This window comes from Nostoc sp. (assembly GCF_036917095.1).
GTDB lineage: Bacteria > Cyanobacteriota > Cyanobacteriia > Cyanobacteriales > Nostocaceae > Nostoc.
In genome coordinates this window covers 1-57,671 of record NZ_JBALFH010000038.1, presented here as the reverse complement: position 1 = coordinate 57,671, position 57,671 = coordinate 1, and the positions used below count along the sequence as shown (strand labels likewise).

Genomic DNA, 57,671 nt, shown 5'->3' with positions numbered 1-57,671 from the left:
TGCTATTTGGGCGAAGGTGATGACAGAAGCATATCAGCAACTTTGCAATGATGTTTTACAAGGCGTAAATACGGTAATGGATAGCTATGGTGCAACGAATCCCGCAGAATTTTTTGCCGTAGCGACTGAGACATTCTTTGAGAAACCGCACCAATTGCTGTCTAAGCATCCAGCACTTTACGAGCAATTGCAACGTTACTATCAATTAGATCCTGTGCAATGGGCTTAAACTAAAGCGGATTGCAAGTTAGTGAGGAAGTGACGCCTCCGCCAGTATTTCCAAGAGCGATCGCTCCATAACTTCACTGACAAATTTATTACCTTGCAAGTTGAGATGAATATGGTCGTGATACAAACCTTGCGGGTTGGTACTTGAATTGAATATCGGTAAAAAGTCTATATACTTAATTTGCTGTGCTTTGGTAAAATCGTTCAACCGCTGGCGTGCTTTAATTTCATAATCACGGGGGCCTGGTTCACCAATTTCTCGCAGTAAGGGAGTCATGACTAGTAGAAATTTGCTGTTGGTTTGGCGAGTCAGGGCTTGAATTTTGCCGATCGCCTCTAGATTAATCCCAACGCGATCGCCTGCTTCATTTTGCACTGCTTCCATTTCGGGAATTGGCTTTTGCTTGAAGATATAACGTTGCCACACTTCCACTAATGCTAGAGGAGGTTTACTATCGGGATAGTTGCGATCGCGCCCTACGGGTAAAGAAGTGGGAGGAGTAGCAAACAAATCATCGGTATTAATTAATAACACTACCGCTTGCGCGTTAAAATTGCTAAACTTCTGTAAATAAGCTAACTCGTTCCTTGGCCCCCAAGAGTTAGCTGAAGCATTCAATACTTCTACTTGCTGATAATTACTATTAGTAGATGATGCTAGAGAACGCATCATAATCGTGGATATTGTATTAGTCTGATCCGTCCACCAGCCACCATTAGCAATAGAATCACCTAATAGTAAAACTCGCAGCCCTGATGGTGCAGGCGTCTTTTTAATCGGACTAGATCGCATAGAATACTCATTAATTTCAATGCGATTACCAAAACGCCGGGTACGCTGGTTAGGAGCCAATAAATAACCAATCTGCTCATCGCCAATATAAATCAGGGGATTACCAAAACCAAAGAGCGATCGCAGTCCGATCTCGACTACCACAAACAATCCCACAACCACCGCCAAAATTACAATCAGCGCCACTTTCACCTACTCACACCCTTTTATACCGAGTTGCTTTTCAACGATAGTAACTGACGCATTAGGCATTGGAAAGAGGCAGAGGACGGGGGTGCAGAAGCAATACGCTTGGGTTAAGAAATTTATCTGTTGAGGCTGGTAGGGGGAGCAGGGGGAGCAGGGGGAGCAGGGGATGCAGGGGGAGCAGGGGGAGCAGGAGGGGAGAAAAAAGCTTATCCCAAGCGTATTGGGTGCAGAAGAGAAAACTTTTCTCCCCTGCTAAGAGCTACCCTACTTCTTTGCTATGCCACATGCATCTGACTAAGCGGATTAATATCTATTGAAATGTGTTTAATAAGTTTTAAAACAGCAATTATGTGGGTATTAACCGTGTATTTAATACTTTACGAAAGTTTTGATATATTTTTAGTTACTCTTTATATTTTGGTCACTCTTGTGTAAGAGTACAGCAGTGTTTTCTAGTGATATAATTATGTATTATTAGTATTACTATATCTACAATTGTCATGATTTTCTCAAATAATTAATTTAGCAAAACTTTTTTATGGGGATAAGATAGGATGATAAAAATAGCCACACGTAAATATTTAGGCAAACAAAATGTCTATGACATTGGGGTTGAGCGCGACCATAATTTTGCGATCAAAAATGGCTTAATAGCTTCCAATTGTTTCAATAAATCCCATTCAACAGCCTATGGTTATGTAACTTATCAAACAGCATATTTAAAAGCTAATTACCCATTGGAATATATGGCGGCACTGTTAACGGCTAACAGTGGCGATACCGATAAGGTACAGAGATATATTACTAACTGTACAAATATGGGTATTTCCATAGATCCGCCAGATATTAATCGTTCTGGTGTTGATTTTACGCCAACGGCAGGAAAGATTCTGTTTGGATTTTCGGCAGTGCGTAACGTGGGACAGAATGCGATCGCCTGTATTTTGGAGGCGAGAAATGAGACAGGATTTAAATCCCTGGCTGATTTTTGCGATCGCGTGGATTTACGTGCTGTTAACCGCCGGACTCTAGAGTCGCTGATTTACTGTGGAGGCTTTGACAAAATTGAACCCAACCGTCAACAGTTAATCAACGACTTAGAACTAGTGTATGATTGGGCACAATCTCGCGCTAAAGACAGAGCTAGCGGTCAAGGGAATCTGTTTGATTTATTAGGCGACGGATTTTCTTCGACACAGAATAAAAGAGCAAATAATGCCTTTGAAACTGCTCCCAAATCTAAACCTGTGATGGATTTACCCCCACAAAAAAAGTTGCAGATGGAGAAAGAGTTATTAGGCTTTTATGTATCAGATCATCCACTAAAATCCTTACGGCAAATAGCACCACTTTTGACTCCAATCAACCTTTCGCAACTGGGAGAGCAAAGAGAAGAAACAAGGCTTTGTGCAGTTGTCATGTTGAATAACGTGAAAAAAGTGGTTACTAAAAAAGGCGATCAGATGGCGATTTTGCAAATAGAAGACCTAACTACACAATCAGAAGCTGTCGTTTTTCCTAAAACCTACGAACGCATTAGTTCCCTACTCCAAGTTGATACTAGATTGATTATTTGGGGAAAAGTAGATCGACGCGACGAGCAAACTCAATTTATTCTTGAAGATGCAGAACCAGTGGAAACAGTACAAATGGTAATGGTGGAGTTAAATCCCCAGCAAGCAGGTAACATCGAAGAACTACATCGCTTGAAAACAATTTTGCAAGAACAGTCAGGAGACAAAGAAAAGGCAAAAATGCCAGTAATCGGAATTATCCAAACTGAAAATTCTCGGAAACTTGTTCGCTTGGGTTGGCAATTTTGCGTACAAGATTCTAGAATAACTGTTCAAGCTTTGCAAAACGCCAGTTTTTCTGCTCATATCAAATCGTTGACTGGTAGTTAAGGCCAAAAGTGAAAAATTCACGAATACTGAAAAGCAGCTAAGAAATCAGTTTTACTGAAGTGTCATCAGTAAATCGCCCTAAGTATGCAGGATTTTAATCGTTTTTTTAGTTACTTACGCGGATGAAACTATCCCTTAGGCAGTGGTATATTTTTATGCCAAGGCCCTTGAGGATGCGACCGGGGGAAGGAGTTAGAACTTGATGATCGTAAGCGAGCTACATAGATTTGTTTCATACTGTAAAAAAATTCAACCCCAAACTCAGGAGGACATTCAAAAATTTTTTGAAGGAGTTATCTTGTTTCCTTATGATAAGGAACTTTTATTGCAAGCTTATTTATTTCTGAATATTAAAGAATTGTTTCCCTCGTGTGCTGAACTGCTGTTATTTGAAAAATCTCCAATTTCAGATTATACAGATTTAGGGAAGTGTGATTTTGTCTACCTGACCTTTAAAGGTAGTCTGTTTTTAATTGAAACTAAGTTTATTGATACAGAAGCAACAGGAGCTACAGAAAGGAAAAGAAGAAATAAACATAGGAACAAGGTATTTGAGCAAGTTATAACTTTAAAAGGACGATTTAGCGAATATTGGAATATGAGGCTAGATCAATTAGAATGCGGGGTTTTCACAACAGATTCAGAAGTCGCTTGGCGAGGAAATGGTGTGAATGTCGTATCTAAATCAATATCTATAGAGCAGCTCGAAAAATGGCGAAGAAGTTATCACACTAGTGAAAAATTTTTAGCTCATCAAGAAGGGTTAAAGTTTGAGGGAAAGGTTAATTTGAAAAGTTGAGCTTTGACTAATGGTAAATCAGTAGCGGGAATACTAATGCCGTTGTGTTTAACCGGAATTACTGCCCATCGCCGATGGAGAAACGGTACAATAGTTTGCCTTACATCCGATGGGCTATCGGTTAAATCTGCCAGATTCCTAAAAGCAATTTCGTCTTTATCTAACCATAGGTAACCTTGACCCGGAAAACATGTCAGATTACTTGAATAAGTACCAAAAGTCTGACAGGAAAACCATACTAATGAGAATTTGGGCTACTACTGCTGTGCTAGCTTTTTCTTGGCTAATATCTGGGATTATAGGTTCTGAGCCAATCAACGCTACTTCTGTTTTGCGAGTAAATGCGATATCGTCTCCTGCGCCAAAGAATACAAAACAGATTACTGTTAGTAACACCGAGTTCGGGCTGAAGAGAGTTGACTCCAAAGGTAACGTTACCATTTTCCGGACAACAAGAGTGCCACTTCAGCAAGGAAACGTCTACGGATGGCGGATTAAACTCAAAGACTACCAAGGTGAAGTGAAATGGCGCGAAGTCTTGCATTTACCAAAACCTCCAGAAACTTGGGGTACAGATAACGGTGAAGACTTCTCAATATCAGCAGATGGCACTACATCTATTACACGGCGCACACAGACGGCTACAGAGGGTGTGATTGAGAACTTCTGGACGATCGCTCCTGGCGATCCGCTTGGTAAGCATAGAATAGAGGTCTATATTGATGACCGTTTGATCGGTAATTTCGAGTTTGAACTTATTCCAGTCAAGTAGATGTAAAAGAAGAGGCTTGCTCTAATTCCCTCCTTAAAAAGGAGGGTTCTTTAACGCACCCGACAATTTAAGGTTTACTTGATAAATGGTCTCTATACTATGGCGGTTAAGAGTATCTTAGGGATAGAAGTTTGTATTCTTGTTGGGTGGCGATCGTGAATATAGAGGAATTCTTGCGATTGATCGAAAAGCAGGGCCCATGTCCTCAGACACTGCCAAAAGGGCTGCAAGCAATGTGGTATGACAAGAAAGGCGAGTGGAGCAAAGCTCATGAAATAGTTCAAAATGCCAGCGATGCTGATAGTGCCTGGATTCATGCTTACCTGCACCGCAAAGAAGGCGATTTGAACAATGCCCATTACTGGTATCAACGTAGTGGTCAGCCACAGTTTTTAGGAGAATTAAGCCAGGAATGGGAACAAATAACTTCTGTATTGTTAAAAAAGGTAAACGCGACGCATGAATGCTGAAGAATTAAAAAGGCGTTTTGCCGCAGGAGAAAGATATTTTCCAGCCGTCAACTTGAGTCGGGGCAGGCTGATTGGAGCCTATTTCCCTGGAATCAATTTATGGGGTTCTGACTTGAGTGGAGCGAACCTAGCTAAAGCTAAACTCTGGGGAGCAGATTTGAGTAGAGCTAACTTAGCGAAAGCGAACTTGACCAGAGCTAATTTGAGCGGTGTCAAACTCAATGAAGCAAATCTCCGGGGAGCTAAACTTAACTATGCCAAGTTGTATGGAGCGAATCTGACTGGGGCTTACTACGATGACAGCACGCGGTTTTCTAGAGGTTTTGACCCCATCAGTCAAAATATGCAAAAGGTTTGAAGGAGATTGGGGATTGGGGATTGGGAAAAAGTTTTTTAAAATTTAGTGGTGGGTAAGAGCAAGCACCATAATTTTTTGATTTTGCACCCAATCCCCAATCCCCAGCCTCCTTTACATAACTGATTTTGATACATGTCGATCTGAGCCATCTACCATAGACGATATCAACATTTGTTCAAAGACTTTGGAAAGAGCAGTTTGAAAACGTTGACGATGCTTGAGTTTGAAAAAAGGTCGAACTATTTCTGCGTAGGTGTAGCCCGCCGTAGGCATCGCACCGTTACCCTCTCTATTATCAATCACTCGAATTGCCCGCAGAGTTCCCAACTGTATTTCTTTTTTTACCATCAACTCAGAAATTCCAATAGCACCGACACCTTCTTCGATCGCTGCTTTTGTCATCTCTCCACTATTGAATACTAAAATTACATCCAGTTCGCTGAGGTTGATTCCCCAATTTTGTAGGGCTTCCTCAAACCTTTGCTGGGTTCCAGAACCTGGTTCGCGCATCACCCAAGGGGTTTTAGTCAATTGGCTTAAGTCAATTTCTCCCCACTCAAACCAAGGGTGTTTTTGGCCTACTACTATTTGTAAGCGATCGCTTCCCACTATTTCGTACTCTAGAGTACTCTGGAGTGCTGGTTTCACATCTCCTTCCACTAAACCCAAATCAAACTGTCCTGTCGCCGTTCCGACGCAAATCTCTTCTGTATTGGCAAGGCTACAGTTAATCTGGATACCGGGATATCGGCTCTTAAACTCACTAATCTTACTTGGTAGCCAGTAGTTACCAATTGTCAGACTCGACCCTAATTTCAATTCACCCCGTTGCAGATTGTTTAATTCTCGCAATCCCCTTTCGGTTAAGGAAACTTGATCGAGAATTTTCTGCGCTTCCACTTGCAATAATTTACCCGCCTCAGCAATCTCGATATGGCGACCAATCCGATGGAATAGTTTCACCCCGTATTCTTGCTCTAAGTTGTGGATTGCTGCACTGACGGCAGGCTGTGTAATATAAAGATCCTCTGCTGCGCGAGTAAAGTGTAAGTGCTGCGCCACAGCTAGAAAGATTTTTAGCTGCTCAAGCGTCATTCCTGCCATTTATGGTATCCCTACAACTTGGTGTCAAAGTTTTAATCACTTTCATTTATCATTCTGACAAACAAAAGCATTTGATTCTATCGGTTAGTTTGACTAAAGTATAAATCAAGGCTTTCTACCTAGTCATTAGTCATTGGTCATTTGTCCTTTGTAAATGACCTATGCCCAATGCCCAATGCCCAAGCATGAAAATAAGGACTTCCACAAATGAGCGGTTTAGTAACTGCAATTACCACAGGGATTACGGCATTCAGTGCCACCAACATCGATGATATTGTCATTCTGACGTTGCTTTTTTCACAAATAAATAAAACATTCCGCAGTCGTCACATCCTTGCTGGTCAGTATCTCGGTTTTGCTGCATTGATCGTTGCTAGCCTTCCCGGTTTCTTCGGTGGACTAATCATACCGCAGGACTGGATTAGACTACTTGGTTTAATGCCAATAATCATTGGTGTGAGTAGCTTACTAAAACGCGAAGAAGATTCACCAGAGGAAGCCGAAGAAGAAACCGAGCCGTCTTGTCCCTCTATAATTACCAGTTTTATCTCTCCGCAAACATGCAATGTAGCTGCGATCGCCTTTGCCAATGGTAGTGATAATATCAGCGTCTACGTGCCCCTGTTTGCCAACTCGGAATTAGATAGTCTGCTAGTGATACTAAGTGTATTTTTTACGATGGTTGGCGTATGGTGTTATACCGCTTATAAGTTAACCTATTTGCCTGCGATCGCCAACTTTTTAACTGAGAATGGCAACACTTTTGTGCCTTGTATCTTGATTGGTTTAGGTGTGTTTATTGTTACAGAAAATGTTACTTGGACTCTTTTATCTGTAGTTTCTAGTTATATATTTTCATTGATTTTAGGTTTCAATACTCAGTCTTCGAGTGAAGATCGAGAAAAATTAAGTGTCTAAAAACAGGTGCATCATGAATTTTCTGAGCAAAATTAGTTCCAAACTGGAAGATATCTTACCCATTAACAGGAGTCAAAACATGAAAATCTGGAAATCTCTGCTAATTCTCTTAATGATTGTCGTTAATCTTGCCTTTGCTCAACCTTCTTTTGCTGATAGACCAAAATTTAGCAAAAACCCTGACTACATCGAAGTCACTAAAGCTCTTAACGAACTCTCTCAGACAAAAGATGCCCAATCTCAAGTTGAAGGTCTTACACCAGAAGAAATTCAAAAGCGAACCGAAGAATTAACACTGCAAAAATATGCTTTAGAAACGGGAATCAACTGGGGTCAATGCGAAAACCAAACGGGTAATACCATAGCAGTATATGGCAAAAGACCAAATGATGAAGAGGATGAAGATGCCGTATACGAAAATGGTTTGTATTTTCTAGCTAATGGTCAGTCCACTAGAAACAACTGGGATTGTGATGGCATCTATCTAGGGAATGATGTCAAGGTAGCAAATTTCACTTCTAGTCCTAATGGGCAAGGTCAAGAATTGACAGGCCCAGCTGCTCTGAAGATACTTGATGGAACTAAGTTAGTGATTAAGACCAATCCAGATAATGCTGCGATTGAATTGAATGTTCCGACTGTAAAAGTTGTTGACAGCAAAGAGGCTAACTGGTTTATCCCAGATATATCGCAGGCTCTCATAGAGACACGGGTTCCTAATGCGCCTACCAAGAAATCTTGAAATAGGACTGCTTAATCTATTTCAAAACTGATTGTTCTAAATTTAAACAGGGTAACAGCCAAAATCAGAGGATAAACAGGACAAGCACTGATGGAAAACCTCTCCGATCTTGGCTGTTTTCTTAATTACACCTTATTACTTACACTTGCTCTGTACTATCAATTACGCAATTACGAATTACGGGCGTTGCTGAATCAAGGGATGATTCTTGTAGGGTGGGCGACACGAGCGCCCTGAAATACAAGGGACGGGCAAGATGCCCATCCCACAAAACTAGCAAAATCATCCCGCAAATATGCAACGCCGAATTACGAATTACGAATTACGAATTATTCGCTCAGGCTTGTTTTATTTAGATATCTGCATTAAAATAAATTTTGAATTTGAAAAAATGTACAATCATAAAAAGTATATTTCAATAGCGCAAATATTGCGCTGGATGCAAGTCATCTGGAAAGAGATTTACTATTACCTCCGCATTTTTTTGAGAAAAGCCTCTTTGGGGATAAGGGTATTATTGATGCAGTTAAAATTGAAAACTACAGAAGAAGATAAAGATAAAAAAAAAGCAGGACGACTGAATCCGTCCCGAATCCGAGATCATTTGGCAAATGAGCGTACCTATCTCGCTTGGATGCGGACAGGAATCGCTCTTTTAGGTTTTGGTGTCGTTATTGTGCGTTTGCGTGCCTTCCATGTACCTTTAGTACCCCGTCCTGGCACCGGCTGGAAGTTAGGTTTAGTCTTCTCACTGGTGGGTTTGATTACCGTGTGGCTATCAACGGCACACTATTTTGCAGTCCGTCGTGATATCGAAGAAGATACTTATGAACCGACAGACCGTTGGGTGTTGCTGTTCAGTCTCGCCGTGATGATTCTCGGCGCTGGAGTAATCTATTTTGTTTTTACAACTTCTTTAGATCCATTAAGTCCAGTTATGCCTGAGTAATAGTATTTTTAAAACCGCACTTTGTATAACTCGAATAATTCCCCTGATTTGTGCGTTACGACTTTAGCACCAGCCGCCTTAATCGTTTTTTCCCACTCAGCTACAGGCTCTAAAAACACCTCAGCCCCCAAATAGGTTTCCAGAACTGCCCAATCTTCAGCTAGAGGCAGTTCTGGATTGAGGATGTCAAACACAAAATGTCCACCTGGTTTTAACACCCGCTTGACTTCTGCTAGTACAGCTTTCCAGTATTCGAGTGGAAAATAGCAGCTAAATCCTGTGGCGATCGCAAGATCAAACTGCTCTGGTGAATAGTTTAACTGATGGGCTGCTCCCAACTCAACACCTTTAAATAGCTTAGAATTCAACTGCGGCCCGCGAGAATTAAGGGTATCGCGTGCGACATTACTGATTTCTTGCCCATGAAAAAATGCTTGCCAATCCCGCCAAGGATAGATTAAAAAGCTGATACCACAGCCTATATCTAAACAGTGCTGGTTCTTTTTAGGTTCAGCAATTTCCCAGAAAGGGGAAGCAATTCTTCCTGAAAAACTACCTCCAATCCACTCGCGGTATATCGGCATCGCCTGTACTTCTGCTGGAAGTTCAAAGGTTTCACGTTGATACTCTCGGTTAAAGCGATAGGCTATTTGGCCTAATCTTTCGTCCCAGTTGGTTGGTTTGGGTGAACTAAAGAGATTTTGGAACTGCGAATCGGACTTTTTAGACATTTAGGTTATTGCTACTCTTTCTAAGGATTGTAGTTAAATTCGCTCGTTGAACGCACCCCTAGCCAATCTCCTGCTGGGGTTTGTCCGACTTCGTAGGTGTAGCCAACATCCCAAAAGCTGATATTGTAGTCAGTGCGGTTATGCAAGCACTGGTTCATAAACTGGTTGAGTTTACGGCTACTGTAGCGACCATCAGTATATTCAACTGTTCGTTTCTCCAAAAAAACCATAGTTGCTGCTTGCAGTGCAAGTTCAATGGCAGTCGTTTTGGTTTTGGCTAATGCACCGACAATTTGATGTTGATAAGTGTAGTTGTATCCACCGTGGTAGTAGCCGTAGTTTGTAATAGGGGTGAGATTATTAAGCAGAATTTTAACTTCAGTTATCATTTGAGTTGCTTGGCTTGGTGATTCTTCGTAGACAATTTGCGTTGTAGGTTGATTGCGATCGCGGTAATTATCGCTTACTTGATCGGGAACACTGGGAGCAAGACAAAACCAGTGGCGATCGCTAGTTTCACCAACCACAATCGACACAGAAAAATATGGATGTTCCCACTCAAAGTATTGATGTGCTGCTTTGGTAACTGATAAATTATATGCTTGGATATTTTGTAAATTATTTTTAACTAACTGCTGGAGTTGTTGATAGTAACCTTGGCGTTCATTAGCGATACTTTCGTTCCAAGTGTTCTCCTTGCGTTCTGAACGCGGCGGGGCGTACTCACAAAATTCTTGTTGATTAGTAGGAGTTCCCCATTCTTCAATATTTTGCCAATGTTTAAAAGCAATTTCTATGTCAGTGAGATTAACAAAGCCTTCGGAAATCATCAGATTCCAGAGGTTAAATTCACCTTGAATTGTAGTTTGCCAAACAAACGAATTTGAGCCAATAAGAACTTGTAGAGTTCCAAAAATGCGTTCTGTTTCAGAGTGTATAATTTATCTTCTTGAGATGTTGTATGTAAGATTATGGATTGTAATCAAAATCACTTTCTATATAAATTCCAGTTACATCTCCAGCATTGGTTTGACCAATGACATATATACATTCACGATTCCAAAAACTACATCCGATCGTTCTTAAATCGGTAAGATTTTGTGTTAAAAACTTATTTATTTTTTGATACCTTGGATATAATTCTGCAATTTCATCTTTTTCAAATGTCCAGGAAAAACCTTCTAGGTTAAACTCATGAAATCTAGCAATGTCCAGCATTCCTGCTTGATATAGAGCTAATAATAATGCTTTTTCTTTAGTGTGCGCTATACTTTGAACTAAACAATGATTAAAACTATAATCGTAGCCACCACCATAGTATCCATAAATACTAATAGGCTGTAATTGATTTAAGATTTTTTTAAAATTATCTCTTAATTTTAAAACATTGTCATCAAAAGATTGTTCAATTGTTAAATCTGGTAAAATAGAGTATTTAATTTCATCTTCAATTTTGCTTTCTCTAGCAACAGATTGAGAAAAACAGAACCAATTATTTTCTGGAGTTTTACCTAAGATAACGAAAAAAGAATAGTCAGGACTTTTACTGAATTTTAAAATTTCTATATTGGAAAGATTATTTTGTATAATTTCAGCAAATATCTGATATATTTTTGCTCTTTCATGAGCTAACTGATGACTCATAATATCTTCATCTTCGTAGTCATCTGGATCGTCATCTAAATTTAGATAGCCGCGAAGTTCTAATGATTGCCAACTTTTTAAAGCAATATCAATATCTGTTGCATTTATCCATCCTTCATCACGACCAAGACTGAGTAGATTAAAGTCGCCTTTTTGAGTTACATCCCAAACGAAAGGAACTAAATAGCTATAATGATTATTTGGTAGGCGAAACTCAAGATGTGGTTCGGTTAAAACCTCAAGAGTGCCTAAGATATTCACTGTTTCAAAATTCATAAATTTAGCTCTAATTAGTTTTACGGTTGATACTTGAGCAAACTATTTTAAGTGTCATCATGTCTCCAACTTTGGCAAGTGTGAAATCGTTGTATGCCATCTGCAACATCCTCAATTATTCCCAACTAAACTCTAGCGGCTGCGCGGACAATCCGGTTGCTATCTTGGGCAAGTTGCTGGCGTAAAACGCTTGGAGTTCCAGAATTATCAGCAACGGCGTAGCGTTCCAGCCAGGATGCAGACTGCGCTGCTTGAGTCAGCACTTCACGGGGAGTTAGCGGGTGGAGGAGTGTCACAAACCGCACAAAGGCATTTTCTGAACTCGCGTATTCTGCAAGTATGCCTACTAAATCATCAGTGCTGGGGTTGTAGAGGCGCTTGAGTCCGCGCAACGTGGGACTAGTTTGGCGGGTGGTGGGTTGTACAATAAAATCGCGGAGGGTTTCGCGGATGAGTGCAGGGGTGTTGGGATTTTGAGCAACTGCGCGGCGGACTTCGACTTTTTCATCGTTTGTCAATTGTGTCAGTATTGTTTCAGGAAGATGGGAATTAGAGGCGGTAGCTATACGCACAAATGCGTCCTCATCTCCTGCCAATTGTTCTAAAACACTAACAGGTGAGTTGCTATTAGCAGCAACCTTTACACGAACATCTTTATTTGAATCCCTTGTTAACATTTCGAGAATATTCATAGGAGTATTCGAGTTAGCAGCAATTACCTGACGCACGCTAACTTCTATATGGTTGGCAAGCTGTATCCAAAGCTCAGGAGTGATGTTGGGATGATTAACGATCGCGCTGCAAACATTGGGATTGGGATTTTGAGCAAGTTGTGTCAAAAATTCGGTAGCAAGGCTTTGATTACGCGCTAAAGTACTTAAAACTGACTCATTTGATACAGCCATTAGCCGTTCTACAATTGCTTGCGGAAGATTTGCTTGAGTAGCTATTCTCTGATAAACCTGTTGCAGGTTACTCTGCATTAGCAGTTCTAACAGATTGAGAGGAAGTTCACGGCGATTGCTAATTGCGTAACAGATTTGTTGGTAGTCTTGGTTATTGGGATCTGTAAATCTCAATAGCAGTCGTTCGAGGAGTTGGGTTGGAGTATCAGCACGTCGAGCGATCGCCCAGAGAACGGGGCTATACTCATCAGTTATTAGTTCTTCCAAAACCGTGACAGGTGTATTGGGGTTTTCAGCAACATTACAGCGAGTAGTTGCATCACCAGCTTTGGCTAGTTGTTCTAAAGCGCTGGCGGGAGTATTTCGATGTTTAGCCACTTTATTTACATATTTGTCTATTTCGCGGGGTATTTGCCGAGCAATTCGAGCTAACAAACTAGGAGGAGTATTAGGATTGTCTGCAAAAGCAACGTAGAATAGCTCTCTATATCGGTTAGCAATAACTTGATTAAGACCTTCTAGGGCATGACGTGGTGCATCTGGAGGAGGTGATATATCAAATGTCTCTAATACAGCAGGAAGTGTGTTTGGATTTTTAGCTACACTAATTCTGACATCTGCATTTGTATCTTGTGCAAGTTGTTCTAAAACAAAAGAAGGGGTGTTTGGATTTTTAGCTACACTAATTCTGACATCTGCACTTGCATCCCTAGCAAGTTGCTCAAGGAGAGTAAGAGAAGACTGGAGATTTTCTGCAACTGCTACTCGTACATCTTTATTTTCATCTCTAGCAAGCCGTTCGAGAAGTACTACAGGAACTTCTTCTTTACGAGAGCGATTTGTACTACGATTACGTAATATATAAGCTAAATTCAAACGTATTTTATCGCTTGTATCTTGTGTAAGTTCAATTAAGGTACTTAAGGGTAGATTGGAATTGCCCATTACAGCTTTACGCACAGTTTCATCTGCATCTTTTGCTAGTTGTTCCAGCACAGGAATTGGAGTTTTGTTGCTGTGAGCGACTATTATGCGGGCTTTTTGGTCGCCTTTTACTAGAACCTGCGCTAGAGCATAAGGACTATCAGTGCGACGCGCCATTAATTGATGAGCGTTGGCAATTTCTTGAGCTTCTTCTTTACCTAATAATAATCGATAACGTTCTAAAATAGGTAAGTTGGGATTAGCAATAACTATGTCAAACATAGTTTCATTACTATAAACTGTTTTCTCAACTTCTTCATGCAGAAACCGCATTAATAAATCAGTAGGAGTATTTGGATTTTCTGCCAGCCTTCTCCACAAATACTCTTTGCGTTCATCTGCAATTCGTCTAAGAAGATATTCAGGCGTAGCCGGATTTTTGGCTAATTTATCACGCAAATCGTTGCTTGTCGCAATCAGTTGTTGTAAATATTCATTACGCTCTGCTTCAGGTACACTTGGGTTAAAAGCTAGTGCCATCCGAAGTTCGGTATCCCCTAAATAGCGGCCAAATTCGTCAGGACTTTTTTTACATTGTTGCCACAATTGCTCTCGTAAAGTTGCTGGCGTAGATGGATTACCTAATAATGCTGCAATAACTTCTAAATTGCTGCGATCGCTGTTGTAAGAGCTATTCAATAAATGCAATAGCCCATCTAACAGATGATAATTTTCTGCTGCTTTAGCATCACTAGGAACTGATTTTTTTCCTGGGCGATCGCGTCTTTCTGCTGTAAATTTACCTTCCCATTTGATTGATGATTTTTGGCTAGCTAAGTATGCGAGTGTTTGTTGTTCTGATTCATTAAGAGCGTCGATTAAATCATCCCATTCTTTTAAGATAGAATTGCGAAATTCTTCACCCTGTTGCAGCCAAAAAATAATTAATTCTGGTGACTGATGATTATCGATAAATATTTTGATCCGGTTAAGCAGCGATGGTGTCGCATCAGGGGCAATTTGGTGCAACATCTCCATCATCGTATTGAGCGAAGATGATGCACCCGCCAGCTTGTCCAAAATTGCGACAGGAGTTTGTGGATTGCTTGCAAGTTCAGTCCGAATATTTTCCTTTGAGCCTACTGCTAATTGTTGTAATAGCATATCTCGCAAGGCTTCAGGTGTTTGGGAATTTTGAGCAACGGCTAGCTGTATATATGGATTAGGATATTGTGTCAAATGTTGTAAAATTTCTACTGAAGCTTGGGGATGTTTGGCAATATTAGCTAAAAATCTTGTCTCATCTTGAACCCATGTTTCTAAAGTTTTGATAATCGGTGAAGAATTACTTTTAGTAAGTATCTCTGCTCTCAACGCTTCTAAATCAACATTCGCTAACTCAGCTAAAATCCTAGTTGGTGTATTTGGCTGTTCTATAAATAAATACAGATGTTCAGAATTTTTCCAAACTGGTTTATCTGCCGCCTCTTCATTAAAAAATCTTTCTAAAATACTAGTTGGTAAATTTTCCCTTCTTTTCAAAAGCTGCTGTTGAGTTGGAAATAATTGATGCAATATTTCTTCCGTTGCATTTCTATGTTCTGCTACAGTTGCTTGTATGGCTTTATCTTGATTTTCTGCCAACACAGCCAACACATCTGCGGGTGTTTCTGGATTATTCGCTACCGCTAACTGAATTTTGTACACCGCATCCCCAGCCAATTGCATCAGTGTCTCTGCTGTCGCTGAGGGATTTTGTGCCACAGCCAACCGCACCCACGCCCAACGACTCTGCCCCAACATCGCTAATTGTTCGCTATCGGTGTTCCAGTCAGATGCAACGGCATACTGTCCTTCCACCAGTTCAATTAATGGTGGTGGACAACTGGGATTAAACTTCACCGCCAACCGCACTGGTAATTCTAAATCACCCGCTAACTGTTCCAACACTGCTGACGGCGTTTCTGGCGACTCTGCTACCTGTAACCTTGGTTCTAAAGTTGGTTCTTGTGATAGTCGTTGTAATAATTGCAACCGATAACGCAACGGCATTTGGGGATTTCGCAATCCTTGAATTAGTCGCTCGGCTGGAACCCATTCGCTGAGGAAGAAAGGAGGTACAGTCCCAATTTTGAGTAGTTCTACCGCCAATCGGTCGTTTTGCCCTAGCTGACGCTGTTGCAGGATTTCATCAACTGCTTGCTGCCACCCGTCTGTTATTTCTCCTGCCAAATTTACGTGCAAACTTGCTGCTTCTGCTACCTGTGCATCAGGACTATTAACTAGAATCTCTAAAAAACTTCGTGGTGTCTGGTGGAAACTAGCAACGGCTAATTGCAACGCTACTGACTGTTGCAATAACTCCTCTGGTGCTGACAAAAATGGTTGCAAATCCGATCCGCTAACTGGCTGAAGAGGCTGCATGGCTGTACAACTAAATTTAATAGTACATTTATACTATAAAAGGTATACGTCAAAACTATTATGATTTTGTATCCCTATTTTTATAATTCCCAATGCGATCGCATTACTCGCACTACAAGCCACAGATCCCCGACAACTTTTATGAAGTCGGGGATCTTGTTTCTCACCAATGACTCAGGATTGCTAGTAGTCTACCAGAGCAACTTTGATGGGAGAATAAGTTCGTAGTAAGGACTTTAGTCCTTGATTTGAGCGCTAAAGCGCTCACTACAAACCAAGCATTGTTGACTTGGCGGACTACTAAATTACGCTAAATCGAAAAGCAGGATTTCGCCGCCGATGTTGGTGCTAATTTCTAGCTGTTCTTCGCCGTTGATTTGCACTCCATCGCCTGCTCTGAGTTCTTCACCATTTAAGTTAACTATGCCTTGCGCTATTTGTAACCAGGCATAACGATCGGGTTTGACTTGATAATTAACAACATCACCTGACTCTAAAACAGATGTGTATAAATCAACATCTTGGTGAATTGTCACAGCACCATCGCGCCCATCTTTAGCAGCAATTAAGCGTAATTTGCCGCGCTTTTCTTCTAGAGGAAAAGATTTTTGTTCGTATCTTGGCGTTATTCCTTCTCGATCGGGAAGAATCCAGATTTGTAGCAAGTGTAATGGTTCATCTGGCGAAGGATTAAATTCACTGTGACTGATTCCAGTACCAGCGCTCATAATCTGTGCATCACCGGGACGAATCACCGAGCCAGTACCCAAGCTGTCTTTATGCTCTACAGCACCTTCTAAGACATAAGTGAGGATTTCCATGTCACGATGGCTGTGGGTAGGGAATCCAGCACCAGGGGCGATGCGATCGTCGTTAATCACTCGCAGAGAGCGAAATCCCATGCGGTTCGGATCGTAAAAACTACCGAAGGAAAATGTGTGATAACTATCGAGCCAGCCCATTTTAGCGTGACCACGGGCGTTGCGATCGTGAATTAGATGGGTAATTGTATTTTGAGACATATATTTACCTCGTTGTTAATGAGTATTTAGAGACGCGATTAATCGTACAAGAGAGGCGATGAATCGCATCTGTACAAGAGTTAGTAATCGAATGGAATTAGGATACTTTTTCACTAACCGACTAGCTTATTCAAGTTGCAGTATTAATCTTGATGTATCACTTGTCGAAGATATTTTTGAATTTTGCGACCTGCTTTTGAACTATTTCAATAGTAAAGTATATACATATAAAAGAAAAGTACGCACTTAAAAGTGGCGTACTTACTAAAAAGATACTATTAGATTTAAGAAAGACTACTTTTCTCAGAAGTACTTATTTTACACCAGCAGGGATCTTTTGAGTTTTAGTAGTAGCCGCTTTGCCATTGTCTGCCTTAATTTCTGCTACTTGCAGATGAGCTTCTAAGAACCAGAGTCGTTTGTCAATGGTGCGGGAAATTTCGGTGTAAAGGTCGGCGGTATCGAGGTCGCCTAATTCATCAGTTTTATCGATCGCTTGCCGGAGATGTTTAGCATAGAATGCATAACGATCTGACAAGGCTGTTACATGGTCTTTACCATCCAAAATATCTAAGGGATATTCTGGCAAAATTGAATTACTAGCTGCGGCGCGGGCTGTTCCAAAAGCGTATCCGCCTAAAGCTGTAACGCGTTCAGCGACCATATCGATGTATCCTTCCAATTCCCCAGCAAGCTCATCAAATAATAAGTGTAACTGGTAAAAGTCAGTACCTTTAACATTCCAGTGCGCTTGCTTTGCTTGGGTTTTCAGATCGGAAGTAGCTGCCAAAGTTTGGTTGAGAAGTACCACAATTTGCACTCGCGCTTCGGCGGGAATGTCAATGCGGGTAGGGTACAAACGTGATGTAATGCTGTTGTCGCTCATGATTCTACGTTGTTAATGCCTTTTATATCTAACTCTACAGAATTGTTTGGCTTGGCGAAACTCTCTGACGATGGATTGAATTAATGCCTGAATATGTTAAAATTTATTACTATTGAGTTAAATACGATGGTTTTCTATGGTGTTAAATGTACCACCGAAAAGGCGATCGCGAATAACATCATTGTGCAAAAAGTCATGCGGAAAACCCAGTTCAATTTGACTCACTTCGTTTAAACGTTGCAAATGTTCTGGCGAAAGGGTGATATTTAAAGAAGCTAAGTTATCTTGAAACTGCGTTAATTTACGTGCCCCAATTATCGGAATAATTACACCACTTTGAGCGTGTAACCAAGCTAATGCTACTTGTGAAGGTGTGTGTCCAATTTGGGTTGCTACTTCACTAACAACTTGCGCGATCGCTAAATTACGTTCTGAAATAGTTCCAAACGCTGGATTTACTAATCTTCCTTGTTCATCGCCTGCTTGAGGAGGCTGATTATACTTACCTGTAAGCACACCACCACCCAAAGGCGACCACGGTGTTACTGCTAAATCTAAAGCTTTAGCCATCGGTAGCAGATCGCGTTCTGGCGTTCGTTGAATTAAACTATACTCAATTTGTAGAGCGACAAACTGCGTCCATCCTTGGTATTGGGCAATGGTATTTGCTTGGGAAACGATCCAAGCGGGTGTGTCAGAAATACCGATGTAAAGTACTTTACCTTGACGGACTACATCATCAAGCGATCGCAAGATTTCTTCAATAGGTGTTGTGAAATCCCAAGCGTGCAACCAGAATAAATCAATGTAATCGGTATTCAGCCGTTTCAGGCTACTTTCTAAAGACTGGATTAAGTTTTTGCGATGGTTTCCACTGGCGTTAGGGTCGCCCTTTTTGTTATTCATCTGCAAGGGAAAGGAATATTTTGTCGCAACTACAAAGCGTTCCCGTTCTTTAGCAATCAACTCGCCGACAATTTTTTCACTGCTACCATCGGTATAACCGTTGGCGGTGTCAATGAAATTGCCGCCTGCTTCTACATAGCTATCAAAAATTTTACGGCTTTCGTCAACAGATGCACCCCAACCCCAATCTTCACCAAAGGTCATGGTTCCCAAGGAGAGTTCAGAGACTCTTAACCCGCTTTTGCCCAAGAGTTTGTATTTCATGAATATTTTCTCATTAATGAAAAAAAACTATGCGAATACCATCCCAAAAGCATGATAGCTGGAAACCAGGAGCGATGTTTAAGGATAAGTGTTTATTTGTATGGTTGTGCTATTTAAACGCAACCTTTTGCATTGTTAATGCGATCGCTTGCATTATGAATGTGGTGGCGGCCTTATTAATGCGATCGCTTGCATTATGAATGCGGTGGCGGCCTTGTTAATGCGATCGCTTGCATTATGAATGCGATCGCCTGCATTATGAATGCGGTGGCGGCCTTGTGAATGCGATCGCCTGCATTATGAATGCGGTGGCGGCCTTGTGAATGCGATCGCTTGCTTCCAAAAATTAACCCACCTTTCTGTACTTTGCAATGGCAGTCGCTACAATAAGCCTACGTTAAGTCAAAACAAGACAAGACATAATGACCTACACCTCGCCCAAACTACTTACCTTCGAGGAATTTATAGCCCAATATGGAGATAATACACGCTACGAATTAATCGACGGACAACTAAGAGACAATCGCCACGGTTTTCTAAGCTAGAATACCAAAGTTGTGTTTTAGACACATCCGACAAGTCAATTGCCTTCATAGCCGTTATTTTTATGAATTACTACGTAATCTACGACGGAAATTGTAATCTCTGCGTTACCCTGGTGCAATTGCTAGAAACCTTAGACCAAGGAAAGCTGTTTCGCTACAATCCTATGCAAGATGAGCAGACACTTTTACGGTGGGGAATTAAAGCCCAAGACTGCGAACAGGGAGTGATTTTAATTGATGGCAACGATCCTCAGAGACGTTGGCAAGGTAGTAATGCCGCTGAAGAAATTGGGCGGTTATTGCCAGCAGGAAGTATATTTGTAGACGCTTATCGAGCCTTACCGGGGATGAAGTGGGCAGGCGATCGCTTTTACGAACAAATCCGCGATAATCGCTATGCACTCTTTGGTAAGCGTTCTAATACATATCAATCGTCATACTGTGTTGATGGTAGCTGCAAGTCAACTTAAGTTAAATAGACCTTAGAAAGCGCAGCTAGACGAGGCTTTACCCACCTGCGTGGGTTTCAAAATTCCTACGTCCTGCCTGCTTATTTGTCATTAGAGAGAATTTATTCTGGTCAAAAATCCGCCTCCAGGTGCTAGCAAAAAGTCTGCTAGACCAACCATCATGCTATCTGGCGTAGTTTGTAAACATTATGCAATCAATGACATTTGCGATCGCCTACGCGGGCGAGTACGTCATCGCGCCAAAATTCGGCACAACAAACTGAACTGATGGGAGGATACTGCGTGAGAATTGGTGCTAACTACTTGGGTAACGGAGAGTGTGAATTTACAGTTTGGTCTCCGCTATTAGATGGCGTCACTGTAAAAATTTTGACGCCAGAACAGCAGTTAATTCCGCTCAAGCCTCAGTCTGAGGGATACTGGCACACGAAAGTCAACGATGTATATCCGGGCACGCTTTATCAGTATGTCTTAAATGGGCAAGACACTTTTGCCGATCCCGCATCGCAGTATCAACCGGAAGGGGTGCACGGGCCGTCTCAAATTGTCGATCAACAGTTTGAGTGGACTGATGAAGGGTGGACTGGGATTCCTGTGGAGTCGATGATTTTCTACGAACTCCATGTTGGGACTTTTACGCCTGAAGGAACTTTCACCGCCATTATTCCCCGCTTACCGGATTTGAGAGAACTGGGAATTAACGCTATTGAAATTATGCCCATCTCCCAGTTTCCGGGAGATACCCATATTGAAGCTTCTCTTGCATACCGCAACTGGGGTTATGATGGCGTTTACCCTTATGCTGTCCAAAATTCTTACGGTAGCCCAGCCGAACTGAAGCAATTAGTAAATGCTTGCCACCAACACGGAATTGCCGTAGTGCTGGATGTGGTGTATAACCACTTTGGGCCAGAAGGCAACTATATGAGTCAGTTCGCGCCCTACTTTACTAAAACCTATAAAACGCCTTGGGGCGAAGCGCTGAATTTCGACGATGCCCATAGTCAGGGTGTGCGAAATTATTTTATCCAAAATGCGCTGTATTGGTTGCGCGACTTCCACATAGATGCATTGCGACTGGATGCTATTCAAGCAATTTATGATTTGGGGGCAAAGCATTTTCTGTGGGAACTGGCGGAAGCAGTTCATCATTTTTCAGAACAAGGGCAAAAATGGAAACGCCACTTAATTGCTGAAAGCGATCTGAATAATCCCCAGATAATTCGTCCAGTAGAATTGGGTGGATATGGTCTTGATGCCCAGTGGAGTGATGATTTTCACCATTCATTGCACGCACTGTTGACAGGCGATCGCCAAGGATATTATCAAGATTTTGGGCAAACTGCTCAGTTGGCAAAAGCTTATGAAGATACTTTTGTCTACGATTGGAAGTACGCACCACACCGCAAACGATTTCATGGCGTATCTTGCCGCGATCGCCCTTTATCACAATTTGCAATCTGTATTCAAAATCACGATCAAATCGGCAACCAAATGAAAGGAGAACGCCTCAGCCAGCGAATCTCTTTTGAGGGATTAAAGTTAGCTGCTGGGGCTGTGCTACTGTCGCCCAACTTACCCCTGTTGTTCATGGGAGAAGAATATGGCGAAACAGCACCTTTCATTTACTTTGTTAGTCACTCCGATCCAGATTTAATTCAAGCAGTTCGAGCCGGACGCAGAGAAGAATTTGAAGCATTTCACTATGCAGACGATCCCCCAGATCCGGAATCGTCAGAAACTTTCCTAAAGTCTAAACTCAATTGGGAATTACATAATAACGGTAAGCACAAAGTTCTGTGGGATTGGTATCGCCAGTTAATTAATTTCCGCAAGACGCATCCAGCACTTTTGAATCAAGACCGCAACTCCATCAAAGCGACTAACGATGAAGAGAAGGAATTGGTAATCGTGCGTCGTTGGTGCGAATCAAGCGAACTAATATTTGTGATGAATTTCAATTCGTCTCCAGTCACAGTGACTCTGCCGTTTGAACAAAATGCTAATAAATTGTTAGACTCTGCTGATACCTCATGGTCTGGACATGGTTCTGAAGCTCCTGAACATCTGTCTGTGGGCCAAGAAGTAAAATTGCAACCTACTAGTTTAGTACTCTATGAAAAAGGATGAGGGGGAGAGTTAGAACTTAAAGTTTCAGATTCATAGGCTTAATGTTTGAGCAATAAGGCTTAACGTTCGAGCAATAAGGCTTAAGGTTCGAGCAAAAAAGCTTAAGGTTCGAGCAATAAGGCTTAAGGTTCAAACAATAAGGCTTAATGTTCAAGCAATAAGGCTCAACGATCGAGTAAAAAAGTTGTTTGAAAAATGGTTGGCTGTGATGTTAAGCACTTATTGATCCCCCCTAACCCCCCTTAAAAAGGGGGGAACCGGAATCAAAGTCCCCCTTTTTAAGGGGAGCCAGTGCGGTCTTCTCCCAAGGGGAGACGCCAAGGGCGATAGCGCAGCGTTAGCGAGCCTGCGAGCGTCTGGGGGTTTCCCCCATGAGCAACTGGCGTGGATTTAGGGGGATCTAGAACGTTTCACTACCGTGAAGAGGACTTTTCAAATATTCTCTAAAAGGTTCAGCGTTTATCCTCAAAACCTCATCCCCACTTTGTACAGACGCGATGAATCGCGTCTCTTCCCATTCCCCACTTAAAAAAAATATGCGAATTCCTACCGCCACTTATCGAATTCAGTTTACACCTGAGTTTGGCTTTGACAACGCCAAAGCGATCGCAGCTTATCTAGCAGATTTAGGTATTTCCGATTTGTATGCTTCTCCCATTTTCAAAGCAAGATCCGGGAGTACGCACGGCTACGATATAGTAGATGCCACTCAACTTAACCCAGAACTCGGAACTAATGAATCCTTTGATGCATTAGTTGCTGAAATTCAATCCCTTGGTATGGGCTGGTTACAAGATATTGTGCCAAACCACATGGCTTATAGCAGCGAAAACGATTACTTGATGGACGTATTGGAACACGGCCCAGATTCCAGCTATACCGATTACTTCGACCTTTCTTGGAATGCTCCTTTTGGCGATCGCCAAGAGCGAATCCTCGCGCCGTTGCTGGGAGATTTCTATGGTGCATCCCTGGAAAACGGACACATTCAACTGCAATACGAACAAAACGGTTTAACCGTCAACTATTACAGCTTAAAACTGCCGTTGCGGTTAGAATCTTACACAAAATTTATCACCCATAATCTGGGCAAACTCACGCGCACGCTGGGACGCAATCATCCCGATTTTATTAAACTATTGGGGATTCTGTATATTCTCAAAAATGTGCCCTCAGAAGTTGCAGGAAAACAGCGACAAGACCAAATCGCATTTATTAAAGGATTGGTTTGGGAACTCTACACCACAAACGACACCATCCGCGAGTTCATTGACGAAAATCTCCAAACTTTCAACGGAGAACCAGGTAATTCAGAAAGCTTTAACCTCCTAGATGAATTACTGAATGACCAGTTTTACCGCCTCGCCTTCTGGAAAGTTGGCGCGGAAGAAATGAACTACCGCCGTTTCTTTACTGTCAACGAACTGATTTCCGTTAAAGTTGAAGAAGTGCGGGTTTTTAATAATACCCACAGCTTAATTCAAAAGCTGGTTGAAGAAGGCAAATTTACAGGTTTACGGATTGACCATATTGATGGGCTTTATAACCCAATCCAGTATTTAGAAAGGCTGCGAGAAAAGACGGGAGATGTTTATATCACCGTCGAGAAGATTTTAGAACTCACCGAAGAATTGCCGGAAAACTGGGCAATCGAAGGAACGTCTGGATATGACTTTCTCAACTATGTAAATGGCGTATTTTGTCAAACAGAAAATGAATCATCCTTCGATAAAATTTACCAAAACTTTATTAGTTCCAGAGTAGATTATGCCTCGGTAGTGAAGGATAAAAAACACTTAATTTTGGAAAAGAATTTAGCAGGTGATATTGACAATCTGGCACTTTTATTAAAGAACGTTTCCAGCAAATATCGCTATGGCAATGATTTTACACTGAATGGATTAAAAAGAGCGATCGCCGAAGTTTTGACACTGTTCCCGATTTACCGTACCTACATTACACCCGATGGAATTGGAGATAGCGATCGCGCTACCATTCAAGAAGTAATTCGCCAAGCCAAAGAACAAGCGCCCCTGTTGCAGAACGAACTGACCTTTATTGAGAAGTTAATGCTGCTAGAGTTTGATAATTCTCTGACTCAAACAGAACGCGAACAGTGGATATATTTTGTCTTGCGGATGCAGCAATACAGCGGGCCGTTGATGGCAAAAGGCGTAGAAGACACCACATTATATGTTTACAATCGGTTGCTGTCACTGAATGAAGTGGGGGGAAATCCCGGTCATTTTGGCATCGACTTAGCCAAATTTCATACCTTTAACAAACAGCACCAAGAAACCTGGCCTCACACAATGAACACCACAGCTACCCACGACACCAAACGCGGCGAAGATGTGCGGGCCAGATTGAATATCCTCTCAGAAATCCCCGAAGAATGGGATCGGCAGGTAAATACCTGGAGTGCCATGAATCGAGGACATCGTAGCCATCGCCACGGGTTTGCTATGCCCGATCGCAACGACGAGTATTTTCTCTATCAAACCTTGGTAGGGGCGTTTCCCTTTGCAGAACACGAACATGCATCCTTCGTGGAACGGGTGAAAGACTATATAATTAAAGCAATTCGAGAAGCGAAAGTGCATACAGCATGGTTGCGGCCTGATAGCGAGTACGAAGAAGCTTGTACCTCCTTTATTGAGAAAGTACTCGACCCTTCCCTCTCCGGAGAATTTCTGGAAGCCTTTCGTCCCTTTCAACAGCGAATTGCAGAGTATGGTATCTTCAATTCCCTTTCCCAAACTCTACTGAAGATTACCGCCCCCGGCGTACCCGATTTATACCAAGGAACGGAACTTTGGGAACTAAGTCTAGTCGATCCAGATAATCGCCGTCCCGTAGATTTTGAACAGCGGCGCACCTACTTAAGCGCCATCCGCGAACAGGTGAAAACCGACACTCTGGGTTTGATTCAAGAGTTGCTGAGTGATAAAACCGATGGCAGAATCAAACTGTTTTTAACGGCTCAATTACTCCAAGCTAGAACAAACTATGTCTCATTATTCCAGGACGGCGACTATCTCCCCTTAGAAGTTCAGGGAACCTACGCCAATCACATAATCGCCTTTGCGCGACGGGAAGGGAATCAAACAGCGATCGCGATCGCGCCTCGCTTTTTAACAAACCTCATCCAGCCAGGAGAAAACCCCTTGGGCGATTCAGTATGGCAAGATACGCACCTGCTACTACCCCCTGGAACTTCCCTCACCTGGAAAAACGTCCTAACTCAGGAACCCTTAGAGGCCACAGAAACCCTATCTATCGCAACAGCCCTCACCCATTTCCCAGTTGCCCTCTTAATCAGCACTGCCGAGTAAAAACGTAAATCCATCCTACGCAGAGAGAAACTGATAAAACCTCTGCGTTTAAAAAAAATCGTATTGCTGAATCAAGGGATGATTCTTGTGGGGTGGGCATCCTGCCCGCCCAGAGATATAAGGGGCGGGCAAGGTGCCCATCTTACAAAAGCAGCAAAATAATCCCGCAAATATGCAACGCCAAAAAATAATTCCAAACTCTGCAACACCCCGTCAAATTAAATTATGACCACTCCCCTAGCACTTACCACCGCGCAGATAAACAAAGTGCGCTTCCATATCAAAAAAACGTGGAAAACCTTAACGCGATCGCACGAACACCTATTACAATCTGCCAAAGATACCAAACTAGACCACAAAACCGACACTCCCTGGATTGTCTACATTTCCCCCTTAGAAGATTATCCCAACATTCAGCGTGTGTTAGAGCGATCGCTATATCCCAAAGATATGCAACAGCTACAAATTCGCACTTTGCCGTCAGAAGTGGAAGCGATTAAAGAGCATGGCTTACTATACCTACCAGGCCCTTATGTCGTACCAGGTGGTCGATTTAACGAAATGTATGGCTGGGACAGCTACTTTATATTACTGGGACTTTTGCACGATGAAGAATGGGAGCTAGCGCAAAGCCAGGTTGACCAATTATTGTACCAGGTGAAGCATTACGGCACTATCCTCAATGCCAACCGGACTTATATGCTGTCGCGATCGCAGCCTCCAGTCCTCAGCATGATGGTTTTGGCATTATTCCAGCACACCCAGGATGAAGAGTGGTTGAGGTCAACCGTCCCACTGCTAGAACAATTTTACTATTACTGGGTAGTACCGCCCCATTTGAATCCCGGAACCGGTTTATCCAGATTTTATGCCTTTGGGGAAGGCCCCGCGCCAGAAGTTGTGTTCTCCGAACGCGATGACGAGGGAAAAAGCCACTACGATCGCGTCAAGGAATATTACCAAACCTTTGAGGTTGAAGATTACGACGTTAATCTTTACTACGATCGCGAAAATGACAAACTGACCCACCTATTTTACAAGGGCGATCGCACCATGCGCGAGTCCGGTTTTGATATCACCAACCGATTTGGCCCCTTCAGTGCTGATATCCTCCACTACGCTCCTGTCTGCCTCAACACTTTGCTATATCAGGTAGAACAAGACTTGGCGCAAATTAACAATATTTTGGGGAACGAACAACTAGAAAAACAATGGCGCGATCGTGCAGATATCCGCCGCGATCGGATCGATCAATTTCTTTGGGATGAAGAACGAGGACTCTATTTCGACTATCACTTCCAGAGTGGAAAACACCGCCGCTACGAATTTGCTACCACATTTTATCCTCTGTGGCTGGGAATTTCTTCTCAAGCCCAAGCCCAGCGCGTCGTGGAAAATCTCTCTGTGTTTGAAGCCCCAGGCGGAATTCTTACCAGTACTCATATCACCGGGAACCAGTGGGATGCTCCCTTCGGTTGGGCACCATTGACGTTCATTGCTGTCCAGGGACTTCACCGTTATGGGTTTCATACAGAAGGCGATCGCATTGCCAATAAATTCCTGGCTATGGTAATTAAAGAATTTGAGCGTCACAACACCCTAGTTGAAAAATATGATGTTGAACGCTGTTCTGCCAACGTTTCCGACGAAATTTCCTTTGGATATAGTTCTAACGAAGTTGGTTTCGGCTGGACAAATGGAGTCATTCTAGAACTTTTAGCAGGCGGTGGGAAAAAAGTTTAAATAAAAAGAAAGGCGTGAGGAAAAAACTCACGCTTTTATCTTAAGTAGGTGGGTTGAATTATATTAGGACTTACGCATACTCTACGATTCTTGGGAATAATCACAATGGTTCAATCAGCCCCAAAAATTCTAACCGTTGATGAATTTATTAGCCAGTACGGTGAGTGCGATCGCTATGAACTAATTGATGGTGAATTAATTGAGATGGAACCAACCGGCCCACACGAGCAAGTATCTGCATTGATTGGCCGAAAACTGAATGTAGAAATCGATCGTCAGGATCTAAGCTACTTTATCCCCCATCGCTGTCTCATCAAACTATTAGGAACAGAAACAGCTTTTCGTCCCGATGCGATCGTGTTAGACCAAACTGAATTAATTAATGAACCATTATGGCAACAACAACCTGTAATTACATCAGGAAACTCAATCAAACTGATTGCGGAAGTTGTCAGCACAAATTGGCAGAACGATTACGCCCGTAAGGTTGAAGATTACGCCTTATTAGGAGTTCCTGAATATTGGATTGTTGATTATCTGGGTATTGGTGGCAGAGAATATATTGGCAAACCCAAACAGCCAACGTTGACAATTTGTACTCTAATAGAGGATGAGTATCAAAAAGAGTTGTTTCAAAACAATGAGCAACTTATTTCCTCAATCTTTCCCAACTTACAACTAACCGCACAACAAATCTTTATCGCTGGGCGATCTGTTGCCACATAGTCTATATCAATTGCAACTCTGATTGTTATCTAATTTTTGCAAGATATCTATTCATCAGGAGCCAGAATGCAGAATGAATTGGATAGTGGCGTATTGCAATACGCCACTACTTTTGAATAAAAGGGTTTAAGTACGGAGCTAAATCTACAATTTCCTAGTTTTCTATTATATGGTTTACCTGAATTCTCCAGTAATTGCCCCCGCCTGAATTCTGAATTTTAACTCCTGTATTATTTATTAACGCTGTATCAGCACCTAATTATTATCATCTTTACGCTTATCGTAAGGTTCACCTGTAAAAGGTTGTACGCCTGTAGCAGGATAAGCGTCATCATTAGGCCCAAAAATCCGCATTGCAGCTTCAGAAATATACTGGGTTATGTTCGCAATGATTTGGGAAATAGCCATAATATTGGACTCCTTATTTTTGAGTCGCTTTAATTGTGCTACCTATACTCTAATACTGATATACAAGGCTGGCTCCTATTCTCAATATATCGAGAATATATGCAATGTTTATTCAGATAACTTCGCAATACTTTAGCTTGTCAAAAAATCAAACTTTTCCCTTTGATTCTAATTGTAACAGAGTTGTTTCTCCAACTCCAGTTGGGAAAAGAGCCAAGCAAAACAAACTTTCTCTGACAGGATATTGTTTCCCTTCATTAGCCGCCTTATTTGATTAACATTATTGCTAGCTATTACTATTAAAGAATATTAAGTATTTTATAAAGTTAGTATTAATTTGCCTATAAACCTACTGTTCTACGGCAACCTCAGAAAATATACTTGTCGGGAGTTGACATTATTTATGGTAAATATTACCATAAATAGAAGAAGCATCTTGTAAGGAACCTCTTGCATGACAACTTTTTTGCCAGATTTGGACTATGTACATAAACAGCAAAGCCAGCAGAACCAGGAACTAAACTTCTCTGCGGATGACTACAGCTTACTGACCGACCTTTACCAGTTAACAATGGCAGCTTGTTACACAGGCGAAGGTATAGAAGAGCGACGAGCAAGCTTTGAGTTGAGTGTTAGGCGATTGCCAGAGGGTTTTGGTTATTTAATTGCAATGGGGCTGACGCAGGCGTTGGAATATTTAGCCAAATTCCGCTTTAGTTCCGCGCAAATTGCCGCATTACAGGCAACGGGAATTTTTGCTCACGCAGGCGATCGCTTTTGGTCACTTTTAGCTGAGGGAAAATTTACGGGTGATGTTTGGGCAGTACCAGAAGGGACGGCTGTATTTGCCAATCAACCACTGTTGCGGGTGGAAGCACCCCTTTGGCAAGCGCAACTAGTGGAAACTTACCTGCTGAATACGATTAATTACCAGACTTTGATTGCCACAAAAGCAGCAAGGTTGCGTGATGTCGCGGGGGAATCAGCAACACTTTTAGAATTTGGCACAAGACGAGCATTTAGTCCCCAAGGGTCTTTGTGGGCGGCGCGGGCGGCGTTGGCAGGTGGTTTAGATTCCACTTCTAATGTGTTAGCAGCGCTACAACTAGGACAACAGCCAAGTGGTACTATGGCACACGCTCTGGTGATGGCGTTGTCAGCAATAGAAGGCACTGAAGAACAAGCTTTTAGTGCATTTCATCGATATTTTCCGGGTGCGCCATTGCTGATTGATACTTACGATACCATTGCTGCTGCCGAGCGCTTATCCGAAAAAGTAAATTCCGGGGAAATGCAATTAACAGGAGTGAGATTGGACTCAGGAGATTTAGTTACCTTATCAAAACAGGTGCGATCGCTCCTTCCCGGTGTGCCAATTTTTGCTAGTGGCGACTTGGATGAGTGGGAAATTGCCAGATTAAAAGCTGCTGGGGCCGAAATTGATGGTTACGGACTGGGAACGCGACTAGTTACAGGTTCGCCTGTCAATGGAGTCTATAAACTTGTAGACATTGATGGCATCCCAGTGATGAAGCAGTCTAGTGGCAAAGTTACTTATCCAGGACGCAAGCAGATTTTTCGCTCGTTTACGGGAGGTAAGGTAAAAGCAGACAGATTGGGACTCTTAGGTGAAATTCCTCAAGAAGAAGAACCTTTGTTGCAGTTAGTAGTGCAGGAGGGTCAACGGGTACAACCGTTAGAGTCTTTGGCAACAATTCGTCAACGTACCGCCGCCTCAGTTGCTAGTTTGCCACAGGAAACACGGCGTTTGAACGATCCTGTCTCGATGCAGGTGGGGATTTCTGAGGGGTTACGGGTGTTAACTGAAGAAACTAAGAAACGAACCGCCAAGGACGCATTCACGAAGTGTCTCGAAGAGAAGGACGCAAAGTAAGATGATGAGAGTTGCTTTGTTTGGAACTAGTGCCGATCCACCAACTGCTGGACATCAAAAAATTCTGAGTTGGTTGTCTGAGCGTTATGATTGGGTAGCGGTTTGGGCAGCAGATAATCCATTTAAGTCCCATCAAACACCTTTGGAACATCGGGCGGCAATGTTGCGACTGTTGATTACGGATATAGATGCGCCACGGCACAATATTGCTTTGGAACAAGAATTGAGTAGCTTCAGAACGCTGGAAACAGTGGAAAAAGCGAAGCTTATTTGGGGTGAGGACGCTGAATTGACGTTGATTATTGGTTCAGATTTACTGACTCAGCTACCACGTTGGTATCGCATTGAAGATTTGTTACAGCAAGTGCAACTACTGATCGTACCGCGACCGGGATATGCAATAGATGAGTCTAGTTCAGAGGTAGTGCAAAAGCTGGGGGGGAAGATTGCGATCGCTAGTCTGACCGGTCTAGATGTTTCCTCAACAGCGTACCGCGAACATGGAGATTCTCAAGCCCTCACAGCCCCTGTAGTTGCCTATATTAATCAAGAGCATTTGTACGAATGCCAGGACGTTCACAAAAAAAGATACCAACTCCGTTAAACCAACAACCTTTGGCCGATTTCAAGGTTGGTGTTGATAATGTAATTTTTTCTGTAGATACTGTACAAAATCGGCTGTTAGTTCTACTCGTAATGCGACAGCAAGAACCATTTCTAAATCATTGGAGTCTTCCCGGTACTTTGGTACGTCCAGGAGAGTCTTTAGAAGATGCCGCCTATCGCATTATGGCAGAGAAAATTAAGGTCAACAATCTCTATTTAGAACAACTCTATACTTTTGGCGGGCCGAATCGCGATCCACGGGAAGCAACTGATAGTTATGGTGTGCGTTATCTATCAGTTAGTTACTTTGCCCTAGTGCGATTTGAAGAAGCCGAATTAATTGCCGATCGCATGACTGGCATCGCTTGGTATCCAGTCAAAGAAGTGCCGCAATTAGCTTTTGACCATAATGAAATTCTGGCTTATGGGCACAGGCGATTGCGAAATAAATTAGAGTATAGTCCGGTGGCTTTTGAAGTTTTGCCAGAAATGTTCACGTTGAATGATTTATATCAGTTATACGCCACAGTTTTAGGTGATAACTTTTCCGATTATTCTAATTTTCGAGCGCGTCTACTCAAGTTAGGTTTTTTATGCGATACCGGAATTAAGGTATCACGAGGTGCTGGTCGTCCGGCTAGTTTGTATAAGTTTGACGCCGAAGCTTTTGCTCCCTTAAAAGATAAACCTTTGGTGTTTATTTAATCAATCACTTTTCAGAGTCCAAATTCCTGTAATACCCTTCGGTTAAGATCCCCCCGCCTGCGGCGACCCCCTTTTTAAGGGGGTAAAAGAGGGTTATAAGCCCCTCTTTTTAAGGGGGGTTGGGGGGATCTTCAAAATATTAAAACGTTAACCGAACCGTATTCCAAAGTCAAAAGTCATAAATGACTCTTGACAAATGACAAATGACCAATGACTAATGACTAAATACAATGAAAATTGCGATCGCTCAAATTAATCCGACAATTGGTGATTTGCTTTTAAATGCCCAAAAAATCCTGGAGGCGGCACAACGAGCAGCATCTAGCGGTGCGCGTTTGTTGTTAACACCAGAACTTTCTTTGTGCGGCTATCCACCAAGAGATTTATTACTAAATCCTAGTTTTGTGGAAGCGATGGGCATCACTTTACAAAACTTGGCTCAGGATTTACCACCAAATTTAGCTGTGTTGGTAGGAACTGTTGAACAGAACCTCGAAGCGTCTATTACTGGCGCTAAAACTTTATTTAACAGCATGGCTTTGTTAGAGAATGGGACAGTCAAGCAAGTTTTCCACAAACGACTTTTGCCTACTTACGATGTATTTGACGAACGTCGCTATTTTGAACCAGGTTTGCAAGCTAACTTTTTCACTTTAGATAATATCAATATTGGCGTAACTATTTGCGAAGATTTATGGAACGATGAGGAATTCTGGGGCAAACGCAGTTACGCAGTCAATCCGATTGCTGACTTAGCAATTTTGGGTGTAGATTTGATTGTAAATTTGTCTGCTTCCCCTTACACGGTCGGCAAGCAGCAGTTTCGCGAAACAATGCTCAGGCATAGTGCAATACGTTTTCAACAACCGATGATTTACGCTAATCAGGTTGGCGGAAATGATGACCTAATTTTTGATGGACGGAGTTTCGCCTTGAATCGTCAAGGTGAAGTTATGTGTCGTGCCCGTGGCTTTGATACTGATTTAGTAGTAGTTGAATTTGACGAAGCGCAACGGGATTTTAAATTAGGTTCTATAGCAGCAGTCTATGAATCGGAAAATGAAGAAATTTGGCAATCTTTGGTTTTGGGAGTGCGAGATTATGCTCGTAAGTGTCGCTTTTCTAAAGTAGTTTTGGGTTTAAGTGGCGGAATTGACTCTGCCATAGTAGCTGCGATCGCCACTGCGGCACTTGGTAAAGAAAATGTCCTCGGTGTTCTCATGCCTTCTCCTTACAGTTCCGAGCATTCCATTAGCGATGCTGTGGCGTTAGCGGAAAATTTGGGGATTAAGACTAATCTTTTACCAATTGGGGAGTTAATGCAAGGCTTCGATCGAACATTAGGCGATTTGTTTGCAGGTACGGAGTTTGGACTGGCTGAGGAGAATATACAGTCCCGAATTCGGGGTAATTTATTAATGGCGATCGCTAACAAATTTGGCTATCTTCTCCTATCTACCGGTAACAAGTCAGAAATGGCAGTTGGTTACTGTACCCTCTACGGTGATATGAATGGCGGGTTAGCGGTAATTGCAGATGTTCCTAAAACCCGTGTTTATTCACTTTGCCAATGGTTAAATCGCAATAATGAAATCATCCCGCAAAACGTCTTGACTAAACCACCCAGCGCTGAACTCAAACCAGGTCAAGTCGATCGAGACTCTCTACCGCCTTACGAAATTCTGGACGATATTTTGCAACGCCTGATTCATAATTACCAATCGGCAGCGCAAATTGTTGCAGATGGTCACGATCCGGTGATTGTAGACCGAGTAATCCAAATGGTGGCGCGGGCTGAATTTAAACGCCGACAAGCACCCCCTGGCTTAAAAATCACCGATCGCGCCTTTGGAACTGGTTGGCGAATGCCAATTGCCAGTAACTGGGTTGGTGTCAAAAATGCTTACCAAACTAAAACTGTACCTACACCTACCCTAGTTTGTCGGGATGGACAAGATGCCCATCCGCAAATTAAGTAGTAGTTTGTCAAGAAAAACGGGGACACGAGGACAATTTCCCTCTCCCCGTCACCGCGTCTTCTTCCTTCGCTGCATCACCCAATCGCCACATCTTGTTGGATATTAAGATTTGCTTCCTTTATCAAAACTTTTAGCAAAGCTACCACGCCAATTTGGGCAGAAACAGCATTAGCATCCCATTTGCCATCTGCTACATACTTGCCTTTGCTGTAGTTGTTAGTCCCTGACCACAGGTAAGGTGTGAGAACTTCTGGATGGTACCTTCTATAACCAATACCGTTGTATCTCTCTAACTGCCAAAGCTGTGCTGGCAAACTCCAATCTTTTACTCGGTTGAATTCTTTGATTGTCAAAGCATCAATAGCGCTTTCTTCCCAAGTGTATCCTACCTCCCAGCCGTTGATGGGGTCAGCAAGTGGTCTGCTAGATGGTTCGTTGACAGTACGTTTTTTTAGCGAGTCGCCGTTGTGCAGATGTTTGCTGAAGCTAAGGGAAGCTTCCATATTATGAATGACTGCAATAAAGTGCCAAGGCACATTAATTTTTTGCACTAATGCCTCGTAACGAGGACGATTTGCACTGATTTTCGCAACTATATTTTGAACACTATTGAGTTTATCTGGTCTGATTTCGCAGTTATCCCAAAGCTTCTGATATTCTGGTTTTAAATCTTGAAGGCTGAGTAGTATTTTATTTGGCATTTTTCTTAAACACCTAAGAATAACCTTAACTTTTCTAGTTATGACGAAACTAGCTCACTTATCTATTTTTTGCAATTTTTTATACAAAATTTAATTTCTGCATAACTTGCTCTGAGTAACTGGTTCTATGCAACCTCACAGGTAATCAGTAGTATTAACTAAGTCGTATTGCTCTATAAACAAGCTTGTTCTGGATTTATACTTTGTAGTTTTTAAGTATTATTACGCAGTAAAACTTGTGAATAAATACCTTTATTGTGCAGTATAAATTATGAATATTTTGGGTGCTTAATCATAAAATAATAGTAAAAATTTTAACATTATACTTCGCCTTCAGAGTATTGTTTCAAACAACATCAATCTTAAAAATGATGTTTATACTTAGAAGTAAGTAAATGAAAGCAGGTACATAATGAAACTACAAGATTTCTTGGGAACAGGAGAAAAATGGGCATTCGACGCGATCGCTGAGGATGTAGACTTGACTCGTCAGATTCAGATACTGTTAATCGGCTTAGGTTTGCTAGAACCTCCAGCCGATGGTAAATTTGGCCCTGTTTCTGTGATATCTCTCAAAAAATTTCAAGAATTAACAAAGACTGAAGAGAGTGGCTTTTTAGGAGCAGTCACAGCCAAGAAACTAATTGAAACCAAAATAGACGATCTTCCTAAACCCCCGTTAAAACTAGGCAATGATATCGCAAGTAAGATTGTGAAATATATGCTATCCAAAGGTTATCAGGTATTTACCAATCCAAAAGAATACAACATTGTTTATGTAGAGGGCATAGATGCAGACTGGACTCTCAACAGCGATACACCCAATCAATTTAACGATCGGCGGATTGTCATTGAAGTAGTAAATGGCGTTCCCAAAATCGTAGAACACTGGGAAGCTACTACAGAACCAGGGAGGTACTACACTTATAATCCAATGAATCCGAAAGGAGCAGCTAGGATTCAGTTTGGACAATACAAAGCTTGGGCTGTTGGTATCCACGGCACAGCAGAACCTCACGAAGCATTAGTACAAGTTGGAGATATAACTGTTTGTAGAGATTTCAACAAAGATTTTAAACGGACTGGCGACAAACTTGATACAGGTGATAATTTTTATGTGAATCAACACTACGGCTTTGATTTTCCCAAGAATGATATTCGCCTTGCTAGTGCGGGTTGTTTAGTGGGACGGACTCGTGAGGGACATAGAGAGTTTATGGCGATTGTTAAACAAGACCGCCGTTATGTCGCTAATCGCAAATATACTTTTTACGCTACTGTGATTCCTGGGGATGATTTACTGAAAACGTTTCCAGGATGAGGTAATGGTTAATTGATAGCATTTGTTGTTGTGATGCAACCTTTAGTAAGGTAGCACAGCTGTTATAAGTGTCAACTTAACGTGAAACACAAAACTTTTCCCTCTCCGAGTCGGAGAGGGACAGACTTGAACTTTAGTTCAAGGCAGGGAGAGGTTTATCTAACTTTGTTCTTGTGGTTGCCCTATTTGTGCCGTCAGTTTCTCTTTATCTAGCCTGCGTTTTTTGGCATAAAGTTGAATAGTGACTGCCATCAAAATAATCATGGCGAAAATAGCCCAAGCAGCGATATCTGTAGGTAGATTATTCTTAAACACAGCCAGCAATACAATCGCTACTAACATAACTGTCGGTGCTTCATTTAAAGCACGTAATTGCTGACCACTCCAGCCACATTCATCTACTGCTAACTTCTTCATCAGCCGAGCGCAGTAATGATGATAGCCAATTAAAATAGCAACAAACAGCAGTTTTATATGTAACCATCCCTCTTTTAAAACATCCGGTTCAGTGGTTAATAAACCGATGGCCATTGCGATCGTCACAAACATTCCTGGGTTAGTGATGATATAGTAGAGGCGCTTTTCCATAATTTGATACTGATTTTTCAGTATCGTTCGCGCTGGTTCGGGTTCAAGGTTCGCTTCAACGTGATAGATAAAAAGACGAACTAAGTAGAACAAACCAGCGAACCAAACTACAAATCCGACAATATGAAAGGCTTTAAACCATGAATAAGCCATGAATACTCATCTCCTGTACTTGTGGTTGCAATCTATTTTTAATGCTAATAAAAAATTCACAAATGCAGTCTGGAATAACATTACAAGTCTGGCAAAAATCCAGAATTCATTTCTTTACCACAGATAAATCATTGGTGTTTATCTGTGGTTTCATTTTTATAATATCGATTTTTGCCAAAAGTATATTGTCAATGAGCATCTTTACGACGCACAAAGGGTAAAAGGTCTTCCAAAATCGCTTCGTGGTAGTGTTCTTGAGGATAATGTCCGACGTTATTAAGTTTTATTAATTCGGTATTTGGTACGGAATTGGCAAAATTTTCGGCAATGTCTACTGGTAACCAAGGGTCAATCATACCCCATTGAATCAGAATTGGCTGTTGCCATTCTTTAAAACCAGATTCGATTTCTTTCATTGCTGAATCAAGCTGTAAATTGCGAATACTTGATAAGAGACTCCGCCCAGATGAAGAACTTTTCAAGAATGGTTTTCGATAAATATCTAATTCCTTATCCCCTATGCGGTAACGGCTTCCACCTTCTAGCGTCCGGTCAACCAAAAGCGGGTCTTGGGTCATGACTTCACCTGCCAAAGGTAAACCCATTTGTTTAATTTTCCAGGGTAATTTGGCAGCAGTTGAAATGGGTGTATTTAAAATAGCTAAATTGGCAATTTGTTCGGGGTGACGCAAGGCATATTGTAGCCCTACAGAACCTAAAAAGCCTTGGACAACTAAAGAAAAATTTTCAAGTTCTAGCGCTTTAATAAATCCTTCTAAAGCTGTGATAAAAGCATCGGGAGTGTAAGCAAAATCTCGTTTTTCTGGTTTTGCAGAAAAGCCGTAACCAATCCAATCTGGGGCGATCGCTCTTGTACCCTGATTCGCCAAAGCAGGTATAATATTACGCCAACTATAACTTTGTGAAACTAAGCCGTGTAGCAACAACACAGGCGCTAAGTCAGTTCTGCCGATTGGTAAAGATTCCCGATAAAACCATTCCAGTGAATCTACATTGATTTTATGTTCTGTTATTGACACGCTATTTTCCTATATTGGGCATTTGTCATCTGTCATTTGTCATTGGTCAATAATCAATAGTTCTTCTTCCCCTGCTCTCTCATCCCCCTCATCCCCCTATTCCCTGAGGAATAATCATCTCACGAATCGCATAAGCTGTAGCGGGCGCTAGTAAAACGCCGTTGCGATAGTGTCCGGTAGCTAGGAGGACATTACTAAACCCTGGTAACTTACCAATAACTGGGGCTGGACGACCTTCAGGACGGGGACGTAATCCTGACCAAGTGCGAAGAATAGTTGCTGTGGCTAATTCTGGGCAAAATGCGATCGCTTGTTCTCTAACAGATTCCAGCAGTTCTTGATTTGGCGGTATCTCATCGCTATTGTTGGGAAATTCCACTGTTGCACCCACCCAATAATCTCCACCGCCCACAGGAACAATATGGACATCGTTACCCGTTATCGCTGGCTGGAAGTCGGGATTGCCTAATGGATGCCCCACACGCATTTGCAACGCTTGCCCAAGTACAGGGCGGATATCAACCATCTGATTTAATTTTGCCGTCAGTGGTGTTGAACCTAGTCCGGCTGCGATTACAAACCAATCTGCGGCTATTTTTCCTTCTGTAGTCTCAAGTTGCTCGCAAAATTGGCGGGAAGACTCAGGTGGTGAGGTTTGGACATCTAAAACAGCCGCACCAAACTTGAAAGTGACACCGTTGTGCTGGGCAGCCTCAACTAAAGCTAATGTCAGGGCTGTTGGATCGATTTGACGGTCTTGGGGAGAATAGACAGCGCCAGTAATTTTTTCGTTATTAATTTGAGGACAGATATTCTGGAGTTTAGCAGTGTCCCATATTTCTAAATGCCAGCCTTGAGTGTGGCGAATTTCTACTAGCTTTTCCCATGCTGAAATCGCCTCTGGGGAAGAGGAGGAATCAGACAAAAGCATGAGAATTCCCTGGCGATTAAAAGGAATTTTGCGACCTGTTAAAGCTTCTAGTTCGGGAATCAAAGTTTCATAGCGTTGGATGCTAGTTTGCCGCATCTGCCAAGCTTTGCCCTTGATTTTTTGGCTGATTGCGCCCATCAAAACGCCAAGTGCAGCGCCCGTGGAAGCTTGTGCTGGTGGTTGTCGGTCGAAAACTGTGATTTTCAGCCCTTTTACTTGACTCAGTTCATAGGCGATCGCAGCCCCAACCACACCACAACCGATAATAACTACATTCATGACTTGTGCTTAAAGTGAGAAGTTAGGAGTTAGAAGTTAAAAATTTTAAATTCTTAACTCCCAACTCCTAACTATTAACTGGAGCAACGGAAACGTTTCCGGCTTTGCTCCTAACTCTCTTCTGTTCTAGGAAGCAGCTGGAGGAATTTGTCAATATCTGCAAAAGCAGCTTCAGAGCTAGTCAAGGCAGGTTGAGCTTTGCCAGCACTAGTAGCTTTATCAAGTTTAACCAGGTCGTTAAACAAATCTCGCGTTATCTGACGTGCTGGGGGTTGGTCTTTGGGCAGAAGGTTGGGAATGACATAAGTCAGGTTCAGCCTTGCTTCTGTTATAGGCCCGTGTATAAAGTTACGCACATTGATCCAATCACCTCTTTGGATCAAGCTTTTCAACTCTTGTGAGCGATCGCGCACAGCCTGAATTTCAGGAACGTATGCTTGAATTCTTTCAAGTTGCGTTGCTGTGTAAGTTGGAGGTGCTACCGCGACACCAGGGCCGCCACAACTAATGAGGAATGTGGCCAATAATACTAGGAAAAATGAAAAAATCGAGCGTTGACGCACCATACATTGAACTTGATTAGTGTTTTTTTTGCCGATTAACAGTGTCATTTTAGATCGCTAGCGCAATTTATCGTTCTTATCGGCCAAGGATTTTGCAGAAAATCTTGATATTTTTTAGAAAGAGCAGAGTTTCATCTGCTTTTGAGAAAATTTTAAGTATAATTACTTAAGAGGTGTTAGCCAGTCCCAACAAGAAGCGATTTTTGGCATCTGTTAGTAACCAGGATTGTTAGGGAAGTATGATTTAGAGTTGCTAAATTTCAAAGGTCTTGATAAGCTGAAACACCAATAGGATAAGCCTTCTGGCGATTTTTATTTCTTCACATCCCCCAGACGCCGACACAATATAGGAGTGTTTTTTAGTGAACGCATCTGAACAGGCAACGAACCTTGAACTCGCCAGCAACATTGCTACGGTAGTTAATTTGTTCAAATTCGAGTTTCCTGATGCCAAATCCGATCTTAAACCCTGGAAGAATGACCCAGAGACTAGGGAATTAGTCGATCCAGATTCCATAGATATTGGCTTTCACTTTCCTGGTATCAGCAAATCTTGGCGAAGTCGCAGTATTTTGATTCAAATCCGATTTTATCAAGATCCCATCAATAATTCGCGGCGAGCGATCGGCGTGGAGATAGCTGGATTCGATCATCGCGGCGAAGCGTGGCGACTTTCTACGGTAGAAAACTGGAGTATTGTCGGCGCATCTTCGCCTTCTGGTGAAATTGGAGATAAGCTCAAACAGATTTGTCGGCAGATTTTAGAAGTTTTTAATAAATCAAGTGATTGAAAGGCTCTACTTTGTGTTGATTACCATCTGTAAATTTGTTAACAAGTCGCTTGAAGTGTAAGGCTTGGACAAAAGGGTTTTGACACTATTACCAAGGTTTTTAACCATTTCATGATTGGAGGCTAATCCACTGACACCAATAATTTTGAGGTCTGGATTAATTTTTTTCAAGACATTGATAGTTGTTGGCCCATCCATATATGGCATCATCATATCAATCAACACTACACTAATTTCTTGTTGATGTTGTGTATATAGTGCGATCGCCTCAATACCATCACTAGCGACTATAACTTTGTAGGCATTATTTTCTAACCAGGTTTGAGTCACTTCTCGAATTGAATCTTCATCATCAACAACGAGAATCAATTCTCCATGCCCTGCTGCTAATTCCCGATCTTTAGCTAATTCTCGATCTGTATCCATTGTCTGGGTGACGGGGAAGCAAACTTGAAACTCTGTGCCTTTACCTACTTCAGTAACTACATTCACAAAACCGCTGTGGCTTTTAATGATGCCAAGCAGTGTTGAAAGACCAAGCCCTGTGCCTTTACCCACTTCTTTTGTTGTGAAAAATGGCTCAAAAATTCTATCTACTATTTCTCTGTTAATTCCTGTACCTGTATCACAGACGCTAATCATTACGTAAGAACCCACCTTAGCATCAATATTCATCCGGGCATACTGGCTATCAACCCAGAAATTATTTGCAGAAATTTTTAGGATACCGCCATCAGGCATGGCATCACGAGCATTAATACAGAGGTTCATCAGCACTTGATGCACCTGAGTAGCATCGCCAAAGATATTCCACAGGTTTTGCCCAGGAACATCGATACGGATTTCAATAGCTCTGGAAAATGTTTGTTTAATAATATTTTCAATTTCCGAAATTAAATCCCGCACTTGTAAGGTTTTAAAGTTACCTACCGAACCACGTGAAAACCACAGAACTTGTTTAACTAAATCTGCCGCCCGTTGAACATTTGTTTCCATGATTGCCAGCCATTGCTGACTTTTTTCATCCAGGAGTTTTCCCTCTAGAAGTTGCACTGTCATCATCACGGGTGTGAGTGCATTGTTGAGATCGTGAGCGATACCACTTGCCAGGGTGCCAAGACTCTCCATCCGCTGGCCCCGGAGAAACTGCGCTTCGAGTTGTTTTTTTTCTGTAATGTCGGAGTTGACAATGAGGATGGATTTGGCTTGCCCGCGATCGCTATTTACCAGCGTCCAACGGCTAGCAACGACGATCTCTTTGCCTTGTTTTGTGACTTGATGTAACTCACCTTGCCACGAACCACTCTCAGCTAAAGCTTTCTGAATGTTTTTCAGTTGGTAGAAATTTTGCTTTCGATACAAAAGCTGATTGGCATTCTTGTTCAGTGCTTCTTCTGCCGTCCAACCATAGAGATGTTCAGCCCCTTTATTCCAAAATTGAATTTGGTTAACCAAATCTTGAACGAGAATCGCGTCTGTGGTAATGTCGAGCAAAGCAGCTTGCTCGCGGATTTTCTGTTCTGCGTGTTTGCGATCGCGTAGTGCGGCTTGCTGTTCGCTAATATCAATCACAAAGCCCGTCATCCGAGCAACTTTGCCTGTAGAGTCTAAAAATATATATCCGTTGTCCTCAACTGTAATGTAAGTGCCATCTTTGCGGCATATGCGAAAAATGAGGTGGAATCGCTCTTTTGTGGATAAAACGCGGTTAATCTCTTGGTTAAATAAGTTTCTATCTTCAGGATGAATCAACTCTAGCCAACGGTTCAAACCTCCTAACATCTCAGGCATGGAGTAACCTAATATTCGCTCTACATTGCCACCATATTTAATCTCGTTGGTATGCAGGTTCCAGTCGAAGAGAATCTGACCACTTGCTTGAATTAGGGCTTGATAGCGATTATTCCACTCACTTAATGCAGCGGAATGACACCGCAATTCCTCTTCTACTCGGTGGCGCTCAAAGATTTCGACTTCCAAACGCTCATTTTGATCTATGAGTTTTTTTGTAAGTTTTCGTAACCGTAAATGCATATTCACCCTAGCTAAAACTTCTTCATATTCTAGGGGTTTAGTAATGTAATCTACTCCGCCAATATTCAAGCCTTTAACTGTATCTACTTTTTCATCAAGGGCACTTATGAATATTATTGGAATATCTTGAGTGGCTGGATTGCTTTTCAAAATTCGGCAGGTTTCAAAACCGTCAACTTTTGGCATCAATACATCCAACAAAATCAGGTCGGGTAAGGCATATTCTGCCATTTCAATTGCGCTTACTCCATCTTCAGCTACTAATACTTTAAAGCCTGACTGCTCTAAAAAACCAAACAAAACCTCTAAATTAGTAAGGATATCATCGACGATTAAAATGACATCTTGTTCGTGTTTATTAAAATTCATACTTGCATCCGATTACAATTTTTTTAGTTGGAAGTCCCTTACTTGTGGGAATGGCAGAAAATTTTTGCTAATTAGAGTATCTGCTGGCTAATTTGGTAGATCGCATCTTCTGGCAAGTTTTTTAGATATGCACAAATTTTGGATTTGAAATCAAAAAGATTTAATTAAAATAGGATTTTATATCATGTCCGCATAATTAGTTATGCTAACCACAGTCATTACACCCCACCCCCAACCCCTGCCACTCTTCGGGAGGGGAGACAAAGCGTAGCTTTGGCGGGATGGGCTTCTTCCGGTTTAATAAGCAATCAAGCGGACATGATATTACGCACTTTACACATAATTTTAGCTTGACGATTCACCTATAACCCAACACGCTTGGGTTAAGCCTAAGCGTTGTCCAAAAAGTCTGGAAATGTTGGGTTTGGTTCCTCAAACCGGGAAACTCATCTCAACTTAACAGTTTCAGGTTTTTGGCTATAACACCAAGCGTATTGGCTGCTAAATGTGGATAAAATTGTAGCGATCGCACTTCTATTCTTTTCTCAAAAGCGAATAAATAAAAAATAAGGGTGCACAGCTAACTGTACACCCCTACTTTGTTTATCTATCTATAAAATCACGGCTTTGTGGGAGGATCGAGTTTTATCCGAGCCGTCTTGGCATGACAAGGGCTTCCCCAACAAACCTGCCCTGAGGGCATATCAGTAAAAACACTACTACGAGCGCCAATCACAGCATTAGCTCCAATTTGCACTCCCGGCCCAACAAAACAATCTGCTGCTACCCATGCACCATTGTCAATGGTGATACTCGCTGTTTTCAACCCAAAGGCAGGGTCTTGGAAATCATGACTACCAGTACACAGGTAACTTTTTTGGGAAATTACGCAGTGTTCGCCGATGTGGATGCGATCGAGGCTGTATAAAACTACGTTATCTCCAATCCAACTGTAGTTGCCAATGGTAACTTTCCAAGGGTAAGTGAAGCGGGCGGTGGGTCGAATTAATACGCCTTTGCCGATCCGAGCGCCAAATAGTCGTAGCAGAGCACAACGGAGAATATTTAACGGTTGAGGAGTCAGGGTAAAGGCGATCGCTTGTACAAACCACCATAATAAAATATACCAACCTGGACGACCCCGGTCGAACCAAGATTGGTCATATTTGCGTAAATCTACGAAAGGTTGCTCGTTAGTCATTAGTGATTATTTAGGAGTCAATAGTCAACAGTTTTGCCTCTGCTCCACTGCTTTCCTGATCCTCTACTCCCTCCTTTGGGGTAGTTGCAGTATTTAAGTGACCGCCACAGTTGCGTAATTCATAAAGTTTGACGCCAATTTGATATTCATATTGACTCAACAAGCGTGCATAAATATATCCAGCTTTGCCATCCAAAAAGCCGCGCTGAATAATATAAAATAAAACAAACCGTAAAAGGGGTTTGAATGGCAAGTGTACCCACACTTTTTTCAAAAAGCGCTTACGTTGCACTGCATCACCAAATAGATTGGCACCAATAGTACCGCTATCATCTTTACCTGTGAGAATATTAAAATAAACACTAGCTTCCCAATTGGAATAGCGGTTATGCCGCTCTAACCAGTGATAAAGGTCGCGGAAGTCCTCGTGGAGCATATCATTTTTGAGATAGCCGACTTTCCCTTGCAAAATCACGTGTTCGTGAACTTCGTTATCTCCAGTATTGGGAATGTCTTCTGTATTTAGATTTTCGTAGCGACCTTTTTTATGTTGAAATAAACGTAGATTCCAATCAGGATATTTGCCACCATAGCGAATCCATTTTCCTAAGAAAAATACGCGGCGGTTGAGATAATAACCGGTATACTCATTGTTTTGAATTGCTCGATCAATTTCTTCCCAAAGTTCGGGAGTGATGCGCTCATCACAATCTACAATTAGTACCCATTCGTTGCGAAAAGGGAGATTATCTAAAGACCAATTTTTCTTTTTGGGCCAACGTCCATTAAAGTTGAATTGCACGACATTTACACCGTGACTTTTAGCAATTTCAATGCTGTTGTCGGTACTTTGAGAATCTACTACAAATATTTCATCTGCTCTGGCGACGCTGGCGAGGCAGGCTGGCAAGTTTGCTTGTTCGTTTTTTGCTGGAATTAGTACTGAAACTGGTATTTTAGATGACATATGAGTATAAATTATGTTATTGGTTATTTCTTATTTGATGTAGATAAAAGACCTTGAATAGCAGCATTTAAGTAACCAATCTGACCGTAAGCATACACAAGTTTGTCAAACCGTTCTGCTGGATCGGAGAAATATTGCAATGCTTTATACAAGCCGCGTACAAACCGTTCGCTACCTCGCTGCAACTGAGCGATTCCAGCTTTCCCAGCGAGTTGTTCTCGATAGCACTCACTGATACCCTGCCACCAGCCTCGGTTTAAAAACCAGGAGCGTTGGAGGCGCTCTGGGGCTACATTGTGAGCAACAAGTGCTTCGGGAAGATAAGCTACTTGCCAACCACGCTGTAGGGCAAATTCAGTCATTTGCAGTTCTTCATTTGATAGTAGATTTTTTCCCACTCGACCGAGATGAAGATCGAAACCGCCAATTTCTTCTAGGAAACTGCGGCGGATAGAGTAATTTAAGCCTCTGGGTGTTGAGCCAGGTTGCTCGATGTAGATGTTACTGTCACCCAAGTCATATGCACCGAGATTTGCCGTTAGCCCTGGAGATAGCCACCGTGGTTGTTGAATTCCTGGGGGCCATAGGAGAGTGACTTTGCCACCTGCGATCGCTAGTTTAGAGTTATTGTAATAGGCAAAATATAAAACTTGTAGCCAACAAGGGCTGGCTACGGCATCGTCATCCAGATAAGCAAGAATATCACCACTAGCTACTTTTGCACCCGTGTTGCGGGCGACAGATAAACCAATGGTGGGTTCAAATACATACTTCAGGCGAGGATGGTGGGCCCTTTGTTCTACAACTTCACGAGTGCGATCGCTAGACCCATTATCAACTACCACGATTTCAAAGTCAGCAGCAAAATCCTGCGCTAAAAGACTATCAATTGCAGCCCCTAAATAGGTATCTCGATTGTGGGTACAGATAATTGCAGAGATTTGGGTGTCTGGCATAGATTTAATTTTGGATTTGAGATTTGGGATTTTAGATTAAAATCTTAAATCCAAGGCACAACTGCTGAGAGTTAATTTAAACCAAAAGTTACTGACCCACCAACCGAGTTTCTTCGGAAATAATCTTTAAAACTTCACGTTTGTTGAATATGACTATGTAAAACTACAAGAGTTTGGGCCAGTTGACTCAGACGAGTTTCCAAAGATTGCTTGCGCCCCAACAGCTGACGTAACTTTTGGTAACGAGCGATCGCCATGCTAACATTGGGAACTTGATCCGCTGGACATGGGCGCGACCAGACTTTACCAGCATTGTCTACACCGCAGAGGCGATAGCCAGTAATAGATGATTGATAAGATACTTTGCCACCACTGGCGCAAATTTCTTCTACGTAGTTCATCAGGCGTTCAACTTCTGCATGGCGCAGTGTTGCAGTTCCTGCCGGTTCTGGTTCTTGGGGATCGGATTCTAACCAGCCATTGACAATTGGCCCTTCTAAGTAAATATCCTGAATTTGCTTCAAAATATTTTGCAGTTCTGTTTGCCAACCGGCGACAGTTTCCTGAATTTCTTGCAATAGATTCATCGCTAGTCCAGGATTAGCTCCGTGGCGATGATTACTAAAGCTGGGAGTTTTCAACTTGGGTAGGCTGGGTGTTTTGCCACCATTCTCTTCTGCTTGAAAGGTCTGCACAGAGTCATGCTGAGGAAAGAAATTTTGTTCATGAGCATAATCACTCTCAGCATCTACGCCCAAGTCAACTGTTTGCCCTGGTGTATTTAGTTCCCCATCCTCAGAGGATGGATGTGTACTTTCTGTGGGTTCGTTGGCTCCGACGCTGATTCTAAAAGAGAAAGGCCGTTTTGTCGTCGAATCACCTGTCTCAGCGGCAGAGGCAGTACCGCGATTTCCTAAATCGTGTAGAGTTGCTTCTATGCGTTTTAAGCCTGCGTTCATAAAGACATCCTAAAGTTTGCTGTCCCCAATGGTATTGAATAATTAAGAATGGGGTTGTTGGGATTTTCGGCTTTTGCCAGTTGTAGCATCAATGATGCTGGTGCTAATTTTATCCCTTAAAAGTTATTTGAAACCGAAAATCTCACCGATGAACTAAAAAACGGTAAGAAATTGCAACCGTAGGCATATTGTTAACTAATTCGCCACTTAGGAAACAACTTTGGGTAAAATCATCTTAGTAACAGGGCCAGCACGATCTGGTAAAAGTGAATGGGCGGAAACTCTAGCCATGCAGTCAGCAAAAGCAGTTGTTTATGTAGCAACAGCCACTGATAATCTAGACGATCGAGAGTGGCATCAACGCATTTTAGAACACCAAAAACGTCGTCCTGAAGACTGGGTAACTCTATCTGTACCTGTGGAACTGTCTGCTACCCTCGCCGATGCGAAACCCTATACCTGTCTTTTGGTTGATTCTTTAGGGACTTGGGTTGCTAATCTCCTGGAACAGGACGAATTTAGCTGGAAAAACATCGTTGCAGAGTTGTTAGAGACGGTGGATCTGGTTGCTGCCGATATAGTGTTTGTAGCAGAAGAAACAGGTTGGGGGGTAGTACCAGCTTATCCCTTGGGGAGAACGTTCCGCGATCGCCTGGGTTCTTTAGTGCGCCAGCTAAGTACACTCAGCGAAACTGTTTATTTAGTTACTGGTGGTCATGTTCTCAATCTTAGCGTCCTTGGTTCGCCATTACCAAATAGAGGGGAAGGAGAAGTGAGAAATCAAGATTCTTAATTGATTCAAATTAATCCAAAATCTAAAATTTAAAATCTAAAATTGTAATATGGCAACCAAACAACAAGTTAGAGAATATCTTGCCTACTGGTTTCAGTTAGGTAAGAAAGTGATTACGGGCAACGGTAAGGCAAGCTTTTTGCCCCAAGACGCTCGCGGACTCGCTATCGCTCCGCTATCGGTGCTAAATGGCGATCGCTATAGTGAAGAATTTGAAGAATGCTGGCAAAAAATTCTCTCACCGGAATCGGGTGATTGTTACCTAGAGGGTACACATGAAACCATCGCTGAACTGTTGACACCAGCATGGGATATGGTGCGTTGTGGGCGTTGCAGTATGCCAGTAGCCGCGCGAAATGTCGGGATGCCGGCGTTGTTATGCCCGTGCAATGATTTACCTAACTGGCCTAATACCGAATTACCAGCACCGCGAGAACCAATTAACACTCAAGACCAACTCCAAAGAATTCGCGATCGGCTTGTGGATAATATTGCTTAATTATGAATTAGGAATTATTTTAATTTTTCCTGTAATGGCTTTTAGTCCCACCGCAGGATTTTTTTATGTCTATGTTAGGGGCGCAAAACTGTCATTGCTGTCAACTTAAGGTAAAAGCAGTTTATCTCAGAATTTGCACCAGTCTCTACGACCGCCTCAGAATGAATTCTGAGGCTTATAGCTAAAGTCTTCTAAAGAAGACTAAGTAAGGGTTTTAGTCCACTTGAGTGGACTTGGGCTATAAGAAAAGAGAATTTATTCTCAGGCGGGATAGGCAGGTGCAAGATATGACTTATAACAAGCTTTTAGAGTTTGTCTAGGATATTACGTCGGCGTAACTTCCGAGGTGTAGTCAATTTCCATACCGAATAATAGTTGTTACTGGAAACGATATCTGTTTTTAATTTATACTTTTTTTCGATTTTTTCGCGCAAAGTGCCTGAAGGATTGAGTAAAAACACATCAGTAAACTTATCAGGAATTTTGGGAATTGTTTGGTTGTTCACCAACAGAAATCGCACTTTTGGTTCTAAAAGATAACTCAGAGAAAAGACGTTTCCATAATTGCTGCTCAAAGCATCACTAATCAAAAGTGGGCGAGACGTTTGATTGATGATTTGGGCAATTTGAGGATTGCCATTGCTCATACCCTTATTCCACCAAGTTTCTGTCTGGGAACTCACCTTATAAGAAATCAGACCACAAATAATCACTAATGCCATGATTATCTGCCAAATGCTTCGGCGTGCCACGCTCCCATTATATAGTTGCGTAGCTAGTAGGTAAGCAACAGTCACTTGGATTCCTAAATAAGATGGTATGAAATATGGTTCGCTAGATGATTGTATGCCACCAGTACTTGACAGTATTAAGGGTAGTGCTGGCACTACAATCAATGCGATCGGAAAAAGCCAGACTTTATAGTTAGTTGTTAGACAAAGGAAATAAATTGAATATCCTACTAAAGTTAAAAAGAATAGCGCAATTAAATAGACTATAGGAGTGTCTAAGCCAAAGTCTATATCAAAAAAAATTCGGCTTAACTGTATTAATAAAAAAGGGAAAGCAGGTATCAGATATGACTGTGATGTTGTTTTGTCTGCTGAAATCAAAAATTGGAAAAAGTCACCGATTACAATTGTTAGCCAAGGCATGAAAGCTAAAAAGCCTACCAGTGATGCTAACAGATAAGTTCTGACAGTTCTAGTCAACTTAAATTTGGCAGCGAGCATTACATAAATTCCGTGAGCAAGTGCTATAAATGCACTCCAAAGAAATGTATAAAGACTAATCGCTAAAGTTACCGCATAAATGCTCCAAATAGCGAATAAATCGGGTTGTTGTCCTTCTTTTAATAGCTCATCTTTTTCTTGTGATTCTAGCCGTATTGCTCGCAGCAAAGACGCACTGGATAATAATATGGTGACTAACCAGAGAATATATTCTTGTGCTTCTTGGGCATAAACTAGTTGAATTGGAGAAATGGCCATAAGTGCGATCGCTACACCAGGAACTGATAATGGCACATTAAATAATTCTCGGCATAGCCAATAAACACAAGGGAAAACCAGCAAACTGATGAAGGCAGATAATTTTCTAATCGCCGTCACCGAATTACCAAAGATTTGCATCCACAATCTAGCTATTACGTAATACAACGGTGGATGGTAGGGATCTTCTTTTGCCAAATTCATAATTGTGGCATTTAAGCTTTTTTCTGGATTTGCACCTTGAAACTGAGCAAAGCTTTCTTTGCCAATGACACGATTATTAAAAAGTTGCTGTTTTGCTTGATTAATTGTGTAACCAGAAATCCGCAATGAGGTATAAGTTTCATCATGCCAGTAAACTTTGCCATCAAGGTTAAAAAAGCGAAACAATATACCCATTGTCAATAAGAAAATAATTAAAAATCGCAACCAACTCGGAGCAAATTTGAGATGGCGCATAAGCAGTTTTCCCAAGAAGTTCCCTAAAATAAAATAATCTAGTCAGGCAGGCGAACTGAATGAAGTGCCGCACCTACGCCCGTTCTAGACTTCGCTAGTTATTATATCTAAACCCGTTCATCTGTATCGCCAACATACTTTGAGTGAGAGTTATCTGATGTGAAATATTAGCAATAAATATCTCTTTATATTAACTTTAAAAATAATTGTACAAGGTTGTATCAAATACAGCAAAATAGATTTTTATTTTATAGCCGAGGTGCAGATGAAGAGTAAAGTATCATAAATATTCCTATTCTTACAGTCCGTATGGTACACTTTTACGAGTGCACCATAAGGACTTTGTTCCTGTAGCCACATGTGAGTGTCGTTAGGGCAAAAGAGAACTTTCACGAAATTTGGTAACGCCATTTAGCAAAGTCTTTGCAATTAGATATAGTCAAAAAATCAATAGTTTTAAATTGTCGGTCGATAGCTGGAATACTGCATATTTTGGCTCCAATATTCAAGTATGCTTGCAAAATTTTCGGAATTTCAACATCAGATGAATCGGGACAATCTTGAGGCATTTCTAGACAATATTGTGAATTTGGATAAACCAAAATACTTGGATGCATCAATCCATTATGCTGAAAATAATCATAAGCACAAGTAGCTTGCCAAGGAGATTGTGTTAGTAATGATGTACAGCCAAAAAAATATTGGTTTTTACTCCAGATGAGATAATTTGCTAGCCCTTTCCATAGTATTAAAAGCGCCTGACTGTTGCGATATTCTTTAGCTATACATGCACGCCCAACTTCAACTGATGCCCGAAGCACAGAATTGGGAATCGCGTTAAGATTAAATATATCGGCAGCATCAAAGCCTAATCTTTGAGAAGCCATTGTGTAGGTTTGCATCCGATAAGTTCCAATGGTTTTACCAGTTTCTTTAGATATCAAGATTAAATGATGGCAAACCGCATCAAACTTATCTATATCCATCTGGGTAAAGTTAGAAGCAGAAAATCCCAAGCCTAGTTCAAGATTAAAAACTTCAAAGCGCAACTGAAAAATTGATTCTAATTCTTTTTCAGTTGACGCCAGCCGTAGGATATATTTTTCAGTTTGAAGGACGGGAAAATCTTCAAAAGTCAGAGGAGGATTGAGTGGGTAATTGATGTTGCGTCCAGAAACTTCCATCTATCTTCCTACTTAGATTGGCGAAAATATCCTACTAGAATTTAGGCACTAGACAAATAGCTCACATTATGCATTAATGTGTCGAAGCATAATTTGGACAATTTTCGATAAAAGAACCTCTAGAGAGCTTTTTTACTCTCTTGAATTAGAGGTAGAGTGCTTTTATTATGGGCATTAATTCCGAAAAAATCTGGCAATAAGATACAAAATTTTCTTTTGATATAGGCTATGAATACAAGTCAGCAAAGAAAGTCAAAATCAGGGCAAAAAGCCCCCGGATAAATCCAGGGGCTTGGATAATTTTGGCTGCGATGCTTGCAGTGTTGCCGTTGCGTAGGCGTAGCCCGTCGTAGACATCGCCTACGGCGGGCGGGTACGCCATCGCAATCTGCGGTAAATGCACTCTAAAATACTTAATTACGGTGATTATTGCTGTAGTGAACCCTTGTACCTGCCCAAAGCAACTTATCCCGCAGCGTCTGATAGTAGGAATTGTTCTCGCGCAAAATAATAAATTTAGCCCGACAATCTGCCATCCGCACATCAACGCGGTGTCCCGGCCAAATTGAAGTCCCTAAAACTCCATCTGTCCACAGCTTGGTACTCAAATCGTAATCCCCCAAAGGCCAAATACTCACCACAGAACCAGGGGGTAAAACGAGGGGGCGACTAGAAAGGCTCATTGCACAAATAGGAGTGATGGTAAGCGCCTCCATACCATCATGCATAATCGGCCCATTAGCAGAAACGGTGTAACCAGTAGAACCTGTGGGAGTGGAAATAATCAACCCGTCCCCGACGTACTGATCGACTACCTCACCGTCAATTTCCATTTCCAGAATTGAAGTAATCATCCGATCTGCGGAGGCGGGTTTAACACAAAACTCATTCAGAGCCAGATAATGCTCGCTAACTGGTTCTAAATTAGACCCGTGACCCTCATACACAGCAGCTTGTAACATCATCCGTCGTTGGATAGCATAGCGATCCTCAAACAGCCGATCCCAAACTTTCTCTGTATCTTGAAACTCTTCCACTGACTCAGTTAAAAACCCCAGATGACCTCCCACATTCACTCCCAGAATAGGGATGCCCGCCGGGGCTAAATGTCTGGCACCAGTTAAAACAGTACCATCGCCACCGAGTACCAAGGCGAGATCGATTGGTTGAGCCGCGGAAGCCAAAAAGACAGGATAGGGGTTGTCTTTCGGCCCACTAGGCCCCATCAACACCTGGCACTCGCGGCTTTCTAGTTGTTTAGCACAGATTTCTGCCCATTGTTTACTCCGGGCATCCCGCGCTTTATAAGCAATGATTACCTGCTTGAGTTGCACGCACAATTACCACTTCAGGAGATTAAACTGCTCCATATCGACGGTATCGCGGTTGCGATAAATGGCCAGCACGATCGCTAAACCCACCGCCGCCTCGGCTGCGGCCACGGTAATCACAAATACTGTGAAAACCTGACCCTTAATTAATGTTGAGTCGAGGAAGTTGGAAAATGCCATTAAATTCAGATTAACAGCATTGAGCAGTAACTCAATTGACATCAGCACCCGCACAGCGTTGCGGCTGGTAATTAAACCGTAGATGCCGATGCAGAATAAAGCTGCTGCTAGTAATAAAAAGTACTGGAGTTGCATGAATCTGGGTATCCCTCCTGAAAAAATCGGGCTATATATTTGCGGTCTGAGTCGCAAATATTACTCTTTTGTTTCGCTGGTTGTTGATACTAGTTCTCTGGGGCGTTCTTGCAAAGTCAAAACAGTTTGCCCCAGTTTGGATGGTGTCAACAGGTCTGGCAAATACTCGCGGCGTGCCAAAATAATTGCTCCTACCATTGCGATTAGCAGCAAAATGGAAGCCAGTTCAAAAGGCAGTAAAAAGTCAGTGAAGAAATGTTCTCCAATTAAAACTATAGAACTTTCGCCACCCGCCACCGGAGCGGCTGAGTAAGCCCAAGGAGTAGCCAGCACCATCGTACTTAAAAGACCAAACAATCCGACACTGACTATACCCGTCAGTGCTTTCCGCACCCAAGAGTTGGGAAATGCGACAAAATTCTGCCGTTTGTTCACCAACATAATGGCAAACAAAATCAGCACGTTAACTGCCCCAACGTAAATTAGTATTTGTGCAGCTGCAACAAAATCAGCATTTAGCAACAGGTAGATTCCCGCTATGCTGATGAACACGCCCCCCAGCATAAAGGCAGAATAGACGATGTTGGAGAACAGCACCACGCCAATGGCCGCCCCAATCATCATCACGCCTAGTATGGCAAGCGATACAAACTGTACTCCTTCTGCTAGATTCACTGTTTTTTGTCCTTAGTCATTGGTCATTGGTTATTAGTCATTGGTCATTGGTCATTGGTCATTGGTCAAATAACATAGACGCTTCTGCGGCTTCCCGCAGGGTAGGACAAATGACAAATGACATTTATTTTTCTGTTTGTTCTACCAGGTCTTCTGGACGCGCACCCGCACGTGGCGCATCTGCGGGCAGTCCATGTGGTTCGAGAACGCCCTTGGGTAGGTAAACTAGTTCGCGCAGTGGTGTAACCATTGGATCGTCTGTTACCTTGTAGGGCAGACGACCTAGCGCTACGCTGTCATAGTTCAATTCATGGCGATCGTAAGTGGAAAGCTCATACTCTTCTGTCATAGATAGACAGTTAGTTGGGCAAAATTCCACACAATTACCGCAAAAGATACAAACTCCAAAGTCAATGCTGTAGTGGTTGAGTTTTTTCTTCTTGCTGGCTTTGTCGAATTCCCAATCTACTACAGGCAGGTTAATCGGACAAACGCGAACACAAACTTCGCAGGCGATGCACTTATCAAATTCAAAGTGAATCCTACCGCGAAAGCGTTCGCCAGGAATCAGTTTCTCGTAAGGGTACTGTACGGTAATCGGACGCCGCCGCATGTGATCGAAGGTGACAGAAAGCCCCTGACCAATGTAACGCGCAGCTTGTACTGTTTCTTTGGCGTAATCACCAACTTGTTTCAGGAACTTTAGCATTATGTTTCACTCTCTCTTTATTTGTCCCTTGTCCTTTGTCCTTGGTCATTAGTACAAATGACTAATGACTAATGACTAATGACTAACCGCCGAAGGCGAAAGGAAAGGCTAGTTTCAGGGCGGCAGTTAATAGAAGATTAACCAAACCAACTGGCAACAAGAACTTCCATCCTAAATCTAACAGTTGGTCAATCCGTACCCGTGGCACTGTCCAGCGCAACAGGATGGCGACAAACACTAGTAAATAGGCTTTGAACACGGTCATCGTAATCCCCAAAGCCGCAGTTACTATCTGGAACACAGGATTTAGTTCGCTGACTCCCAGCCAACCAGCGATGAGGTTGAGGGGAATGGGAAAGTCCCAACCGCCCAGGTAGAGAATTGCTACTAGTAAGGAAGAAAGGATCAAGTTCACGTAAGAACCCAGGTAGAAAAGACCGAATTTCATCCCTGAATATTCAGTCTGATAGCCCGCGACGATTTCTTCTTCCGCTTCGGGTAAGTCAAAGGGTAATCGTTCGCATTCAGCTAGGGCGGCTATCCAAAAGATCAGGAAACCGATTGGTTGTCGCCAAATGTTCCACCCTAGAATGCCGTAGCCAGACTGTTGATTGACAATATCAACGGTGTCGAGGCTGTTAGACATCATAGCGATCGCTAATACCGCCAGCGACAAAGGAATTTCATAACTAATAGATTGCGCTGCTGCCCGCAACCCCCCTAAGAGGGAGTATTTATTATTAGATGCGTAGCCAGCCATTAACAAACCAATGGGTTGAATGCTTGACAAGGCAATCCACAAGAATACGCCCATGCCGACATTGCTAATTACGATGTTCTGCCCAAAGGGGACGATCAGGAATGACAGAAACACCGGAATCACAACAATAATTGGGCCAAGGGTAAACAGCCAAGGGTCAGATTTGGCTGGTACTATATCTTCTTTAAATACCAACTTCAAACCATCCGCTACAGGTACCAGCAACCCAAAAGGCCCCTGGTATTCTGGCCCAATTCGCTGCTGTGCAGCAGCGGAAATTTTTCGTTCTAGCCAAGTAGCAACTAATACCCCTACTGTTGCCCCAATTAGCATCAGTATCATTGGCAGTGGCATCCAAATCGCTTTGGCTGTTCCTGCTGGTATACCTAAATCCCGGAGGGATTCAATAAAAGTTCCTTGGAGGTCAATTCCTGAGTTCATGTTTCCACTCTTTAAGACATCGAGTCATAGTGAATTACAACTATTAGTTGAATTAATACCTGTAAATTCACCCATTTTTAATTTTTGCCCAGATGACGCTTGATTGAAGATTTATTGCTAATTCCCATGCCTAGTATATCGTTGGATGGTTTTAGCCCTCTGAAGCGAGATGAGAACTTCTACTTATGGTTGGCATTGAGATTGGCTATTGAGGAGACGCGGGGACAAGGGAAGAAGCAAGGGAGCAGGGAGCAGGGAGCAGGGGGGATGGAAAAGAGGAATTGGGGCAAGGTGCGCTTTGCTGGGGAGAAGGTTTCCCTTTTCCCCCTGCCTCCTGCCCATTTACCGTTGGCCAATGGGGGTATAAGTAACTTCGTGCCGACCGTTGTAAACCTGGGTAGGTCGGAAAATCCGGTTTTCTGCTAGCTGTTCTTTCCAGTGGGCTAGCCAACCGGCAACGCGAGCGATCGCAAATATTGGTGTAAACAAGTCTGTGGGAATCCCCATCTTTCTATACACCAAACCTGAGTAAAAGTCAATATTGGGATAAATCCCTTTGCTACCGAGTTTTTCTCCTACCACTTGTTCCATTTCTAGGGCAATATCATAGAATTTGTCATGCCCAAACTTTTCAAACAGTTGTTCTGCTAGGCTTTGTAAAATTATGGCTCGTGGATCTTTCACTTTATAGACACGATGTCCAAAGCCCATAATCTTAGATTTAGTTTCCAGACAATGCTCTATGTAGGGACGGACATTCTCCACAGAGCCAATTTTTTCCAACATCTGAATTACTTCTTCATTGGCCCCACCATGCAGGGGCCCTCCCAAGGTTCCCACGGCACTTGCAACCACAGCGTAAGGATCGGTTAAGGTGGAAGCTGTTACCCTGGCACTGAAAGTGGAAGCATTCATTGTATGCTCGACCTGAAGTATCAAGCAGACATCAAAAATCCGCGCCATCAAAGGATCGGGTTCTTTCTCATCGAGCATGTATAGAAAGTTGGCGGAGTAGTCTAAGTCATCACGGGGACGTATTGGGTCATTGCCTTTTCGCATCAGTTGGAACGCTGCTACCATCGTGGGAATGGTTGCTATCAGGCGCACCACCGAATCTCGAATGTAGGCAGGGTTATGTAAATCCCGGAGCGAATAAAACAAACCTAAAGCAGCAGCAGAGGCTTGCAAGGCATCCATTGGGTGACCGCTTTCTGGAAAGCATTTCATCATGTCCCGAATGCGGTATTTTATCCGCCTGTGGTAACGAACCTCATGCTCAAATGCTTCCAGTTCTTCCTTGCTTGGCAGTTCACCCCAGATTAAGAGATAAGCAGTTTCCAAGAATGTACTTTTTTCTGCTAGTTCCTCAATCCGGATGCCACGATATTCTAGTATTCCCTTTTGCCCATCAACATAACTGATACTTGATTGGGCGGCGGGAATGCCTTCTAAACCAGGCTTGTATTCGCACACCATCATGGCAACACCATTCGCTTTATGAAATATCCGATCGTGCTAACTTACCAGAAATTATTGTCGCTATAACAGTAGCCCTTCTAACAACAATTGAAAATGTTGAAAAACTGTTATAGCAGGTACTTGGGTGGTGTCAACCAAAACATCTGACTCCGACCCAGAGGAGAACCTGTTTCTGGTAGTTTTATCCCAATCATACCTGCTTTTTTCAAGACTAAGCTTCCTTTGACTTCCCCCCATAGGAGAATTTCTGCCCAACTGGTCAAATCAGGTTCGTGTCCAACCAGCGCCAGTTGGGTATTTTGGGAATAATTTCTCGGCTCTAACCAGTCTTTTAGCCAACTAGAAATTTGACCATCATGGGCGAGGTGGCTAGATTCCTCTAACTGGGGGCTTAGTTTTTCTGCTATAAGGATTTCAGCCGTTTGGCGGGCCCGCACTAAGGGGCTGGTGAGAATTAAATCAAAGCTTAAACCCAATTTAACAAGTTTCTGGGCAACTTTCTCAGTTTTTTGCCTTCCTTCTTTGGTAAGGCTGCGCTCTTCATCTTTGATGCTTAATCCCTTGTCCTCGGCGATGCCATGACGAAATAAGTATAGTTCCATACTTTGAGTTCTGTTAGCGTAGCGGGGCGTAGCCCGTGCTTAGTTAGGATTTACGTCTGGTGTGACTTAATCTATCCTAATCTTAATTATTATTACGTATTCTTCGATCTGATTTTAAATTATTAGACAGTAGGATACCATTTACACTGCTCAAACCTCTGTTTCAAATACTCCTGTTTGGGATGGCAAATTTTTTCTTCTGGAACTCGTAACTTTATCCCATCAATTCTTCGATACTCAGTAAACCAAAAAGTTTTTCCAAAAAGGCGATCGCTACGCACACCGCAGGCATCATCAATAAACAAACACGTATAAGCAAGTATTATTAAATA

At 42.3% G+C, this 57,671-nt stretch carries 55 protein-coding genes and 1 pseudogene (1 of these 56 running past the window's edge); 25 read left to right on the top strand and 31 right to left on the bottom strand.

The window, feature by feature from the left end; all coding sequences use genetic code 11:
* Positions 1-229 carry the 3' end of a M90 family metallopeptidase gene (locus V7L01_RS19210; RefSeq protein ID WP_335037387.1) on the top strand. Its footprint begins 596 nt before the window's first position, so 229 of the gene's 825 nt are visible here — the last part of the coding sequence; its start codon lies off the left edge, out of view; it ends in the stop codon at positions 227-229.
* 18 nt (positions 230-247) lie between these two features.
* Here the strand turns inward: V7L01_RS19210 and V7L01_RS19205 are convergent, their stop codons facing one another.
* Positions 248-1,213, bottom strand: coding sequence for an SGNH/GDSL hydrolase family protein (locus V7L01_RS19205; RefSeq protein ID WP_335037385.1), 966 nt, complete (start codon positions 1,211-1,213; stop codon positions 248-250).
* Between the two features lie 551 nt (positions 1,214-1,764).
* Between V7L01_RS19205 and V7L01_RS19200 the strand changes: the two genes are divergently transcribed.
* The 5 genes from V7L01_RS19200 (at position 1,765) to V7L01_RS19180 (ending at position 5,513) form a co-directional block, all read left to right on the top strand.
* Positions 1,765-3,114 carry a helix-hairpin-helix domain-containing protein gene (locus tag V7L01_RS19200; RefSeq protein ID WP_335037383.1) on the top strand — a complete coding sequence of 450 codons (1,350 nt, stop codon included), beginning with the start codon at positions 1,765-1,767 and terminating at the stop codon, positions 3,112-3,114.
* 202 nt (positions 3,115-3,316) lie between these two features.
* Positions 3,317-3,913, top strand: a complete 597-nt coding sequence (locus tag V7L01_RS19195) for a hypothetical protein (RefSeq protein ID WP_335037381.1) — start codon at positions 3,317-3,319, stop codon at positions 3,911-3,913.
* Between the two features lie 241 nt (positions 3,914-4,154).
* Positions 4,155-4,685 (top strand): hypothetical protein, encoded by a 531-nt coding sequence (locus V7L01_RS19190; RefSeq protein WP_335037379.1) that lies wholly within the window; start codon positions 4,155-4,157, stop codon positions 4,683-4,685.
* 155 nt (positions 4,686-4,840) lie between these two features.
* Positions 4,841-5,155 carry a hypothetical protein gene (locus V7L01_RS19185; protein ID WP_335037487.1) on the top strand — a complete coding sequence of 105 codons (315 nt, stop codon included), beginning with the start codon at positions 4,841-4,843 and terminating at the stop codon, positions 5,153-5,155.
* Complete coding sequence (locus tag V7L01_RS19180) at positions 5,145-5,513, top strand: pentapeptide repeat-containing protein (RefSeq protein ID WP_335037377.1); 369 nt, start codon at positions 5,145-5,147, stop codon at positions 5,511-5,513. The genes V7L01_RS19185 and V7L01_RS19180 overlap by 11 nt, the downstream gene beginning before the upstream one ends.
* Positions 5,514-5,624: 111 nt before the next feature.
* Here V7L01_RS19180 and V7L01_RS19175 read toward each other — a convergent pair whose 3' ends face one another.
* Entirely contained in the window at positions 5,625-6,617 is a 993-nt protein-coding gene (locus V7L01_RS19175) for a LysR substrate-binding domain-containing protein (RefSeq protein ID WP_335037375.1), read from the bottom strand.
* 207 nt (positions 6,618-6,824) lie between these two features.
* Here V7L01_RS19175 and V7L01_RS19170 point away from each other — a divergent pair, with 207 nt between their 5' ends.
* The 4 genes from V7L01_RS19170 to V7L01_RS19155 all read left to right on the top strand — a co-directional run bounded on the left by V7L01_RS19170 (position 6,825) and on the right by V7L01_RS19155 (position 9,226).
* On the top strand, positions 6,825-7,535 hold the full coding sequence (locus V7L01_RS19170; RefSeq protein ID WP_335037373.1) for a cadmium resistance transporter: 711 nt from the start codon (positions 6,825-6,827) through the stop codon (positions 7,533-7,535).
* A gap of 79 nt (positions 7,536-7,614) precedes the next feature.
* Positions 7,615-8,277 carry a hypothetical protein gene (locus tag V7L01_RS19165; RefSeq protein ID WP_335037372.1) on the top strand — a complete coding sequence of 221 codons (663 nt, stop codon included), beginning with the start codon at positions 7,615-7,617 and terminating at the stop codon, positions 8,275-8,277.
* Positions 8,278-8,367: 90 nt separating this feature from the next.
* Complete coding sequence (locus V7L01_RS19160) at positions 8,368-8,514, top strand: hypothetical protein (protein ID WP_335037370.1); 147 nt, start codon at positions 8,368-8,370, stop codon at positions 8,512-8,514.
* A gap of 283 nt (positions 8,515-8,797) precedes the next feature.
* Positions 8,798-9,226: a YidH family protein gene (locus V7L01_RS19155; RefSeq protein ID WP_335037368.1), complete on the top strand. Its 429-nt coding sequence runs from the start codon at positions 8,798-8,800 to the stop codon at positions 9,224-9,226.
* Positions 9,227-9,234: 8 nt separating this feature from the next.
* Here the strand turns inward: V7L01_RS19155 and V7L01_RS19150 are convergent, their stop codons facing one another.
* The 7 genes from V7L01_RS19150 to V7L01_RS19120 form a co-directional block, all read right to left on the bottom strand.
* Entirely contained in the window at positions 9,235-9,957 is a 723-nt protein-coding gene (locus V7L01_RS19150) for a class I SAM-dependent methyltransferase (RefSeq protein WP_335037366.1), read from the bottom strand.
* Positions 9,958-9,977: 20 nt separating this feature from the next.
* Complete coding sequence (locus V7L01_RS19145; protein WP_335037364.1) at positions 9,978-10,787, bottom strand: hypothetical protein; 810 nt, start codon at positions 10,785-10,787, stop codon at positions 9,978-9,980.
* Between the two features lie 139 nt (positions 10,788-10,926).
* Positions 10,927-11,877 carry a hypothetical protein gene (locus V7L01_RS19140; RefSeq protein WP_335037362.1) on the bottom strand — a complete coding sequence of 317 codons (951 nt, stop codon included), beginning with the start codon at positions 11,875-11,877 and terminating at the stop codon, positions 10,927-10,929.
* 125 nt (positions 11,878-12,002) lie between these two features.
* Positions 12,003-16,130: a HEAT repeat domain-containing protein gene (locus V7L01_RS19135; RefSeq protein ID WP_335037360.1), complete on the bottom strand. Its 4,128-nt coding sequence runs from the start codon at positions 16,128-16,130 to the stop codon at positions 12,003-12,005.
* Between the two features lie 305 nt (positions 16,131-16,435).
* Positions 16,436-17,152 (bottom strand): pirin family protein, encoded by a 717-nt coding sequence (locus V7L01_RS19130; RefSeq protein WP_335037359.1) that lies wholly within the window; start codon positions 17,150-17,152, stop codon positions 16,436-16,438.
* Positions 17,153-17,465: 313 nt separating this feature from the next.
* The gene (gene dps / locus V7L01_RS19125) at positions 17,466-18,038 is read right to left on the bottom strand and encodes a DNA starvation/stationary phase protection protein Dps (protein ID WP_335037358.1); all 573 of its coding nucleotides are present in this window, start codon (positions 18,036-18,038) and stop codon (positions 17,466-17,468) included.
* A 117-nt stretch (positions 18,039-18,155) separates the two neighbouring features.
* Complete coding sequence (locus tag V7L01_RS19120) at positions 18,156-19,208, bottom strand: aldo/keto reductase (protein ID WP_335037357.1); 1,053 nt, start codon at positions 19,206-19,208, stop codon at positions 18,156-18,158.
* Positions 19,209-19,237: 29 nt separating this feature from the next.
* Between V7L01_RS19120 and V7L01_RS19115 the strand changes: the two genes are divergently transcribed.
* The 7 genes and pseudogenes from V7L01_RS19115 to V7L01_RS19085 all read left to right on the top strand — a co-directional run bounded on the left by V7L01_RS19115 (position 19,238) and on the right by V7L01_RS19085 (position 28,157).
* Positions 19,238-19,408 carry a hypothetical protein gene (locus tag V7L01_RS19115; protein WP_335037356.1) on the top strand — a complete coding sequence of 57 codons (171 nt, stop codon included), beginning with the start codon at positions 19,238-19,240 and terminating at the stop codon, positions 19,406-19,408.
* Positions 19,409-19,630: 222 nt separating this feature from the next.
* Positions 19,631-19,729: pseudogene (locus V7L01_RS19110) on the top strand (Uma2 family endonuclease); the annotation flags it as partial.
* An 86-nt stretch (positions 19,730-19,815) separates the two neighbouring features.
* Entirely contained in the window at positions 19,816-20,223 is a 408-nt protein-coding gene (locus V7L01_RS19105) for a thiol-disulfide oxidoreductase DCC family protein (RefSeq protein WP_335037354.1), read from the top strand.
* Positions 20,224-20,505: 282 nt separating this feature from the next.
* Positions 20,506-22,353: a malto-oligosyltrehalose trehalohydrolase gene (treZ, locus tag V7L01_RS19100; protein WP_335037485.1), complete on the top strand. Its 1,848-nt coding sequence runs from the start codon at positions 20,506-20,508 to the stop codon at positions 22,351-22,353.
* Between the two features lie 536 nt (positions 22,354-22,889).
* A complete protein-coding gene (gene treY / locus V7L01_RS19095) occupies positions 22,890-25,688 on the top strand; it encodes a malto-oligosyltrehalose synthase (protein ID WP_335037352.1) in 2,799 nt (932 codons plus the stop codon).
* A gap of 225 nt (positions 25,689-25,913) precedes the next feature.
* Entirely contained in the window at positions 25,914-27,431 is a 1,518-nt protein-coding gene (locus tag V7L01_RS19090; protein WP_335037350.1) for a trehalase family glycosidase, read from the top strand.
* Positions 27,432-27,536: 105 nt separating this feature from the next.
* A complete protein-coding gene (locus V7L01_RS19085; RefSeq protein ID WP_335037348.1) occupies positions 27,537-28,157 on the top strand; it encodes a Uma2 family endonuclease in 621 nt (206 codons plus the stop codon).
* Between the two features lie 255 nt (positions 28,158-28,412).
* On the opposite strand, the gene V7L01_RS19080 is transcribed toward V7L01_RS19085, so the two are convergent.
* Positions 28,413-28,565, bottom strand: a complete 153-nt coding sequence (locus V7L01_RS19080) for a hypothetical protein (protein ID WP_335037346.1) — start codon at positions 28,563-28,565, stop codon at positions 28,413-28,415.
* A gap of 454 nt (positions 28,566-29,019) precedes the next feature.
* Between V7L01_RS19080 and V7L01_RS19075 the strand changes: the two genes are divergently transcribed.
* The 4 genes from V7L01_RS19075 to V7L01_RS19060 all read left to right on the top strand — a co-directional run bounded on the left by V7L01_RS19075 (position 29,020) and on the right by V7L01_RS19060 (position 33,749).
* Positions 29,020-30,459: a nicotinate phosphoribosyltransferase gene (locus V7L01_RS19075; protein ID WP_335037344.1), complete on the top strand. Its 1,440-nt coding sequence runs from the start codon at positions 29,020-29,022 to the stop codon at positions 30,457-30,459.
* 4 nt (positions 30,460-30,463) lie between these two features.
* Positions 30,464-31,063, top strand: coding sequence for a nicotinate-nucleotide adenylyltransferase (locus tag V7L01_RS19070; protein WP_335037483.1), 600 nt, complete (start codon positions 30,464-30,466; stop codon positions 31,061-31,063).
* Complete coding sequence (locus V7L01_RS19065) at positions 31,024-31,770, top strand: NUDIX hydrolase (protein ID WP_196526974.1); 747 nt, start codon at positions 31,024-31,026, stop codon at positions 31,768-31,770. Before V7L01_RS19070 ends, V7L01_RS19065 begins: the two co-directional genes overlap by 40 nt.
* A gap of 230 nt (positions 31,771-32,000) precedes the next feature.
* Positions 32,001-33,749: an NAD+ synthase gene (locus V7L01_RS19060; protein ID WP_335037342.1), complete on the top strand. Its 1,749-nt coding sequence runs from the start codon at positions 32,001-32,003 to the stop codon at positions 33,747-33,749.
* Between the two features lie 74 nt (positions 33,750-33,823).
* On the opposite strand, the gene V7L01_RS19055 is transcribed toward V7L01_RS19060, so the two are convergent.
* Positions 33,824-34,450, bottom strand: a complete 627-nt coding sequence (locus V7L01_RS19055) for a hypothetical protein (RefSeq protein WP_335037340.1) — start codon at positions 34,448-34,450, stop codon at positions 33,824-33,826.
* 412 nt (positions 34,451-34,862) lie between these two features.
* On the opposite strand from V7L01_RS19055, the gene V7L01_RS19050 reads away from it, so the two are divergent.
* Positions 34,863-35,771: a peptidoglycan-binding protein gene (locus V7L01_RS19050; protein ID WP_335037338.1), complete on the top strand. Its 909-nt coding sequence runs from the start codon at positions 34,863-34,865 to the stop codon at positions 35,769-35,771.
* A 159-nt stretch (positions 35,772-35,930) separates the two neighbouring features.
* On the opposite strand, the gene hemJ is transcribed toward V7L01_RS19050, so the two are convergent.
* From hemJ to psbQ, 4 genes are all read right to left on the bottom strand, one after another.
* Positions 35,931-36,512: a protoporphyrinogen oxidase HemJ gene (hemJ, locus tag V7L01_RS19045; protein ID WP_335037336.1), complete on the bottom strand. Its 582-nt coding sequence runs from the start codon at positions 36,510-36,512 to the stop codon at positions 35,931-35,933.
* Positions 36,513-36,700: 188 nt separating this feature from the next.
* Positions 36,701-37,552 carry an alpha/beta fold hydrolase gene (locus tag V7L01_RS19040; protein ID WP_335037334.1) on the bottom strand — a complete coding sequence of 284 codons (852 nt, stop codon included), beginning with the start codon at positions 37,550-37,552 and terminating at the stop codon, positions 36,701-36,703.
* 88 nt (positions 37,553-37,640) lie between these two features.
* Positions 37,641-38,762 carry an NAD(P)/FAD-dependent oxidoreductase gene (locus V7L01_RS19035; protein ID WP_335037332.1) on the bottom strand — a complete coding sequence of 374 codons (1,122 nt, stop codon included), beginning with the start codon at positions 38,760-38,762 and terminating at the stop codon, positions 37,641-37,643.
* A 110-nt stretch (positions 38,763-38,872) separates the two neighbouring features.
* On the bottom strand, positions 38,873-39,328 hold the full coding sequence (psbQ, locus tag V7L01_RS19030) for a photosystem II protein PsbQ (RefSeq protein WP_335037481.1): 456 nt from the start codon (positions 39,326-39,328) through the stop codon (positions 38,873-38,875).
* Positions 39,329-39,687: 359 nt separating this feature from the next.
* Between psbQ and V7L01_RS19025 the strand changes: the two genes are divergently transcribed.
* Entirely contained in the window at positions 39,688-40,116 is a 429-nt protein-coding gene (locus V7L01_RS19025; RefSeq protein ID WP_335037330.1) for a hypothetical protein, read from the top strand.
* 6 nt (positions 40,117-40,122) lie between these two features.
* On the opposite strand, the gene V7L01_RS19020 is transcribed toward V7L01_RS19025, so the two are convergent.
* From V7L01_RS19020 to V7L01_RS19000, 5 genes are all read right to left on the bottom strand, one after another.
* Positions 40,123-42,519: a hybrid sensor histidine kinase/response regulator gene (locus V7L01_RS19020; protein WP_335037328.1), complete on the bottom strand. Its 2,397-nt coding sequence runs from the start codon at positions 42,517-42,519 to the stop codon at positions 40,123-40,125.
* 619 nt (positions 42,520-43,138) lie between these two features.
* The gene (gene hpsU / locus V7L01_RS19015; RefSeq protein ID WP_335037326.1) at positions 43,139-43,720 is read right to left on the bottom strand and encodes a hormogonium polysaccharide biosynthesis acetyltransferase HpsU; all 582 of its coding nucleotides are present in this window, start codon (positions 43,718-43,720) and stop codon (positions 43,139-43,141) included.
* 10 nt (positions 43,721-43,730) lie between these two features.
* The gene (locus V7L01_RS19010) at positions 43,731-44,687 is read right to left on the bottom strand and encodes a glycosyltransferase family 2 protein (RefSeq protein WP_335037324.1); all 957 of its coding nucleotides are present in this window, start codon (positions 44,685-44,687) and stop codon (positions 43,731-43,733) included.
* Positions 44,688-44,710: 23 nt separating this feature from the next.
* On the bottom strand, positions 44,711-45,643 hold the full coding sequence (locus V7L01_RS19005) for a glycosyltransferase (protein WP_335037322.1): 933 nt from the start codon (positions 45,641-45,643) through the stop codon (positions 44,711-44,713).
* Positions 45,644-45,777: 134 nt separating this feature from the next.
* Positions 45,778-46,602: a hypothetical protein gene (locus V7L01_RS19000; RefSeq protein WP_335037320.1), complete on the bottom strand. Its 825-nt coding sequence runs from the start codon at positions 46,600-46,602 to the stop codon at positions 45,778-45,780.
* 220 nt (positions 46,603-46,822) lie between these two features.
* Between V7L01_RS19000 and cobU the strand changes: the two genes are divergently transcribed.
* On the top strand, positions 46,823-47,395 hold the full coding sequence (gene cobU / locus V7L01_RS18995; protein ID WP_335037318.1) for a bifunctional adenosylcobinamide kinase/adenosylcobinamide-phosphate guanylyltransferase: 573 nt from the start codon (positions 46,823-46,825) through the stop codon (positions 47,393-47,395).
* A gap of 49 nt (positions 47,396-47,444) precedes the next feature.
* Positions 47,445-47,894, top strand: a complete 450-nt coding sequence (locus V7L01_RS18990; RefSeq protein ID WP_335037316.1) for a hypothetical protein — start codon at positions 47,445-47,447, stop codon at positions 47,892-47,894.
* 305 nt (positions 47,895-48,199) lie between these two features.
* On the opposite strand, the gene V7L01_RS18985 is transcribed toward V7L01_RS18990, so the two are convergent.
* From V7L01_RS18985 to V7L01_RS18935, 11 genes are all read right to left on the bottom strand, one after another.
* Positions 48,200-49,843, bottom strand: coding sequence for a glycosyltransferase family 39 protein (locus V7L01_RS18985; RefSeq protein WP_335037314.1), 1,644 nt, complete (start codon positions 49,841-49,843; stop codon positions 48,200-48,202).
* A 389-nt stretch (positions 49,844-50,232) separates the two neighbouring features.
* The gene (locus V7L01_RS18980) at positions 50,233-51,027 is read right to left on the bottom strand and encodes a GNAT family N-acetyltransferase (RefSeq protein ID WP_335037312.1); all 795 of its coding nucleotides are present in this window, start codon (positions 51,025-51,027) and stop codon (positions 50,233-50,235) included.
* A 226-nt stretch (positions 51,028-51,253) separates the two neighbouring features.
* The gene (locus V7L01_RS18975; protein ID WP_335037310.1) at positions 51,254-51,409 is read right to left on the bottom strand and encodes a hypothetical protein; all 156 of its coding nucleotides are present in this window, start codon (positions 51,407-51,409) and stop codon (positions 51,254-51,256) included.
* Positions 51,410-51,440: 31 nt separating this feature from the next.
* Positions 51,441-52,361 carry an NAD(+) kinase gene (locus tag V7L01_RS18970; RefSeq protein ID WP_335037308.1) on the bottom strand — a complete coding sequence of 307 codons (921 nt, stop codon included), beginning with the start codon at positions 52,359-52,361 and terminating at the stop codon, positions 51,441-51,443.
* Between the two features lie 6 nt (positions 52,362-52,367).
* Complete coding sequence (gene nuoK / locus V7L01_RS18965; RefSeq protein ID WP_006199065.1) at positions 52,368-52,673, bottom strand: NADH-quinone oxidoreductase subunit NuoK; 306 nt, start codon at positions 52,671-52,673, stop codon at positions 52,368-52,370.
* Positions 52,674-52,733: 60 nt separating this feature from the next.
* On the bottom strand, positions 52,734-53,348 hold the full coding sequence (locus tag V7L01_RS18960; RefSeq protein WP_335037306.1) for an NADH-quinone oxidoreductase subunit J: 615 nt from the start codon (positions 53,346-53,348) through the stop codon (positions 52,734-52,736).
* Positions 53,349-53,472: 124 nt separating this feature from the next.
* Positions 53,473-54,057, bottom strand: a complete 585-nt coding sequence (gene ndhI, locus V7L01_RS18955) for an NAD(P)H-quinone oxidoreductase subunit I (protein ID WP_190890175.1) — start codon at positions 54,055-54,057, stop codon at positions 53,473-53,475.
* Positions 54,058-54,139: 82 nt separating this feature from the next.
* Positions 54,140-55,258 (bottom strand): NADH-quinone oxidoreductase subunit NuoH, encoded by a 1,119-nt coding sequence (gene nuoH / locus V7L01_RS18950; RefSeq protein ID WP_335037303.1) that lies wholly within the window; start codon positions 55,256-55,258, stop codon positions 54,140-54,142.
* A gap of 342 nt (positions 55,259-55,600) precedes the next feature.
* Positions 55,601-56,737, bottom strand: a complete 1,137-nt coding sequence (locus V7L01_RS18945) for a citrate synthase (RefSeq protein WP_335037301.1) — start codon at positions 56,735-56,737, stop codon at positions 55,601-55,603.
* Positions 56,738-56,844: 107 nt separating this feature from the next.
* On the bottom strand, positions 56,845-57,339 hold the full coding sequence (gene sixA / locus V7L01_RS18940; RefSeq protein ID WP_335037299.1) for a phosphohistidine phosphatase SixA: 495 nt from the start codon (positions 57,337-57,339) through the stop codon (positions 56,845-56,847).
* A 122-nt stretch (positions 57,340-57,461) separates the two neighbouring features.
* On the bottom strand, positions 57,462-57,671 hold a 210-nt coding region (locus V7L01_RS18935; RefSeq protein ID WP_335037297.1), incomplete at its 5' end, for a hypothetical protein.

What these genes read in the sequence shown, in the direction of transcription:
- V7L01_RS18945 (WP_335037301.1), bottom strand. Translation starts at nt 56,737, where the DNA reads ATGATGGTGTGCGAATACAAGCCTGGTTTAGAAGGCATTCCCGCCGCC.
- V7L01_RS18990 (WP_335037316.1), top strand. Translation starts at nt 47,445, where the DNA reads ATGGCAACCAAACAACAAGTTAGAGAATATCTTGCCTACTGGTTTCAG.
- V7L01_RS19190 (WP_335037379.1), top strand. Translation starts at nt 4,155, where the DNA reads ATGAGAATTTGGGCTACTACTGCTGTGCTAGCTTTTTCTTGGCTAATA.
- V7L01_RS19020 (WP_335037328.1), bottom strand. Translation starts at nt 42,519, where the DNA reads ATGAATTTTAATAAACACGAACAAGATGTCATTTTAATCGTCGATGAT.
- V7L01_RS19070 (WP_335037483.1), top strand. Translation starts at nt 30,464, where the DNA reads ATGAGAGTTGCTTTGTTTGGAACTAGTGCCGATCCACCAACTGCTGGA.
- V7L01_RS19105 (WP_335037354.1), top strand. Translation starts at nt 19,816, where the DNA reads ATGAATTACTACGTAATCTACGACGGAAATTGTAATCTCTGCGTTACC.
- dps (WP_335037358.1), bottom strand. Translation starts at nt 18,038, where the DNA reads ATGAGCGACAACAGCATTACATCACGTTTGTACCCTACCCGCATTGAC.
- V7L01_RS19085 (WP_335037348.1), top strand. Translation starts at nt 27,537, where the DNA reads ATGGTTCAATCAGCCCCAAAAATTCTAACCGTTGATGAATTTATTAGC.
- ndhI (WP_190890175.1), bottom strand. Translation starts at nt 54,057, where the DNA reads ATGCTAAAGTTCCTGAAACAAGTTGGTGATTACGCCAAAGAAACAGTA.
- V7L01_RS19035 (WP_335037332.1), bottom strand. Translation starts at nt 38,762, where the DNA reads ATGAATGTAGTTATTATCGGTTGTGGTGTGGTTGGGGCTGCGATCGCC.
- nuoK (WP_006199065.1), bottom strand. Translation starts at nt 52,673, where the DNA reads ATGCAACTCCAGTACTTTTTATTACTAGCAGCAGCTTTATTCTGCATC.
- V7L01_RS19130 (WP_335037359.1), bottom strand. Translation starts at nt 17,152, where the DNA reads ATGTCTCAAAATACAATTACCCATCTAATTCACGATCGCAACGCCCGT.
- V7L01_RS19150 (WP_335037366.1), bottom strand. Translation starts at nt 9,957, where the DNA reads ATGTCTAAAAAGTCCGATTCGCAGTTCCAAAATCTCTTTAGTTCACCC.
- V7L01_RS19200 (WP_335037383.1), top strand. Translation starts at nt 1,765, where the DNA reads ATGATAAAAATAGCCACACGTAAATATTTAGGCAAACAAAATGTCTAT.
- V7L01_RS19140 (WP_335037362.1), bottom strand. Translation starts at nt 11,877, where the DNA reads ATGAATTTTGAAACAGTGAATATCTTAGGCACTCTTGAGGTTTTAACC.
- V7L01_RS19165 (WP_335037372.1), top strand. Translation starts at nt 7,615, where the DNA reads ATGAAAATCTGGAAATCTCTGCTAATTCTCTTAATGATTGTCGTTAAT.
- V7L01_RS19145 (WP_335037364.1), bottom strand. Translation starts at nt 10,787, where the DNA reads ATGATTTCCGAAGGCTTTGTTAATCTCACTGACATAGAAATTGCTTTT.
- V7L01_RS19175 (WP_335037375.1), bottom strand. Translation starts at nt 6,617, where the DNA reads ATGGCAGGAATGACGCTTGAGCAGCTAAAAATCTTTCTAGCTGTGGCG.
- nuoH (WP_335037303.1), bottom strand. Translation starts at nt 55,258, where the DNA reads ATGAACTCAGGAATTGACCTCCAAGGAACTTTTATTGAATCCCTCCGG.
- V7L01_RS19120 (WP_335037357.1), bottom strand. Translation starts at nt 19,208, where the DNA reads ATGAAATACAAACTCTTGGGCAAAAGCGGGTTAAGAGTCTCTGAACTC.
- sixA (WP_335037299.1), bottom strand. Translation starts at nt 57,339, where the DNA reads ATGGAACTATACTTATTTCGTCATGGCATCGCCGAGGACAAGGGATTA.
- V7L01_RS19000 (WP_335037320.1), bottom strand. Translation starts at nt 46,602, where the DNA reads ATGAACGCAGGCTTAAAACGCATAGAAGCAACTCTACACGATTTAGGA.
- V7L01_RS18975 (WP_335037310.1), bottom strand. Translation starts at nt 51,409, where the DNA reads ATGGCGTACCCGCCCGCCGTAGGCGATGTCTACGACGGGCTACGCCTA.
- V7L01_RS19005 (WP_335037322.1), bottom strand. Translation starts at nt 45,643, where the DNA reads ATGCCAGACACCCAAATCTCTGCAATTATCTGTACCCACAATCGAGAT.
- V7L01_RS19090 (WP_335037350.1), top strand. Translation starts at nt 25,914, where the DNA reads ATGACCACTCCCCTAGCACTTACCACCGCGCAGATAAACAAAGTGCGC.
- V7L01_RS19050 (WP_335037338.1), top strand. Translation starts at nt 34,863, where the DNA reads ATGAAACTACAAGATTTCTTGGGAACAGGAGAAAAATGGGCATTCGAC.
- V7L01_RS19170 (WP_335037373.1), top strand. Translation starts at nt 6,825, where the DNA reads ATGAGCGGTTTAGTAACTGCAATTACCACAGGGATTACGGCATTCAGT.
- V7L01_RS19160 (WP_335037370.1), top strand. Translation starts at nt 8,368, where the DNA reads ATGGAAAACCTCTCCGATCTTGGCTGTTTTCTTAATTACACCTTATTA.
- V7L01_RS19010 (WP_335037324.1), bottom strand. Translation starts at nt 44,687, where the DNA reads ATGTCATCTAAAATACCAGTTTCAGTACTAATTCCAGCAAAAAACGAA.
- V7L01_RS19180 (WP_335037377.1), top strand. Translation starts at nt 5,145, where the DNA reads ATGAATGCTGAAGAATTAAAAAGGCGTTTTGCCGCAGGAGAAAGATAT.
- V7L01_RS19055 (WP_335037340.1), bottom strand. Translation starts at nt 34,450, where the DNA reads ATGCCAAATAAAATACTACTCAGCCTTCAAGATTTAAAACCAGAATAT.
- treY (WP_335037352.1), top strand. Translation starts at nt 22,890, where the DNA reads ATGCGAATTCCTACCGCCACTTATCGAATTCAGTTTACACCTGAGTTT.
- V7L01_RS19195 (WP_335037381.1), top strand. Translation starts at nt 3,317, where the DNA reads ATGATCGTAAGCGAGCTACATAGATTTGTTTCATACTGTAAAAAAATT.
- V7L01_RS19115 (WP_335037356.1), top strand. Translation starts at nt 19,238, where the DNA reads ATGCGAATACCATCCCAAAAGCATGATAGCTGGAAACCAGGAGCGATG.
- V7L01_RS19135 (WP_335037360.1), bottom strand. Translation starts at nt 16,130, where the DNA reads ATGCAGCCTCTTCAGCCAGTTAGCGGATCGGATTTGCAACCATTTTTG.
- hpsU (WP_335037326.1), bottom strand. Translation starts at nt 43,720, where the DNA reads ATGACTAACGAGCAACCTTTCGTAGATTTACGCAAATATGACCAATCT.
- V7L01_RS18985 (WP_335037314.1), bottom strand. Translation starts at nt 49,843, where the DNA reads ATGCGCCATCTCAAATTTGCTCCGAGTTGGTTGCGATTTTTAATTATT.
- V7L01_RS19080 (WP_335037346.1), bottom strand. Translation starts at nt 28,565, where the DNA reads ATGGCTATTTCCCAAATCATTGCGAACATAACCCAGTATATTTCTGAA.
- V7L01_RS19060 (WP_335037342.1), top strand. Translation starts at nt 32,001, where the DNA reads ATGAAAATTGCGATCGCTCAAATTAATCCGACAATTGGTGATTTGCTT.
- psbQ (WP_335037481.1), bottom strand. Translation starts at nt 39,328, where the DNA reads ATGGTGCGTCAACGCTCGATTTTTTCATTTTTCCTAGTATTATTGGCC.
- V7L01_RS19155 (WP_335037368.1), top strand. Translation starts at nt 8,798, where the DNA reads ATGCAGTTAAAATTGAAAACTACAGAAGAAGATAAAGATAAAAAAAAA.
- V7L01_RS19065 (WP_196526974.1), top strand. Translation starts at nt 31,024, where the DNA reads ATGCCAGGACGTTCACAAAAAAAGATACCAACTCCGTTAAACCAACAA.
- V7L01_RS18980 (WP_335037312.1), bottom strand. Translation starts at nt 51,027, where the DNA reads ATGGAAGTTTCTGGACGCAACATCAATTACCCACTCAATCCTCCTCTG.
- V7L01_RS19075 (WP_335037344.1), top strand. Translation starts at nt 29,020, where the DNA reads ATGACAACTTTTTTGCCAGATTTGGACTATGTACATAAACAGCAAAGC.
- hemJ (WP_335037336.1), bottom strand. Translation starts at nt 36,512, where the DNA reads ATGGCTTATTCATGGTTTAAAGCCTTTCATATTGTCGGATTTGTAGTT.